The organism is Streptosporangium sp. NPDC049248, from assembly GCF_040678965.1.
GTDB classification, from domain to species: Bacteria; Actinomycetota; Actinomycetes; order Streptosporangiales; family Streptosporangiaceae; genus Streptosporangium; species Streptosporangium fukuiense.
This window is the reverse complement of record NZ_JBFAQY010000034.1, coordinates 53,102-107,182: the sequence shown is the minus strand read 5'-3', so window position 1 is coordinate 107,182 and position 54,081 is coordinate 53,102. Positions and strand designations below refer to the sequence as shown.

The window sequence follows — 54,081 nt, the reverse complement described above, 5'->3', positions numbered from 1 at the left end:
GCAGGTCGAGATCGATCGGCAGGTCGTAGTCGTCGAACAGCGGCCTGCCGAAGCCGAGAACGGCGGGATGGGTGAAGAGCAGCAGCTCGTCAAGGAGCCCGGCCCGGAGGAGCTGCGTCGCGATTGCCGCGCCGCCCACCCCGATGGTGCCGTCGGTCTCGGCCCGGAGCGTGGCGAGCTGCTCGATCGCGTCGTCTCCGCCGATGATCCGGGTGTTGTGATCGGCGCTGTGGCGGGTGCGGGAGACGAGCACCTTGGGCTTGGCGGTCCAGATCTCGCCGTACTCACGCATGACATCCGGCAGCGACGCGTCCTCGCGCGCACGTGGCCAGTACTCCTCCATCGTCTCGTACATGACCCGGCCCTGGACCATCAGGGCGAGCGCCTGCGCCCGGGTATTGAACTCGCGATGCAGTTCCTCGCCGATGCGCAGCCACTCGCCCGCGCCGTTGTCCCCCGGAACTTGCTCGATCCGCAGGTCGAGGGACACGTTCATCCAATATACGCAGTGGCCCATCATCTCCTCTTCCGCTATAGTGATTGCATTTTGCAACTACTATATTGAGGAGGAAATACCTGTCAAGGAGGAATCGTGGAACCACGGTCCGGGTGTCCGATCAACGCCGCCGTCGAAGTGCTCGGAGATCGCTGGTCGTTGCTCGTGCTCCGCGACGTCATCTTCGGCGACCGCCGCTACTTTCGGGCGTTGCTCACCGGGTCGATCGAGGGCATCGCCTCGAACATCCTCGCCGACCGCCTCGTGCGGCTCGTCGAGGCAGGGATCCTCACCCGCGGCACCGCCGCGCGGGGGCAGCGCGCTCGCTACAGCCTCACTGAAACCGGCATCCAGACTCTTCCGATCATCTATGCCCTCGGCAACTGGGGCCTCGACTGGCGCCCAGGCAGCGACGAGCTCCGGAGCCGGCAGCAGCTCATGCGCGACGAGGGTCCGGCGTTCATCGAGGAGCTCATGGACGAGCTTCGCGTCCGCCACCTCGACGCCCCGCCGAAGCCGCACGACGGCCCAGGCCCGCTCGAGCGGCTCGACGCCGCCTACGCCGCGGCGGCCGCCGCCGAGCAAGAACACGCCGACTAGGCGTCCGCCGGGCCCCTTAACGTGACTGGCCGTTCGGTTGCCGCTCAAGCCCCGAGGCACTACCGAACAGCCGGCAGCAGCCGGACCGCCGGCGGAAGCGGCGCGCGGACGGGGTCGGCACGGAAAGACTGGATCATCAGGGCCGCGAAACGGCGCGATGCCGCCGCTCGCTGCTCGGGTGACTCGGCGCGGATGCCCTCGTTCGCCATCATCGCCAGGATGAAGTCCTCCAAGACGAAGTCCGCCCGCAGGCCGCCCGCCTCCTTCGCGCGCCGGATGAGTTGGAACAGCAGCCGGATCGTACGGTCGCGGTCCGCGGTGAAGTACGGCAGCTGCGAGGTGAACGCGCCGGACAGACCCCGGTCGAGGGCGTGCACCTCCATGAGCTTCTCGAACGCCAGGCAGAACCCACGCCACGGGTCGGCCTGCGCCAGCCCTTCCTCGACGACCGCCGAACACATGGCCATCGGCTCGGCGAAGACCTCACTGAGCAGCGCTTCCTTGGTTGGGAAGTGCCGGTAGACGGTGGCCGCGCCAACTTGCGCGCGCCGGGCGATCTCCCGGATCGGCACATCGAGGCCCTCGGCGGCAAAGGTCGCGCGGGCGACCGCGAGGATGCGCGCGCGGTTGTCGCGGGCGTCCGAACGCAGCTTCTGACTCACTTCGGCCGTCACCGCTCTCACTTTAGTCAAACGGACGGGGTGTTCCGTTACGGTGTGGCGCATGAGAGCTGTTCAGTTTTCGGAGTACGGCCCGGCCGGCGTGATGCATGTCGCCGAGGTCGAGGAGCCGCATGCCGGGCCGGGGACGATCCGCATCGCCGTGCGGGCGTCCGGATTGTCGACAGGAGAGACGTCCATCCGCTCAGGGAGGATGCGTGACGTGGTGCCCGTGACGTTCCCGTACCGGACCGGGTTCGACGCCGCCGGCGTGGTGGACGAGGTCGGCGACGACGTCACGGGTGTCGGGGTCGGCGACGAGGTGTTCGGCATGACCGCGACGACCGCGCGCGGCGCCAACGCCGATCACACGGTCCTGGTCGCCTGGGCGCCGAAACCGGCCGCGTGGAGCTGGGAGGAGGCCGGTGGTGCCGCAGGCAGCGTCGAGACGGCCACCCGGGTGCTCGACCGGCTCGCGGTCGGCGCCGGGCACACCGTGCTGGTGCAGGGCGCGGCCGGCGGGGTGGGCACGGTCGCCGTGCAGTTCGCGGTCGCCCGCGGCGCCACCGTCATCGGCACGGCCGGGGAGCACAACCACGACTTCCTGCGCTCGCTGGGCTCCAAGCCGACGACGTACGGGGCGGGCCTGGTCGAACGGGTCCGTGCGCTGGCACCGGGCGGGGTGAACGCGGTGTTCGACTGCGCAGGAGGGGCGCTGCCCGATCTGATCGCCATCACCGGGAACCCGGCGCGCGTGGTGACGATCGCTCCCGACCTCACCGCAGCGGCCCTCGGCGTGCACCTGTCGCACGGCGTGCCGGCCGGTGACACGGCGGCGGCCGTTGGAGCCGCCGATCCGCTGGCGGTGCACGGCCTCGGCATCGCGGTCGAGCTCGCCGGGCAGGGCCGGCTACGGGTGCCGGTCGCGGCGGCGTTCCCGCTCACCGAGGCCACCGCCGCACACGAGCTGAGCGAGAGCCGTCACGCCCGCGGGAAGATCGTGCTGGTGAACTGACCACACGCGACATGGGGTGCGCAGATCACTTCGGCCATTCGTGCACCCGGCTTCGGAAACCGGCATTCGCCTCGGGACGCCTCCCACGATCTGCGCGGCCTGCCGGCCGCGATGCGCCTGCAGATCGACGAGGCGCTCGCCTACCCGCGGGAGACCGACTGGCCACGAACGGCGAACGCGCTGCTGGACTGTGTGGAACGGCTTCAGGACCTGGTCGCCGACCTATCGACCTGACCAGTCTGATCAAGAACCGGCTCAAGCCCATGTGATACCAGCCTGAATTCATCGCCGGGACCGGCCTCGTCCTGTCCGAACCACCGTAGTGACGCCCAACTTTCAAACTCAGTAACCGCAGGGGAAAGCCGTACGATTTGCCACTATGAGGTCGCGGATGACGGCACTGGCCACCTGCTTGATCACGTTGGGCTGTGCTGCGCAGCCCCCGCTCGTCGCGCCGGTCCCCGCACCGTCGAGCACGCCCACCGTGTCGGCTCCTTCGGCATCGGCCACGCCTACCGAGAGGTGGGTCCGAGTCCCCGGCCTGCCGGACGACGACACGTGGGAGCGTGGCCTGCGCGACGTGACCGCTGCCGGTCCCGAACTGGCGTGGGCGATCGGGTACACCGGCTGGGAGGACGGCGTGGAAACGTCGCTGCGCACCTGGGACGGGTCACGGTGGCGCGCGGTGCCCGTCGAGGATGCTCGGGGCGGCCTGGTGAGCATCGACTCCGACGGGCCGCGCAACGCGTGGATGCTGGGCGGGGGCTTCGACGAGTCCCTGGCCCAGCACTGGGACGGGCACGCCTGGCGGCGGTACCGGTTCCCTGGGTACGGGCAGGACGTGGCCGTGGACGGCCGCCGGGTGGTCGTGATCTCGGACACTGCGGTACTGACCTGGAACGGCACCGCCTTCGTCACCGAAAAGGTGCTCGGCGGCGAGGAGACCAGGCTGGCCGCGGTGGACAGCGGTGCCGGCCACACCTGGGTCACCGGGAATCGGGATGAAGAGCAGCCCGTGATCTGGCACGGGCACAACGGCAGGTACGAGGAGACCGTGCTGCCCGAGGGCTTCCTCACTGCGATCTTGCAGATCAGCCCCGACGACGTCTGGGCGGTGGGCAGCATCGGCGAGCGGCCCCTGGTGCTGCACTGGAACGGCCGATCCTGGGAGCGGCCCACCGTCCCGCCGTGGAAGGGCGCACTGCAGAGCGTGACCGCGTTCGGGCCTGACGACGTCTGGTTCGCGGGCAAGGACCACGACGCACCCGGTGGGGTCTCGGTCCTGCACTGGGACGGCCGGAGCTGGACGAAAGAGATGCCCCCGCCGGGCGGGGAGGGGCACCACGCACTGATCGAGCGGATCCCCGGCACTTCCCAGCTGTGGCTGATGGTCAACGTGGCCAACGGCGATTCCGAGTCGATCGTCACCTTCCGCCGGAAATAGCGGAGCCGACCGACAGCACAGGTCAGATTCTGAGCTTCCCCCAGTAGTCCGGACACCGGCGGTGTGCCATCAGGCTCCAGGGCGTTGTGGAAGATGACCAGGTTGGCCGGCAGGGTGTTGAGTTCGATCAGTGTTTCTGCTCGTCGGGGTCGTTGCTGCCTGAACGGCATCGGCCGCGTGGTGTCCAGCCTTGATCATCCAAGGGCGGCCAAGATCAGATCGTCGACCGTAACCGGAACCGGCCGGGCCGCCACGCCGGATTCGCTCTGCAACCGCACGGGCCCGTTTGGAGTCGTGATCACATGGCCGGAAAAGGGTTGGACGGGATGACGCTCGGGCTTGTAGCTTGCCGTTGACCGTGACACCGCCCGAGGAGGTGAGACCCATGAACGCTGTATCGATGTGGGTGCTCCCCCTTTCCGTCACGGCCGGCGATTGACGTAGGTGTCGCCGGGAGCGCCTCGCCAACCAGGCACTCCCGAAAGGCAACACCTATGCACTCTCAGCAGGTCACCGCCGAGCCACCGTCGAACGACACGGTCGAGCGTGGCTCCACGGTGGGCGACGTCCCCGCAGTTCTCTGGTCGCCGGCCTCCGGCACCGATCGCGCGCCCCTCATCTTCGATGTGATCATTGCCGGGTGCGGGCCGACCGGTGCGATGCTGGCCGCCGAACTGCGGCTGCACGATGTGCGGGTACTCGTTCTGGAGAAGGAAACCGATCCCAAGTCGTTCGTCCGCATAGTCGGTCTGCATATTCGCAGTCTTGAGCTGATGGCGATGCGCGGACTGCTGGATCGCATTCTCCAGTACGGAAGACAGCGTCCGGCCGGCGGTTTCTTCGCCGCCATCCCCAAACCCGCGCCCAAGGGCCTGGATTCCGCGTACGCCTATCTGCTGGGCATCCCGCAGCCGGTCATCGAACGTCTGCTCGAAGAACATGCGATCGAACTGGGTGCGCAGGTCCGGCGCGGTTGTGCGGTCACCGGTTTCGAGCAGGACGACGAAGGTGTGACCGTCGAGCTGGCCGACGGGCAACAGCTGCGTTCGCGCTACCTCGTCGGCTGTGACGGCGGGCGCAGTACGGTGCGCAAACTGCTCGGTGTCGGCTTCCCCGGCGAGCCCTCACGGACCGAGACGCTGATGGGCGAGATGGAAGTGGGCGTGCCGCAGGAGGAGATCGCCGCCAAGGTGACCGAAATCCGCGAGACCCGTCAGCCATTCTGGCTCCGGCCCTTCGGCGAAGGGGTCTACAGCGTCGTAGTCCCCGCCGCGGGAGTCGGCGACCGCGCGGAACCGCCCACCCTCGAGGATTTCAAACAACAGCTGCGCACCATCGCCGGAACCGATTTCGGCGTGCACTCCCCGCGCTGGATGTCCCGCTTCGGGGATGCCACCCGGCTGGCCGAACGTTATCGGGTCGGGCGGGTGCTGCTGGCCGGCGATGCGGCACACATCCATCCACCCATTGGCGGGCAGGGCCTGAACCTGGGCGTTCAGGACGCATTCAACCTCGGCTGGAAACTGGCCGCACAGATCCGCGGCTGGGCGCCGGAAACACTGCTGGACACCTACCAGGCCGAACGTCATCCGGTCGCCGAGGACGTGCTGGACAACACCCGCGCCCAGACGGAACTGCTGTCCACCGAACCGGGCCCGCGGGCCGTGCGCAGGCTGCTCACCGAACTGATGGACTTCGACGAGGTGAACCGCCATCTGATCGAGAAGATCACCGCGATCGGCATCCGCTACGACTTCGGCGAAGGCCCCGACCTGCTCGGCCGCCGCCTGCGCGACATCGACGTGAAACAGGGCCGCCTCTACGATCTGCTGCGTCGCGGTCGCGGCCTACTGCTGGACCGCACCGAACTCCTGACCGTCGGCGGCTGGTCAGACCGGGTCGATTACCTCGCGGATCCCACTGCGGTACTGGATGTTCCGAGCGTCCTGCTACGCCCCGACGGCCACGTCGCCTGGATCGGCGACGATCAGCAGGACCTGGACGACCACCTCTCCCGCTGGTTCGGCAAGCCCCCCAGCTGATTTCGCCTGGCAACCGAAAAGGCCCGTGAGGAGGATCGGAATGGCCAGTAGCGACTGACCATCGGAAGGCTGGAGGCAGCATCAGCCACGGTGCTCTGGCGCCAGGGTCGGCCCTCACCTTCCGAAGGTGGGGGACGACCGGTGGCTGCGGACGTGGGCCTGATGTGACCGCTCAGGGGCTGAGATGGGTCAGCACGGCCAGGAGTTGGAGCATGCTGTAGGCGGCCGCCATGTTCTCGGCGTTGAACGCCACCGTGCGGCCGGTTCTGGTGACGCCGCGGGGCACCAGCGCGCTGAACTCCTCGCAGGCCGCGGCATCTCCGCCGGCCAGCACGACGGGCACGCCGTAGGAGTCGGCCAGCAGGGTGTTGATTCCGATCTCGCCGTGGTGACGCTCGCGGTCACGGCCTGACCGGCCGGTACCGCACACTCAGCTCGTCCGGCCACGAACCCGTCCAGGGACATGGTGAAGTGCCAGAGCACCTTGCCGTTCGCGGTCTGCGGTTCGATGTCGTTCACTGCTGTCTCCTCCGCCGGCTGATTGCCTCGTACGGTATTGAGACGGCATCCACCGCGGAACCTCATCGGTCCAGGTTGGCGGCATGGCGCGGTCAAAGGTCGGGGGTGGCGGGGCGGATGAGGCCGCTCTCGTAGGCGAAGACCACCACCTGGGCGCGATCACGCAGCCCGAGCTTGACCAGCACGCGGCTCAGATGCGTCTTGACCGTCGCCTCGGCCAGATGCAACCCCGTGGCGACCTCGGCATTGGACAGCCCGCGCGCCACCTGCACCAGCACCTCGTGCTCGCGCGCGGTCAGCTGCGCCAGCCGTTCGTCCCGTTCGGCGGGCCCCTGCGTCATCTGCGGCGCGAACCTCTCCAGCACGCGGCGGGTGACGCGTGGCGACAGCGCCGCCTCTCCCGCCGCGACGTTGCGGATCGCGCTCAGCAGCTCCTGTGGCCGGGTGTTCTTCGGCAGGAACCCGGCCGCTCCGGCCTTCAGCCCGGCGAAGGCGTACTCGTCCAGATCGAAGGTGGTCAGGATGAGCACGCGCGAGCGTGGGCTGTCGCGCGCGATCCTGCGGGTGGCCTCGATGCCGTCCAGGCCGGGCATGCGCACGTCCATCAACACCACGTCCGGACGCAGGTGCCGCGCCAGCCGGGCCGCCTGCTCACCGTCATCCGCCTCCCCGGCCACCTCCATGTCCGGCTCGGCCTCGAAGACCATGCGGAAGGCCATCCGCAGCAGCGACTCGTCGTCGGCGATCAGCAGCCGGATCATCGTGGCGCTCCCAGGTCCAGCACGGCCAGCACCCGCCATCCGCCGCCCGTCACCGGTCCGGCATCCAGGGTCCCGCCGTAGGCGGCCACCCGTTCCCGCATGCCCGCGATCCCGCGCCCGTCGCCCCGGAGCCCAGAGCGGGGCCCGGACACCCGGGTCTCGGCGTCGAGGAACCCAGGGGCGCCCAGCACAACCGGGTCGCGAACATCGGTGACCTCCACCTCGGCGCGGCGCGGCGACACTTCGACCCGCACATCGGCCCGGGCCCCGGGCGCGTGCCGCAGCGTGTTCGTCAGCGCCTCCTGAACCAGCCGGTAGATCGTCAGCTGGACGGCGACGGGAACCGCCTCGCTGTCACCGGCCACCCGAACACACGTCGCCAGCCCGGCCTCGCGCATCCGCTCGGCCAGCGGACCGATCTCGGCGATCCCGGGCGCAGGCTGAAGTATCTCCCCGAAGCGATCCTCGCCCGAGGCGGCGCGGCCGGTGCCCAGGGAGCGACGCATGTCCTGCAGGGCTTGGCGCCCCGTCGCGGCGATCTGCTCCATCGCCGCCGCGGCCCGGTCCGGCGCGCTGTGGCGGACGTAGGCGGCGCTGTCGGCCAGCGCCACCATGACCGACAGGTTGTGAGTGACGATGTCGTGCATGTCGCGGGTCATCCGCGCGCGTTCCTCGGCGACTGCCAACCGTGCCCGCTGCTCACGGTCGCGTTCCAAGGAGGTCACGTACGCCCGCCGCACCCGCATCCACAGGCCGGTCATGAGGGCGGCGGCCGCCATCGCGCTCAGCGCGGCCGCCGTGAAGGGGAACTGGCCGGGCGGTGCCCAGCGGGCGGCGGCCAGCAGCACCCCGGCCTGCAGCACGAGCGCCGCCACCAGGGTGTGACGCCACGGGCGGCGCGCGGCGACCGTGTACAGGGCCACCAGGAGGGCGGCGTCGGCGGGAAGCTGCACGTCCAGCGCCCACTGGACGGCGGCGGCGAGGCCGATCACGCCCAGGACCGTCATCGGAGCGCGCCGTCTCCAGGCCAGCGGCGCCACCAGCGCCGTCTGCAGCGCGAGCAGCCACGGGGAACCCGCCAGCACCTGGCCGGGTCCGAGAGTGGCCAGGAACAGCGCGGCGGCAGGCAGCGCGTCGGCGGGCACGGTCGACCATCGGCTCAGCGCGGTGAGGCGGGCCGCCGGATGGCCTGCTGGTTTCATGCACTTCACCCTAGGTGTCCTGCGGGTTCGCTCCCGCTCCTCCCCGGGGATGACCGTCATCCGAAAGTCGCATGCACGCGCACGACCTCCGCCGCTGGCCCGCGGGTGTGCCGGGCTGCCAGCCTCGTCGGACATCCTTTTCCGTTTGAGGAGTCTTCGCATGCCCTTTGTCACGAAAAATACGGATCTGGCTATGGGTGCCAAGGCCACCGGCTCGTCCGCTGTTTCCAACAGCCCGGTGTCCGCCGTCTCGAAAGCCGCGGGCAAGATCGCGGGGCTGGCCGTGCTGGTGCTGGCGGTCTCCCTGCCCGCGGCCCGCGCCGACGCCGGGAGCCTGATCGGGGTGAGTCTGCTCGCGCCCGGCGGCCCCTATCCGGTCGGGACCGTGGCCATGCGGCTGGTCGACCGCTCGCGGCCCGATCCTCTGGTGGCAGCCAAGCCGTATCGGGAGCTGATGATCAGCCTGTGGTACCCGGCGGCGGGCGGCGGGCCGCTCGCACCGCACATGGCGCCGCTGGCCGCCGCCGACTGGGATCGGCACTCGGCGCAGCCCCTGGGCATCGCCAAGGGTGCCGTCGCCTGGGCCGCCACACGCACCCATGCCCGCGTGGGCGCGCCGGTCGAGCCGCGTGCGGGCAAGCTGCCGGTGGTGCTGTTCGGTTCGGGGGACGGCGGGCCGCGCACGCTGGGCACCACCCTGGTCGAGGACCTGGCCTCGCGCGGCTACCTGGTCGTCACCGTCGACCACACCTACGAGGCCGACCAGGTGGAGTTTCCCGGCCGACGCCTGGTGCGCGCCCTGCCGCTGCCCGCGAAGCTGACGCCGAAGGTCATCGCCAAACTGCTGACCGAGCACGCGGCGGCGCGCCTGGCGGATATGCGCTACGTCCTGGACCAGGTCACCGCCCTGGCACACGGCCGCCCGATCGGCGGCAAGCTGCCCACCGGGATGCTCGGCGCGCCCGACGCCTCGCGGGTGGGGGCGCTGGGACAGTCGCTGGGCGGATCGGTCGCCGCGCAGCTGACTCGCGAGGACGCCCGCGTGGACGCGGGCGTCAACCTCGACGGCGCCTATGTCGGCTCGGTATCCACACGCGGTGCGACCAGGCCCTTCCTGCAGTTGGCGGCCGAGACCCACACGCGTGACAGCGAGCCGAGCTGGAAGTCGTTCTGGCGGGCCTCGACCGGATGGAAGCGGGAGCTGCGATTCAAGGGCGCGGCCCACGGCTCGTTCACCGACCTGCAGCCGCTGCTGCCGCAGATCGCGGCCAAGCTCCCCAAGGTGCCGCTCGCGGACTACGTGGGCACGATCGACCCCGGCCGTTCGGTGGCGGCCCAGCGCGCCTATGTCGGGGCCTTCTTCGACCTGCACCTGCGGGACAAGCCGACCCGCCTGTTCGAGGGCCCCGACACTCGCTTCCCCGAGGTCTCCCTCATCCCCTGACCCCACGGGGCCCGGCCCCCGCTCACGCGGCCGGTCCCCCGGTCAGGCATCCCGGACGGTGGTGCGGGGGAACTCACTGGACCTGACGGAGCTGCCGACGTCCGGGCTGTAAGGGCCCGGGGTCCCGGTGTTGCCCGATGACCGAGCGTGTGCGGCCGACGCGTGGGGTGGCGGGCCGAGCCCTGGCGGGCGTCTCCTCACCCTGTGTTGGCTCGGCCGGGTGTCAAGACGGCGGCCACGAGGGCCGCGATGCCTGCGGCGACCGCGGCGAGGATGTATCCGTTGGTGAACCCCGAGAGCGTGTCCCCGATCAGGCTGGCCGCCGCGACGCTGGAGATGGCGGCGGCTCCGATGGAGGCGCCGAACTCGTGGAATGTGCTGACGATGCCGGAGGCGATGCCGGATTCGTGCGGGGCCACCTGGCCCAGAGCGGTCGCTGAGGCGACGACGAACAGTGCGCCGGTCCCGGCGGCCGCGAGCGCCGTGCCCACCACCACGGTCGCGGGGTGCGTAGACAGGGCGGGCACGGCCATGCCGATCGCGGCGGCGAGCAGCCCGGCTACGGCGAGCCGGCGCGCTCCGGCCCGGGCGATGGCCCGGCCGGTGAGGTCGGCCCCGAGCATCGTCGCCACCGCGACCGGGAGGAACAGCAGGCCGGTCTGCAGGGCACCGAAGCCTTGGGCGTGCTGGAAGTAGAACGTGCCGAGGAAGAACACCGCGATCATCAGCGCCGTTGCCATCACGATGAGGAACGTGCCGGTGGCCACCGGGCGGCGAGTCAGCAGCGCGACGTCCATCAGGGGCGACCTGGCGCTCTTCTGCCTGGCCACGAACGCCAGGTAGCCCAGCGCTGCCGACAGCAGGAGCCATCCGGTCGTGGCGGTGAGCCACCCGTGGTCGCCGGCACCGGTGATCGCGTAGATCAAGGCGCCGGACGAGGCAGTGACCAGCAGCGCACCGAGCACATCGAGCCGGGGTCTGGGCTCGGCCACGCTGTGGTGCGGCAGCATCCGGGCAAGAGCGGCAAGAATCACCAGCCCGATGGGCACATTGACATAGAAGACCCATGGCCAGCCCGGCCCGGCGGTGAGCAGTCCTCCCAGCAGCACGCCAAGGGCCGCTCCCCCACCGCCGAGCGCGGACCAGATACCGAGCGCCTTGTTTCGCTCGTCACCCTCGAACAGGGTCACCAGCAGTGACAGGGCCGACGGAGACAGCAGCGCCGCACCGAGTCCTTGCGCGATGCGGCCGCCCAGCAACATGCCGGCGGAGTCGGCGAACCCGGTCACCAACGACGCCGCCGTGAAGATCAGCAGGCCGGCGAGGACCACCCTCCCGGCCCCGATCAGGTCGGCGAGTCGCCCGCCCAGCAGCATCAGGCCGCCGAACGTCAACGTGTACGCGCTGACCGTCCATGTCAGCGCCTCGCGGCTCAGACCCAGGTCGGTCTCGATGTGCGGGAGCGCGATGGCCACGACGGTGACGTCGAGGATCAACATCAGTTGGGCCACCCCGAGGAAGGCCAGGATGCGCCATCGCGACGGATGAGCCGGCCTGTTCGGCGGAGATGCTTCGTGGATCTCATGTCGCGTCACCGGGAGCCTCCAGCTAACTCGTATGGTTGTGTACGACTTCGAGCCGTGAGAGTAACACGTATATCTCTGTACGAGTTAGGGTGGTGGCATGCCTACCGTCTCTGTCGGTCCGCGCCGGCGCGCGGACGCCGAACGCAGCATCGCCCGCATCGTCTCCGCAGCACGCAAGAGCCTGAGCAGTGATCCGGACGCGAGCGTCGACGACATCGCCAAGGCCGCCGGAGTGGGCCGGATGACGCTGTACGGCCACTTCCGCACCCGGGCGGAACTCGTCGAAGCCGCACTGGTCGACGCACTGCGCGCCGGTGAGGAGGAACTGTCGTCCGTCGATCTCACCGGGGACGCACGAGAGGCCCTGGCCCGGTTGCTCGGCTCCAGTTGGTCCCTCATGGCCGAGTCCATGGCGTTGTTGAACGCCGCCCAGAAAGCCCTTCCCGCCGGGCGCGTTCGCGAGCTGCACGCCGCCCCCGCGCGGCGTGTCGAGGAGCTCATCCGCCGCGGCCAAGACGACGGCGTGTTCCGCACCGATCTGCCGATCTCCTGGCTGATCAATGTCCTGCACTACATCCTGAAAGGCGCCGCGGAGGAGAGTCGCGCCGGGCGCATGGAAGCAGGCGGTGCCGCCCGCGTCGTCATCGCGACGGCACAGTCGATCCTGGTCGCCTTACCGCCCGACCTTCACCCATCACCGAAGTAGCGCCATCCCATAGAGCCCTTTCTCGCCCAGGTGTTCTGTCGTTGCCGCGTCGCAGGACAGTCCTTCGCCGCCCGCACCCGTCTCGCCGTCCAGCAACCTCGCCTGGCCGCATCGCTTCGGCCGCGCAGGCCCATTTCACCGACGAACTCACCGCCGCCGTCGCCGACATCCTCAACGGCGACAATGCTCTCGCGCCGACCACCCCCCACTCTGCGGCACACCCTCGAGGCCGGCCTCCTGCACCACGGCGTCGCCGTCGTCGTCGCCGAGTTCCCGAGCCTCTCCCACCTGGACGACACCCCCGCCTGCGTCGACCTCGAACGGTCGGCGAACTCCCCACCATCAGCGAACAGGGCGTATCAGCCTTCACCGACCTGGGCTAACACAGTCACGTATGCCTGGTGACAGGAGTCGTACCAACACCCTGGTCTCCCATTGGCAGCTTAACCCCTGGGGGGTATGTTAAAGTCGCAAGCCGAGATACCCCAATGGGGTACATGCGAGAGGAGAACCTTATGTGCACGGCATGTGCGTGCGGCCCCGCGGACGGCACCCCCGCGCAGATGGAGACCGGAGTCGGGAGCGTCTATCAGGTCAGCGGGATGACCTGCGGGCACTGCGTCTCCTCGGTCTCCGCCGAGATCGGCAAGGTCGACGGCGTGAGTGACGTCCAGGTCGACCTGGCCACCGGTGCCGTCACCGTCAGCGGGACGGGCTTCTCCGACGAGGAGATCCGCACGGCCGTGGGCCGGGCGGGCTACGCACTGGCCGACGCCTCGCCGGTCAGCGCCTCCTAGGGCGACTTCGCCCGAGAGAACAGACGGTGGGCGTGCACTGGCATGCACGCCCACCCTCGGGGCCGGTCCGACTTCGACATCACACCCAACCCCCATGACGCATCCTGCCACCACGGCGTGGATGCGAGAAATCAGGAGTGCGGCATGAACGCCGTCAACCCCCGCAGGTGGCAGGCACTCATCGTGCTCGCCGCCGCGCAGTTCATGGTCATCATGGACACCTCCATCATCGGCGTCGCCCTGCCCGACATGCAGCGCGACCTCGGCTTCTCCTCCGGCAACCTGCAGTGGGTGTTCAACGCCTACGTCATCGCCTTCGGCGGCCTGCTGCTGCTCGGCGGCCGGCTGTCGGACCTGTTCGGCGCCCGCAAGGTCTTCACCACCGGCTGGATCATCCTGATCGCCGGCTCCGTCGTCGCCGCGCTGGCGGCCGACGCCTGGGTCGAGATCCTCGGCCGCGGCGTCCAGGGCGTCGGCGGCGCACTCATCGCGCCCGCCTCGATGACCCTGCTCATGACGCTCTTCGGCCACGATCCCCGCGAACTGGGCAAGGCCATGGCCCTGTACGGCGCGGCGGCACCGGCGGGCGGTACCGCCGGGGTGTTCCTGGGCGGCGTCATCACCGAATACCTCAGCTGGCCCTGGGTGTTCATCGTCTACGTCCCGATCGGCCTGGCCACCCTCGCGGCCGTCCCCGCCCTGCTGCCCGCCGTTTCGGGCAGGCGCGGTTCGGTCGACGTACTGGGCGCCATCGCGGTCACCGCGGGTATCGCCCTGGCGGTCTACGCCATCGTCCGGGCCCCCGGACAGGGCTGGGGCTCGGCCACCACGCTGCTGGAACTTGCCGGAGCGGCCGCGCTGCTGGCACTGTTCCTGGTGATCCAGCGCACGGTCCGCGCCCCTCTCATGCCGCTCGGCGTGTGGAGGACGCCCGGCCTGGCCACCTCCAACCTCGCGATGGCGCTGCTGGGCGCGGCCTGGATCCCGATGTGGTACTTCCTCAACCTCTACCTGCAGCAGGTACTCGGTTACGGCGCCTTCCCCAGCGGTGCGGCGCTGCTGCCGATGACCGTCGCCATCATGATCTTCATGATCGGCGTCACCGCGAGGCTGCTGGGCCGCTTCGGCGCCAAGCCACTGATCGTCGCCGGCCTGCTCGTCCTGGCCGCGGGCCTGGCGGGTTTGTCGCTCGCCAGGCCAGGCGGGACGTTCGCCGTCGACGTGCTGCCCGCCTCGCTGATCGCCGCGGTCGGCATGTCCCTGGCCTACATCCCGGCCATGATGTCGGCCATGTCCGGGGTGCGCCCCGAGGAGAGCGGTCTGGCCTCCGGGATCGTCAACACCACCTACCAGGTCGGCTCCGCGCTCGGCCTGGCCGCGATGACCGCGATCGCCACCTCTCGGGGTGCCGCGGAGCTGGAAAACCTGCCCGCGCTCACCGGCGGTTTCCAGGCCGCCTTCATCGGAGCCGGAGCCGTGGCCGCCACCGGTGCCGTACTGACTCTGCTGCTCATGCGCACGCCGAACCAGGCGGCGCGAACACGGCCGGAGGAGCCCCAGCCGGCCGGTGTGTAACGGATCCGGGGACGCGTCGCGGACGCGTCCCCGGAACGTCGCAGCGAATTCCGCCCGATGATCCAGAAGGCCTCCGGAATACGGTACGGGGGTATTGTGTTATGGAAGGCGACGACGAAGGGCGGGGACATGCACGGCTACACCCACAACAAGCAGGACCATTTGCGGCGGCTGCGCCGCATCGAGGGCCAGGCCCGCGGCCTGCAGCGGATGGTCGAGGAGGACAAGTACTGCATCGACATCCTCACCCAGGTGTCGGCGGCCAACCGGGCTCTGCAGTCCTTCGCGCTGTCCCTGTTGGAAGAGCACCTGGCGCACTGTGTGGCCGACGCGACCGCCAAGGGCGGCGCCGAGGCCGAGGCGAAGGTCAAGGAGGCCACCGACGCCATCGCCCGCCTCGTCCGTTCCTGATCAACGAAACCAGCGACCAGAAGGAGCGATCGCCATGACCACCACCACCTACACCGTCACGGGCATGACCTGCGGCCACTGCGTCTCCTCCGTCAGGGAGGAGGTCGGCGAGGTCCCCGGCGTCACCGGCGTCGACGTCGACCTGGCCACCGGCCTGGTGACCGTGCGGAGCGAGAGCCCGATCGACGCGGCGCAGATCACCGCCGCGGTCCAGGAGGCCGGATACGAAGTGGTGACCCCGTCGTGAACACGCCGGCCAGGCTGGGCACCTACGCCCTCGGACTCGCCGTGATCTTCGGCGGAGCTCTGGGGGTCGGCAACGCGGTACTTCATCGTGGCCTCCCGCGATCTGGACAGCTTCCAGCACCTGCACCCCGAACTGACCGGTGACAGCGTATGGTCGGTGAAGCTGACCCTGCCGCAAGCGGGCGCGTACCGGGCGTTCGCCGACTTCGCCCCCGAGGGCGGCAGCGGACTGACCCTGGGCGCCGACCTGCAGGCCCCCGGCGCCCATGAACCCAAGGCGCTGCCCGCGACGAGCCGTACCTCCACGGTCGACGGTTACACCGTCACCCTGGACGGGGCCCTGACTCCCGGCGCGTCCAGCAAGCTCACCCTCTGCCACTTGTCGTTGACGTGCTGGGACAGGACCGGCAACAGTGGTTGCCGGTCGCGGGTGCGGTGGGCCATGCGTTGCGCAGCCGGTCGCAGCGAGTTCAATCGTGTGGTGGGAGATGGCCGAGTTGGTGGTCGGCGGCATTGAGCGCTTCGTCGACCAGGCGCCGCAGGTGCCCGTGGCGCAGGGCGTAGATCACACGTCGGCCTTCTTTTCGGGTGGTGACCAGGTCGGCCAACCGCAGGCGGGCCAGGTGCTGACTGACGGCCGGGCGGGCGAGGTCGCAGGTCGCGGTGAGCGTCGTCACGTCCGCCTCTCCTTCGGAGAGCTTCTGCAGCAGAGCCAGGCGGGTGCGGTCGGCCAGCAGGGACAGGATGTTGGCGGCCACTGTCAGACGTTCGCCCTGGTCGCGCTCTTGCGAGTCGTGCGCACCTGATAGGTGCATGCGTGCGCTCATATGCACATAATGAGGGGTAGGCGGCCTGCCGTCCAACCGGCCCACCTCAATGTCCCCCGACGCGCACAAGCTGGAGCTGTCATGAGCGATCCGAACACCCCTCACAAGCCGCACCGCCCTGACCGCCTACCGGGCGGCGACCCGAACGAACACGCAGACCACGGCCACCCCCATGGGCATGACCACGGGCATGGGGAGGCGAGCGGGCACGGCGGGGTCCGCGCACTGCTGGCCCTCGCCGGGCACGCCTTCACCTCGCACAGTCATGACAGCGCCGACAAGACCGATGCGGCGCTGGAGTCCAGCAGCCGCGGCATGCGCGTGCTGGCCATCTCTTTTGCCGTACTCATGATGACCGCTGTGTTCCAGACGGTGATCGTGGCGTTCTCCGACTCGGTCGCCCTTCTGGGCGACACGTTGCACAACTTCGCCGACGCCCTGACCGCGGTGCCGCTGGCGATCGCGTTCTCGGTGGGGCGCCGGGCGGCCACCCGGCGTTTCACCTACGGCTACGGCCGCGCCGAGGACCTGGCCGGGGTCGTCATCGTGGCCCTGATCGCCACCTCCGCGGGCCTGGCCGGGTATGCGGCCGTCAGGCGTCTGATCGCCCCCGAGAACGTCCAGGCGCTCGGCTGGGTGGCCACCGCGGGTGTGGTCGGTTTCCTCGGTAACGAGTGGGTCGCCCGCTACCGGATCAAGGTCGGCCGCCAGATCGGCTCGGCCGCGCTGGTGGCCGATGGCCTGCACGCCCGTACCGACGGTTTCACCTCCCTGGCCGTCCTTCTTGGCGCGGGCGGCGCCGCGCTCGGCTGGCCGCTCGCCGACCCGATCGTGGGCCTGCTGATCACGGTGGCGATCTGCTTCGTGCTGCGCGACGCCGCACGGGAGATCTACCACCGGCTGATGGACGCGGTCGACCCCTCTCTGATCGAACGGGCCGAGCAGATCGTCGCCCGAGTCGCGGGCGTGGAGCGCATCGGCTCGATCCGGCTGCGCTGGATCGGGCACGCGCTGCGCGCGGAGGTCGACATCGTGGTCGGCCACGAGCTGTCGCTGGTGCAGGCGCACGCGGTGGCGGTCGAGGCTGAGCATCGCCTCATCCATGAGCTGCCCCGGCTGCGGGCGGCCACCGTGCACACCGATCCCGGCGGGCCGGAGGGCACCGACCACCATGCGATCCTGGCCGCGCACGCCTAACGTGGCGGTTTATCTCCCGGTGCTTGTGCCAGCCGGGGTCACCGGTCGATCAGCATCAGCTCAGGTCACAGGCGCCGCCCGCCCGTCTCCCCTGGATCGGCCTCGGCGGCGGGCGGCCGGGTCCCGGCCCTCCTGCCAGCGGGCCGGCGCCTCGGGCGAGATGCGGGCGCAGCGGGCCGGCGAAGCGACCGAGGTGTGCCTGGAGCAGGCGAGCAGCGTGGAGGTGTTGCGCCGTCTTCGGCGGCGTGCGTCAGCGCCGCCGTCGTCGGTGTGATCGCCAACCTCGCGCTCTACTTCGCCGAGCACACCCTGTTCGCCCACACCTTCACCTGGGTGTGGGGCCCGTTCCGTGCCCGGCTGCCCGAGCCGGGCACGCTCAGCCCGATCGCCCTGGCGATCACGCTGGCCGCGCTGGTGATGACGTTCGTGCTGAAGTGGCCGATGCTGCGCATCCTGGGGATCTGCGCGCCGCTGGGCATGGGCACGGTCCTGCTGCCGTGAACCGCCGCACCCAGCGCGGCGCCACCGGCCTGTGTCTGCCGGACCCGCCGTCGGCCGCAGGGCTTGTTCGGCCGTGTTCCCTGATCTCTTACCGTCCCCTTCAGCGGACGTGCAGGGTGACGGCGGCGGTGCGCAGGGTGCCGGCGGTCTGGAACTGCAGGAACAACCGCCAGTTGCCGGATGCGGGCAAGCCGATCATGAAGTCCAGGGTGGGGCCGCCGTGCCCGTCGGTGACCTTGGTCTGCGGGTGAAGGTGGGCGAACGCCTGATCGCCCTGGTGAAAGGCGGTCAGGTGGGCGTAGGTGTCCAGATAGGGCTGCAGGTCGGTGACCGGCTTGCCGTCCTTGCGGATCGTCACGGTCAGCGGGCTCATCATGCCGGCCTTCAGGTTGCCGCGCAGGGTCAGGGTGTAGCCGTCGACCATGGTGGAGGCCGAGGGCGGCGGCAAGGCGGCGGTGGCGGCGGTGCCAGGGACGGTGAGGGTGCGGCTGAGCACGAAATCTCGGCCCTTGCCCGGCCCGGTGTCCGGGGTGAACTGGGTGAACAGCCGCCAGTGGCCGGGCTGGAGGGGGGCCAGGTGCGCGGTCCAGGTGCCGTCGCCGGTCATGCTGGGGTGGAGGTGCTGGAAGCCGGTCAGGTCCGAGCTGATGACGTAGAAGTGTAACCGCTTGGTCTGGTTGAGGGCGAAGGCGGTGACCGGTGTGCCGCCGGGGCCGGTGATGGTGAACCGGTAGGTGGCCGCCTTACCGGCCGGGAGGGTGGCGTTGGGCGAGGTCAGGGTGTAGCCGTCCTGCTGGGCGGACAGGCCGTTCCGTGGGGGCATGCCGGGCATGGGTGTAGCGGAGGGGTTGCCGCCGGACGGCATCGACGCTGAGGCCGACGTGGGCGTACCGAGTGCGGGAGGGCCGGGGGTGTGGGAGCCGTAGGCGGCCGACCCCAGCGCCAGGCTCCCCGTGACGCAGGCTGTGGCGATGGTACGCCGCGTGAAGAGCACACGCGGGAGAATCGGCACCGAGACCACCTCCTCACCAGCAGCATCGCGTCACCGCAGGTCAGGCGCCACCAAAGGCGCGGAGATCTTCAGGTCGCACCGCAGCCCGCTGCAGCGGGCCTCCGGACCTGCTTGAAGATCACGTTCCCGGTGCAGGCTCCCGCTGTCCCTGACCTGCTGTAACGCCCCACGCGGGCCGGTGGACCGGCCTGCGACCACTCAGAGCGCTGAGGACAGGGGACCAACAGCGCCGCAGCCAGGACTTTCGGCCCCCGCGTGCATGACCCGGACGGTGAGAGCATGACAGTGACACCGAAAAAGGGATCGGGATCGGCAGCACGACCAAAGCCGTGCCCGCCGCGTCGCCGATGCGGGGGTGAAAAAACGATGATGCCCTGGTATGGCCACAACCTGAGCGGATGGGGCTGGTTCGCGATGTCCGTCGGCATGATCGTGTTCTGGGGTGTGACCATCATCGTTGTCGTCGCGGTCGTCCGTGCCCTGGGCCGCTCCCAGGACTACCCGCGCCCACCTGCCGGGCCCTCCCCTGAGCAGGTGCTCGCCGAACGGTTCGCCCGCGGCGAGATCGACGAGGAGGACTACCGGCGGCGCCTGAGCACGTTGCGCACCTCCACCGCGCCGAACACCGACCCCGGGCCGCGCACCACGTCGTTGCCGCCCTCCTGAGCAGGAGGCCCGCCGATGAACATCGTCAAGAACACCAAGCGGGTCTATGGCCTGTACGCGCTCGTTTTCGTCGCCGCCTGGGTCGGCGCGTTGGCATTTGGCATGCCCGGCCGCATCCTCATCCTGCTGGCCATCGTCGCCGCCTGCCCGCTGATGATGTTGTTGATGGGGGATACGCGCGGTGATCGCGGCGATGGGGATCGGCACACCGGACAGGGGAACCCGCCTCACTCTCACCGGCCCGGGCGGTAAGCGCCGGGCCCGCGCGTGAGCACGCCGACGCTCACCCTTCGGCCGGGAAGGTACGCGGCAGGCGCAGTCGTTTGAGGGCCAGGGCGTTGACCGCGACCATGACCGCGGTGCGTCCCCCGGCGGCCACCTCGTCTCGGCGAGCACCGAGCTTACCGAAATCGACGCCCTCGTGTTCCAGCAGCCGCCGGTTGCCGACCGCCACCCGGTGTCCGGCCACGTCGGCTACGGCACCGTGTCCGGGAAAGTTCTCGAACCGCCCGGCCCGTACCCGGCCCAGGCCACGTGCGTCGGCGTGAGCGGCGATCGCCTGGGCCAGCGGGTGCTCGGACTCGCGCTCCACCGCGGACACCAGCCGCAGCAGCTCGTCCTCGCCGATCCCGCCGTCGACCAGCACCGGTCAGAAGGCCGCCCGGTCGGCCAGCCGCTGTCTGGGGGCCTTGGAGTTCTGGGCCTGCTGCACCAACTTGACGATCTGGGCCAGGGCGGTGTCCGCGCCGACCCGGGTGACGCGTACCCGCAGGGTGCCGTCAGCCCCACCGTGATCCACGCGCTCGGCCGGGATCACGTGGGCTTCGTGCCCGGCGGTCCCGGCTCGCGCTGTGCCGTCCACATGGGTGCCGCGACCGGGTGTGTGCTGTTTCGGCAGCATGGTGGTGCCGTGGGAGGCGGGAGGGTGACCTTTGTGGCCGGTGGGCGGGGGTCCGGCTCGGTCATCGGATCGCAGATGTGAGAGGGCACCGACTGACCGGCGCGGTGATACCCGCATTCGATCACCCAGGTGCGCAGCTCGGCCAGACAGGTGCGGGCTGGGTCGAACACCGCGGTCGCTGTCTGGGCCACCGGGTTGACCTCCACCTCCAGCACTCCCGGGCGGCGGCCGAGGCAGGCCGCGACGATGTTCTGCTCCGAGGCCCACCGCAGTCCGCTGACGTCGAGGACCGCAGTACTGCGCTCCTTGCCGACGCCGTGCCGGGCGTCCGTGTGATCTGTCATGGCCTTTCTCCTTCATGCCGGAGGGCGCCGAGGTCGAAACCCTCCTATCGCCAATCGTGAATTTCTCCGCCAAACGCGACCCCCTGCTGACCGGCGCCGCCGGCATACGGGCTCGACGAGGAACAGGCCCACCCCAGGCTCCGCTCACGGCGGCGTTTCCGTGCCGCACATCATGTCGTTCTCCTTGAGGAGACCATGCCCAGATCCGAGAGATCTCCAATCGGAGGGAATGGCCCACAAGTTCCACTGCCGGAGTCTCGGTTCGGCTTCCCACGAGGGTGCGCCGGCGTTGCCCGGGGTACATGGCGGCGCGTACGGCGAGGCCGGACGCCGGTATCGGACCTACCCGCTACCCGTCGGGGAGAGGCAGGCACCTGTGGGCATGCGAGGCATGTTCCGCTCGCCGAACCAGGCTGCCGGCCAGTGCCGCATCCGGAACATCTCGGCATGCTGATCACTGCGCACCGTGCGGGCGAACCCCGCAACCTCCTCGTGCTCCGCCTTTTCGTATACGGGCAGTTGCTGGGCCATCATCACCGCTGTCATGTAGTGGCCGATCCTGTCCTGCAGGAACGCCTCTTCCAGCGTGTCACCGACAACTTCGACAGTTCGCGCATCGTCGGTCCAGCGATGCAGGTCTGCACCTGAAAGAGATCATCCACTACGGCACATAGTTGGCAAGCGCGAGGATCATGGTCCCACACCCGGCGGTGAGATCGATCCACCAAGCCGCTTGATCATGAAGCCCCGAAGCGATCATCGCTGCCCTTCCAGTCGAGCGGGCGCCTCCGTCACCCGATTTTCCAGCGGGATGCCCGGCAAGGTGGTGTGATGGGGAGAGCGCTCCGCTCACTCGCCCCGGCGATGAGAGGTGATCTCGATTCAGACTCCTCGTCGCCGTTCGCCCCTTCGAAAGTTCCTGCCGCGCATCTATGTCGAATTATTCTACTATCCTAGATCGTAGAATAATCGGAAAGACTGGGCCGCGGCTGCGAGGGAGGACGATGGGCGACCCAACCGGCCGGCCCGCGTCGTGGGTGTCGTGCAGGCTTCTGCTGATCGCTCTGGTTTTGGGCGTCGCCGGGATGCACACGTTGGGTCATCTGAACCACCAACGGGTGCACGGCAACACGCCTGCCGCCTTCGGGCATTCCGCTACCGCCGATCATGGAGTGCGAGAAGCGCGCCCCATGTTCCGCCCCGCCCCGATGCCCCAGGCCGAGCAACTGATCTCAAAGCTTGGAGACACTCCCCTTACCCCTGATCCGGGCTCGGTCTGCCTGGCCGTGCTCACCTCGTTTCTTCTCCTCATCGGTATGGCATCCATGCGGACGCGGCGGACCTCACAGGCCCGAGCGGCCGGTGCCTCACCGAGGCCACTCCTCACCCGCCCACCCCCGCGAAGGACGGCCCTACGCCTGGCGCGTCTCTCGGTTCTACGCGTATAGGCCGATCACCTGCGCGGACGGCACCACGGATCCGCCCGCAGACGAGCGGCACGCAGATACGACCGACCGGAAAGAGATCACAGAGATGTTCGCCAACCGATCCGCCCTTCGCAGACTCGCACTGACCGCCACGGCGGGAGCCGGCGCTTTCACGCTGCTCACCGCCTGTGGAGGCGGTGACGATGCGCCGACCGGCCACACCGGCATGACCAGCAGCGCTCCCGCTGCCGTCCCTACCGCAAGCCAGAAGTCGCAGACCTCCTTCAACAACGTCGACGTCACCTTCGCGCAGATGATGGTCCCGCATCACGAGCAGGCCCTGGAGATGGCCGAGCTGGCCGAGACGCGCGCCTCCGATGCGGAGGTGAAGGAACTGGCGGCGACGATCAAAGCCGCGCAGGGGCCGGAGATCGCGACCATGACCGACTGGTTGTCCACTTGGAAGGCTTCCACCTCAGAGGGGGGCCACGGTGAACATGTCATGCCCGGCATGATGACCGAGAAGGACATGGTCAAACTCCAGGCGGCGAAGGGCGCGCAGTTCGACCGGATGTTCGTCGAGCTGATGATCGCCCATCACCAGGGGGCGATCACGATGGCCAGGACCGAGCAGGCCGACGGGGCCGAGCCCAAGGTCAAGGAACTCGCCAGGAGCATCGAGACCGCCCAGCAGGCGGAGATCGAGCAGATGCAGGAGCTTCTCGACCGGCTCTAGGCCATGGAGCGGCCTACAGTGTCCAGAGGAGATCTCCCCCGCTGACTTTCAGCGTTGGGTGTCGTGGTTCATTCGCCGCCTTCACCACAAGTGGCGGTCAAAAGAACTCCCTTGTTCGCGCCACCGCTTTGTTCCGGATCGCATTATGGGTGCGCCGCGCCGCGGCCGCTACCGATGCGGGGGCCAGGACGCGTCCTGGCCCCCGCATCGGCGAGCCGTCCCGAGGATGAGGTATGACAACGGCGTGCGGATCTCGGGAAGCAGAAACCGTTCCAGCCGCTCAAGGGTGAATCCTGCCCGCTCAATCGCCGCCGCGGTGTCGCGGCCGGTGTGGCAGCCGCCGAACAGGCGGGGCCATATCGTGGCGTCCAGCAGACGCTGAATGCGGATCATGCCAGATGAGTCGGCCAGGACGTGTTCGAGGAAACGCAGCTGTCCTCCGGGTTTAAGCACCCGGTACACCTCCCGCAACGCCGAAGCCTGGTCGGGAACCGAGCACAGCACCAGGGACATCACCGCGGCGTCGAAGCTCGCGTCCTCGCCCGGCAACCGGTCGGCGAGACCGTCGACAACGTCGACCGGTATGAGGGCCTTGCCGGCATTGACCCGTGCCAACCGGCGCAGACGCGGCTCCGGTTCGACCGCGAGCACCCGGGCAACGGCCGGCGGATAGTGGGCGAAGGTCAACCCGTTGCCGGCGCCCACCTCGATCACTTTTCCCGAGAGTCCGGCCAGCAGCGCCTCCCGACGCTCGGCCAGACCTGCGCGTTCCATCACCTGGCTGATACGGGCATAGAACCGCGCGAAGATCGGATGGTTCACACCTGTCCTCGTCATCGTCTCCCCCCGTTCCCATCATCACCCGCCGACGCACCGGCGGCTCTGCCGGCCCGCCACTCGAACCGGAGCGATCGAGCCATGGTCTGTGAAGGGGGCTCAGTGCGAGGCGGGACGGTAGGGCACCGAGAACCGATGTCCTGCGTCTGTCGACTCCACGACGGTTCCGTCCTGCGTGGCCGCGAGAAGACGCCGCCGGTCGACAGCCGCGAAGGCGGCGGCTGGGCCTGGCAGCCGGCCCACCGCCTGCCAGGTTTCACCGGCGTCCCTGCTGGTGTACACCTGGCCGTCAGCCCCGGCTCCGACGAGATCGTCTTTGCCGACAGAGTCCACGTGGGACATGAGCGGGGAATCGGCGAGCGCGGTGAAGTTCACGCCACTGTCATCGCTGATCTGGAGTCCGTCCGGTGTGGTCGCGTACACACGATCCGGTTTATGCGGGTGAGCGGCCAGGTCGATCACCCTTGCTCTCGTCCCCGGCACCCAGCTCTTACCTTGATCACCGCTGCGCCGTATCCGACCCGTCTGGCTGTCGTAGTCGTAGGTGTTTCGTGGCTAGAACAGCGAGATGTTGTGGCAATGGTGGGCCAGAAACGAGCTCACCCCGGGAATTACGGCCACGGCTGCGGGGCCGATGAGAAGGAGGGCGACTACGGCCAGGCCCGCGACGCGTTCCCGGAGTTCGAGCGGTGCCGCCGGGCTGAGCATGCGTCGGACACGGGTGAGGGCGGTCTCGCCACCCGCGCCCAGCGCGAACGCGGGTGTCCGTCCCGTGGCGAGCCGGACCAGCGCGGCGGCGATGTGAATACGCGGGTGGCGGCGAGCCGCGACGTCGTCGGCGAGGAGCTCGATCAGCCGTGCGATCTCGCTCCGGGCCCGGGCGAACAGCGGCAGATGGGGGAAGGCTCGGCAGAAGGCCTCGGCGGCGGCCAGGACGAGATGATGGCGCCCGCGCAGGTGCGCCTGCTCGTGAGCGAGGACAGCGGCGACCTGCTCGGGAGCCAGGGACCGCAGGGCCGCGGTCGTGATGACCGCCCTGCCGTCGCGGCCGGGCAGGCAGTAGGCGGCGGCCTCGTCGTGATCGAGCACGACCGCGTCCAGCGCGCCGTCGTGGCGGCCGAGGAGGTTCAGCATCTCGGCGTGCCGTCGCCGTTCCCGTCGCGCCCTGAGCAGAATGGCCGCCCCGCAGTAGGCGATCCTGGCCGCGACCAGCCCGGCACCGAGCAAGGCGACGCGAGCGTCAGGGGCGGCAAGGGACGCGCCGTCGGAGAGCATGTCCGCGCACGCCTGGAAGAACTCGGCCAGGCCGTGGCCGACCACATTGCCTGGGATCGCGACGGCGAGGGCGGAGAAGATCGCGGAGGCGGCCACGGAGGCGCAGCCGGCCAGCCAGACGCAGATCGCCAGACGAGGTGCGCGATCAGCCCATTCGCCCCGGCCCAGCAGGCGGGGCAGCGCGACCACCGCGACCATCGCGTACAGGGCCAGGACGGCCGCGGCCATCATGTGCGCCCCCCGGGCGGATACACCTTCAGGGCGGCCTCCAGTGCGGTCGCCTCCTCGGGGGTCAGCCGCTCCAGGAAGTGCACCAGCGTGGCCGCCTGGTTTCCGCTGGAGGCGAGACTGCTACGCATCAGCTCGGCGGTGTAGGCCTCCTTGCTGGCCACCGTCTCGTAGACATACGCCCGGCCGACCGGCTTCCTGCGGAGCAGGCCTTTCTTGTGCAGCTTGTCCATCACCGTCATGACGGTCGTGTAGGCGATGTCCCGCTCACGACGGAGATCTTCGAGCACGTCCCTGACCGACGCCGGCCGGTGATACGACCACAGGCGCTCCATGACCGTGGACTCCAGGTCTCCCAGACCACGCATCAGGTGAGACTCCCATCTGGCGGCGAATCATTCAATGCTACTGGCCGTCGTAGATGCCTGGCATGCGTCGCTTCCGCCACCGGCCCGCCGATCGCCGGGTTCACGATCGTGGCGGGCCCGATACCCGCAGCCTCCTGACGCGAGAAGCGTTGTCCGTATACCCCTTACCCGTATATGGTGGCCAGAGCTAGGAAAAGATGCGCGAGCCGGGAGGCTGGGATGGCGGAATCGATGGACTCCAAGAATCGCGCTGGACACGAGGAGCCCCACGGGCATGACCACCACGGGCATGACCACCACGGGCACGGCGGCCACGCACGGAAGGCCACCTGGCGGGTGGCCTCGTCGGCGACCCTGCACTGCCTCACCGGGTGCGCCATCGGTGAGGTGCTCGGCATGGCGATCGGCACGGCTCTGGAATGGCCGAATGTGCCCACCATCATCTTGGCCATTGTGCTGGCCTTCTTCTTCGGCTACGCGCTCACCCTGGTCGGGTTGCGCAAGGCAGGCGTCAACTGGCGCAAGGCCCTGCGGCTGGCGCTGGCGGCCGACACCCTGTCCATTCTCGTCATGGAGATCGTCGACAACGCCGTCATGGTCGCGGTTCCCGGCGCCATGGACGCTGGGCTGACCTCCGGCCTGTTCTGGGGAACCCTCGCCTTCGCCCTCCTGGTGGCCTTCCTGGTCACCACGCCCATCAACAAGTGGGTCATCGGCCGGGGCAGGGGACACGCCGTCGTCCATGCCTACCACCACTGACGGGCGCCGACGTGCTAAGCCCTCATCCGCTGGTCGCGGTGAGCGCATCGAAAGGTTCCTGTGACGCTCGACCGTAGCGGCGAGCAGATCGCGGATGTAGCGCAGGACGGGAGAGGCGGGGGCCCAGCGGCACCACCTGCACCTTGTAGCGCCGTTTGCGGGCGAGGTGTGCAAGATTGGCGATCTGTGCGCCAGGCCCGATGGAGCCGACGGCGGTGCGGCGGACATAGGTCGCATAGATGCGATCGAAGGGGCGCCACACCCGGTGGCGCGGCACGCGCCGTCCCTCGAGTCCCACATCACCGTCCAGACGCCCGAACCACCAGGCCTGCATCGGTGGCGTGACGCCCTTGGGCGCCTCACCTGCGGCACCCGTCGATGAGCCGGTCAACGCCCGACAGGTTCTCCGTCAGCCACCAGAGGACCGACAGCGGCTGGGGACCCCCTGGTCGTACGGGCTTTCTGTGGTACCGGGGAGATGTTGATCGGGTTTCGCCGGCCTGAACTCAGAACCGGAAGCGCACGATGCGGGTGGACTGTTTCATGCCCGGCAGCAGGTTCATGAGGCGATATACGCGGCGGATGTTCGCGGGTGCCTTGGCCATCAGTATCGGTGAGTCGTACATCGGCGCCTCGTCGACGTACTCGAGCCCCGGGTGCCACTCAGCGAGCGCGGCCGGGTTGTCGAAGCCGCAGTGGAACCGGGCGCCATACCTGCGCAGCGTGGGATCCCATCTCGAGGTGCGCCACGCCCAGACCGGTACCGTGTCGATCTGGATTTGGCCGGCCGGGAAGGCGCCGACGACGTTGGTCAGCAGCCGCCGGACGTCCGGCTCGGTCAGGTAGGGCACCAGCCCCTCGGCGATCATCAGCACCGGCCGGCCGCGAGGGATGCGTTCCAGCCAGGCAGGGTCGGTGACGCTGGAGCCGATCAGGGTGTAGTGCTCGCGTGGCGGCAGGAATCGTTGCCGCAGTTCGATGACGGCGGGATAGTCCAGGTCGTACCAGTCGACGGTGGCTGACGGGTCGATCCGGTACACCCGGGCGTCGAGGCCGCAGCCCAGATGCAGGACCACCGCGTCGAGGTGATCGGCCAGGAAGCTCCGGGCCCAGTCGTCGTGGGCTCTGGCGCGGACCACCGCCGCGAGGCCCAGCTGGCTGGAGCCGAATCTGCGCTTGTCGTAGCCGGGGTCAAGGCGGCGCATCACCTGCTCGGCGTACTCATCGCCGAGGATCGGGTCCGGCAGCCGGTTGTCCAGAGCTTTGGCCTTGAGGACGGGGCTGAGGGTCTTCTGCACCCCGACGAGCTCGGTCTCCACAACAGCGACGTTACTCTGATTTCACGAATTTCGTGAAATATTTGAATAATCTAACTGTGCGGGCCACGATAAGGAAAGGAGCTGCGGTGACGCGAGCGGACGAGGGCGCCATCGCAGATTTTCGTGAACGATTCGCGCAAATCATGGTCGAATCCGGCATGCCCCGGATGGCCTCGCGTGTTTATGCCGCGCTGCTGGTCACCGACTCCGGCAAGCTGTCGGCCGCCGAGCTCGCCGAGCGACTGGACGTCGGTGCGTCGGCGATCTCGGGGGCGGTCAAATACCTGGTGCAGGTGCGACTGGTCGAACGTGGCCGCGAACCCGGTACCCGGCACGACTTCTGCCGGATCCACGAGCACACCTGGAGCCACTACTTCAGCCAGTCCGACCCGGTGCTGGTCCGGGTGCAGGCCGGTGCCGACGAGGGCACCGCGCTCCTGGGGCTCGACTCCCCCGCCGGGCGACGGCTGGACGAGACCCGTCAGTTCTTCGCGTTCATGCGCGAGGAGATCAAGCAGTCGATGGCGAAGTGGCGGCGGCTCCAGGCGGCCGAACGCGAGGCGGGCTGAACGGTCATCGGGATCCTGCCGAGTCGACTGCCGGGCTCCGGCAGTCGCGGCTCGGTCGCGGGACCGCCGACCACAATCTTGAAAGGCCCGCCGCCGGTCACGCCTGCGGGGCGTGACCGGCGGCGATTCCGGCGGCAGCCAGATGTCAGCGTGTCACACGATCTGGATGGCGACGACCTTCGGAGGACGGTTCGGGAAGGTGATGTCGTGCCAGCGCTCGATCTTCACCGAGTCGCCGTTGGCGTCGTAGTAGATCAAGTCGTTGTTGCCCGTGGAGATCCGGTCGACCCACCATCCGCCGAAGTCGGTCCTTCCGGCATTGGCGTAGCAGTCGACGCTCTGGCGGCCGTCGAGGTGCGACCAGATCTTCAGGAAGTTCTCGCCGCCAACGCATTGGACGTGGTCGATGGCGAAGGCGGTGCCACCCGGGAGGGTGACGGTGAAGGCGGCGGCTGCGACGAGCGCCACGGCCATGGAACGGGCGTTCTTCTTGCTCTTCGAGATCACAGATTCTCCTCCTGTGGAGACCGGCGCGCACGGCCTCGGCCCTGTTGGTGACGTCACATCCCGACGGAACGGCGCTTCGCCGGACTGGTAGACGGCCGACTGCGCACCGGAGTGGGCCCTCGCGACCACACCTTTCCGTGACGCAACTGGATCGCTTGGTAACTCACAGTAATACCACTCTTTGCCCGGCCAACGCTCCGAACGAGCCCTCCGCTCCCGAAGATGTCCCAGCCATCAGGTAAGGAGTGACCCCACGGTTGCCTGAGCCCACCAACGTCGCCATAGCCCCGGGACCCGGATGTTCTCCGTACAGAGCACGCCGCCCTGGCGACTGCCACCCACACCTTGTGACCCCGGCGTCACCGGCCTGCTCCCCCTCCCCAAATGAGCGTCGCCGTTCGAGTGCGTACATGCGGGCCGGGCTCTTGTCAGCCGGCGTGGGCGATGTCCAGCTCCCGTTCTCGGATGGACTTGCTGCTGCTTCGCAGGGAGCGCAAGGCATTGCCGATCACCGGGAACCGGAGGCTGCGCGCCAGGACCGGCCGGAGGGCGATCTGCCGCCGGCTGCCGGGGGTGACAAAATACCGTTGTTCGACGCCGTTGGCCTGGTAGTAGGTCATGTGCGGGCGGAGCTGCGCCTCCCAGGCGCGCAGAGCGCCGCGGATGTCACCGGGGTGACGGTGCAGCATGCTGCCGAGCAGGTCGGCTCCGGCGAGCCCGGCGGAGATCCCCATGGCGGAGTACAGGCCGGGGCACCACGCGGAGTCGCCGACCAGCACAACCCGGCCGTGCGACCAGGCGTCCATGCGGGGTTGCTCCACTGAGTCGAACAAGAAATCGTCGGCGGCGTCGAGCGCGTCAAGCGCCTCGCCGAGCAGCCGGCCTGTGGGCTGAGGTCCGTACGCGGCGCGGACCTGTTCGGCGGGCCGACCGGTGAACTCGGCGTCGACGTCGTCGGTGCGGTACGAGAAGAGCACGGTGGGCGGGTGGTCGGCGAACGGAAAGACCCACATGGCCCGGCCGGGCTCGAGGAGACTCGCCCCCTCGTGTGGGGAGAGCCCGCCGACCGGGCCCGGCAGTATCGTCGCCGCGATCATGTAGCCGAGCCGATGCAGATATCTGTCGTGCGGGCCGAAGACGAGACGCCGGACCGCGGACCGCAACCCGTCGGCGCCCACGACGAGGTCGAATCGCTCGGTCACGGATCCACCGTCGTGTTCGAGCGTCACCTCGACACCGGAGGCATCCTGCTCGATGCGGGTGGGGGTCGTCGCGTAGCGGATCTCCATGTCGTGCGGGAGCGCGGCGAAGGCGGCACGTTCCACGTCACCACGCAGCATCATGCGAGGCGAGACCGGCAGATCCCCGAACCCCATGCCAGGTTTGCGGACACCGGCGCGATCCACGGTGTAGGTGATGCCGCTGGGCGACGATCGGTCGGGGATGGCGTCGAGAATGCCGAGTCGCCGCGCCGCGGCCTGGCCGGCGCCGAACAACACGACGAAGTAACCACCCGATCGACGGCCCGGCGCTCTCTCCACGATCACCGGTTCCCAGCCGATGCGCCGAAGGCCGATCGCCGTGGCGATGCCGCTGACGCCGAGACCCACGACCAGGGCCCGTCTCCTACTGCTGCTCAACGAAGTCATGGCTTCCTCCTCGGATGTGACGGCTAGGGGACGAAAACGATGCGGTCGTCGGTCTCGGCGGTCCACGCCTGTGCGACCTGGGCGAGGGGTACGGTGCGAGCCCGTACGTCGATCGCGCCCGCGGCCACCACTGAGGCCAGCTCCGGCAGCTCGGCGAGGAAGTCCCGGGCGGAGACCGAGCCGATGCCGCTGCCGACGATCTGCAGGCGGGCGGAGCGCAGTGCCGCGGAGGGGATCGGCGCGGTCCGGCCGGCGATGGATCCGATCTGGATCCAGGTCAGCGGGGCGGCGCGGTCGGCGCGGGCGGTGAGCATCGGAATCATGGCTTCGGCGGCGGATTCACCCCACACGTAGTCGATGACCACGTCGACGTCGGCTGCGCGGCCGATCTGGTCGAAGGTGATCGTCTCGTCGGCACCGAGCGCGGTCAGCGCCCTCAGGCGGGTGGTGTCGCGGCCGGCGGCGATGACCTGGGCGGCGCCGAACAGTTTGGCGATCTGGACCGCCATCCGTCCGGCGCTGCCGGTGGCGCCGAGGACGAGGACGCGCTGGCCGGCGTGGAAGTCGACGCGTCGGCGCAGCGCGACCCAGGACGACATGGCCGGGTTCATCGCGGCGGCGATCCGCACGGGGTCGATGCCTTCGGGCAGGATCACGCTGCGGCGAGGATCGACGAGGGTGCGGTCAGCGAACGTCCCCAGAGCTGTGTCGTCCAGGGCCACGTAGCGGACGTTGCCCTCCTTGTCGCGCACCACGCCGTCGACGCCGGGGACGAGCGGGTACACGCCGTTGCTGGAGTAGTGCGAGCCGTTCGCCTTTGCCCTGGTCAGATGGTGCAGGCCGGCCGCGAGGACCTCAACGACCATCTCGTCGCCGTGGCGTTCCGCGGGGTCGGGGTGGTCGCGATAGACCGGCGGGGCATCGACTGCCGGGATGACGGCAGCGTGCATGGTGACCTCCCAAGATGGTTTGCATTACCAACCACCTCCATAGTGGTTGGTAATACAAACCATGTCAACGGATGCGGTTCGATCAATGCCGCATCACGTTGTGTGGTTTCACCATCGCGCCCGGGAGCGCATGGGGCCGTGCGCGACGAGCAGCGCAGCCGTGGCGGGGTTGCCGTGGCGCGATCCGTGGCGGCGTGAAACCGGGGGGCCGTTCGCCTCCGCTCGGGCCGGCTTCGGCATGGTTGGTATTGCCAACCATGCGGACTAGCATGGCGGCATGACCGCCACCGACGATGTCATGGACGCCCTCGTCCGGACCACCTTCGAGGTGGCAGGCGTGCTGACCCGCATCGGCGGCGAGCACGACCTGTCGCTCACCCAACTACGGGTGCTCGGCATCCTCCGCGACCGCCGCGCCCGCATCACCGAACTGGCCGCCTATCTCGGCCTGGACAAGTCCACGATGTCCGGCCTCGTCGACCGCGCTCAGCGCCGGGGGTTGCTGACACGCGACAAGAACCCCGATGACGGCCGGGTCGTCGATGTGTACATGACCCCAGCCGGGCTCGAACTGGCCAAGCGAGTGGAGGACGAAGTCCGGCGCGCCCTGGCACCCATGACCGGCCGCCTGAACCCGGAACAGCTCGATCAGCTCGTCAAGCTGCTCGAACTCGTCTTGATCCGCCCGTAGCGAACACACGGCCGGATGGACGGGCTCCATCACGTACCCGTCTCCCGGGTCGCCTCGACGGTTCCGGACGACCCGGGAGGTCCCCAACCGACCATGACCGGGATTCATGCTGGTGAGGTCGCCTGTTCAACTGTCGCGAATTGCCGCTCCCGTAGAGCGCGGTGGTGCCGAAGATGGCCCACCTCGAGTGCTGGAGTCCCGGGTCCGAGGCGACGGTTCAGGGGAGGATCTGGACGTACCCATCGGTTCCGTGAATGCGGATCCGCTGCCCGTCCCGGATCAGCCGGGTGGCCTGCTCCACCCCCACAACGGCCGGCAAGCCGTACTCCCGCGCGATCACCGCCCCATGCGTCATAAGGCCGCCCACCTCCGTCACCAGTCCGGCGACGGTGACGAACAGGGGGGTCCAGCTGGGGTCGGTATAGGTGGTGACCAGGATGTCGCCCGCCTCCAGGTCTGCCTGCGCCATGTCCATGACGACACGGGCACGGCCCTCGACGATCCCGGCCGATACCGGGAGGCCGGCCAGCGCGCCGGGCGGGGCGTCCTCACGCCGGTACTGGCCGGTGATGGCCTCGCCGTCCGATGTGAGGATCCGGGGCGGTGTGAGCGCCTCGTACGATCGGAACGCCTCCCGCCTTTCCAGAATGAGTTCGGCGTCCACGCCGTCGGTGCGCACGACTTCTTGCAGCTCCGAGAACCGGAGGAAGAAGATGTCCTCTTTCTCGCGCAGGACGCCGGAACGGACGAGGCGATCGGCTTCCCGCAGCAACGCCTGCTTGTAGACGAAGTAGCGGCTGACCATGCCGTACTTGGGGTACTCCCGGTATCCGGCGAAGGTGCGGACGCGGTCGATCATCCGCTTGGTCTCCTCGGCCTTCTGCTCCCCGTGGGGCAGGGCGCGCAATCGCGTCAGAAGTTCCTGTTCTTTCCGTCGTGACTCCAGGCGTCCTTGCTCGAAGTGTCGTTTGCCGGCACCCGGCTCGAAGTTCTTGATGTTGCCGAGGATGGTGGGCACGAGCGTGGCGGGATGCTCGCTCCAGCGCGTTCTGGTGATGTCGATCTCGCCCGCGCAGCGCATGCCGTACTCGTCGAGGTAGCCCCGGATGGCGTCACGTGCTTCCCGTCCGCCAGCCAGCCCGGCCAGCTCGTTCAGGAAGCCGTCGCCCTCCCGGCCTTCGTCCACGACGCGGTGCAGGAACGTCACGACGTCCGCGTGCGGTCGGATTGTGTCCGCGACGTCGAGGAGCGCCAGCCCCATCTCCGACGTGACGTTGTGGGGGACGGATTGCGTGAGCGCGTCGGCCGCGTTCTTCTCGCCCAGCCACGCCTCGAGGCGGTCATTGAGCCACCAGGTCGCCTCCATCGCCGCCATGATCACCTGGATGCCCTGCGGATCGAACAGGATGCGCTTCAGCTCTGCGATGTCGGCCAGGATGAAGTCGAGCAGCACCGGTCCGGACAGAGCCTGGATCTCGCTCCGCAGGGTGGCGACGGACGCCTGACTGTGTCGGATCAGCTGGGTGACAACGGCCGGATCGGTCTCGATCGGGGCGGGTGGGTCACCGGCGGGCGCGGCGATGGAATCTTCGTCCGGAAGTGAGCGGATGAAGTCGCCGCGGTCGAGGACGGTCTGTAGCGCGTCCCGAATCAGCGGGTCGGACTTCCCCAGGGTCCCGAGGAGGTTCGCGCGACCCGCGGGCGTCGCCAGGACGGGGGCTACGTCGACGAACAACCGGCCGCCCGCCTCGTGCATCGGCCGTGGGGTCGTCAGCTGCCACAGGGAGAGTCCCAGCGGCTTCATCGCGTCGGTCATCATCTGCTGGTGACCGACGGAGACGTAGACATGGTTCTCCTGGTCGTCGGTCCTCGGGATGGGGAACAGGGTGGTGATCGGCCTGCTCTGGACGATGTGGAAGTCATCGCCGACCAGGCACCATTCGATGTCCTGGGGCCTGCCGAAGTGCGCTTCGATGCGCCGGCCCAGCCGCACCAGGTTCACGACCTGCGCATCCGTCAGAGTCGGCTGCGTCTGCCGCCACGGTTCGATCGGTGCGTCCTGGGTACCGCCTCCCGGCGACGCCTGGACGAACCGCGGCTTGGTGGCGACCGCCGTGCTGACGACCTGATCGTCGCGCACCGTGTAGACGTCCCCGGCGACCAGACCGGAGACAAGCGCCTCGCCGAGCCCCCAACCGGCTTCCACAGTGGCGATCTTCCGGTTCGAGGTCACGGGGTCCGCGGTGAAGAGGATCCCGGCCGCGTCCGGGAACACCATCTGCTGTACGACCACGGCCATCCGCACCTTGCGGTGGTCAAAGCCGTTACGGCGCCGGTAGGTCACTGCCCGCTCGGTGAACAGCGAGGCCCAGCACCTTCGGACGTGCTGAAGGATCGCCGGTAGGCCCACGATGTTCAGGTACGAGTCCTGCTGGCCGGCGAAGGACGCGGTCGGCAGGTCCTCGGCCGTCGCGCTGGAACGCACCGCGTAGGAGGCCTGCTCCCCGAGTCGGGCGAGCGATTCGCTGATCGCTGCCACAAGATCGTCGGGAACCGCGACGCCTTCGACGACGCGGCGGATGTCGGCGCTCAGGGTGCGGATCACCGCACGGTCGTCCGGTTTCACGCGCGACAGCCGGTCAAGCTGAGCGTCGATCGACGGCGCCTCGGCCACGACCCGCTGGAAGGCGTCTGTCGTGACGCAGAAGCCGTCCGGTACGCGGATGCCATTGATTCGCGAGAGCTCGCCCAGGTGCACTCCCTTTCCGCCGACGTCTGCGATATTCGTCGAGTCGATCTCCTCGAAACCCAGCACGTAACCCAATTCCGTTGCTCCGTCGTTCGTCGGGTCGGTTCGCAACGGGCAAGTATGAAGCACTTTCTGGCGACTCATGAGACGCACGAATCTGATATAAAGTGAAAGTGGCGGGGAGTGGCGCGCGCAGCCCGGCCCGACCTCGCCCACACCGGCATCCCGGGCCGCCGTTCACGCCCGGCGACAGCAGCAGCCTCCTGGCCGCCGACGTCGGCTACCCCGGCCCGGTCTCCGCGTGGCCGGCAACAGGGTCGCCAATTCGCACTTTACTGGTGAGACCGCATATCCAACTGTCGCGAATTGTCTCAGCCCTGCATTCAAAGAGTCACCGTATGTACTCCCCCAGGCCCTACTCGGGTTACGGTGCGACTGCTTCTGTATGTGTCCACTCGGTCAGTGCGCTCGAGTCCGGTGAGCCGGGACGGCCCGCATGGATTTACGGACGTCTCTCACACGCGTCCTCGCCCTCACTCCAGGCCGGAAGGGGCCTGCATGGCGCGGTCCAGGATCCTTGCGAGCGTTTGCGGCTGAGCGTTCGCGGTCCACGCGGTCAGAGCCGCCTCGACGCACCCCGGGGCAGCGGCGATCACCACGTTGCTGCGAAGAGCGCCTCTTCCTGCTAAGACCGTGGACGGCTTCGAGAAGACGTTCCAGGTCAATCATCTCGCGCCGTTCCTGCTCACCCGGCGACTCCTGGACACGCTCACCGCGTCACGGGCGTCGGTGCTGCAGACCTCCAGCAACCCGGCCCCGGCCGCTCGGACGAGCAGATGGATAACCGGTGCACGCTAGAAAACGGGATGAAATGAGAGCGGTGTTGTCGTAGCTTTCTGCGGTGGAATCTTTTATACGTGACGGATACGTCAAGGTGCCTGCGGTGGTTCCGCGCGAGGTCGCGGAAAAGGCGTGTGCGAGATTGTGGGAGCGGATCGAGCCACTGCCCGATGATCCTTCGACGTGGACCCAGCCGGTGGTGTGGACGGCGGACCTGACGCGTGAGGGCCCGTTCGGACAGATCGCCACCAGCGAGGTCCTCGCTCGGGCGCTGGATGCCGTCGCGGGGCCCGGGGGCTGGTCGCCGAAGTTCACGCTCGGCAACATCCCCGTCCGCTTCCCCCACGCCGAAGCGTCCAACGATGACGGCTGGCACATCGACGCCAGCGTCCCCCTGCAGGACGGTCGGTGGGCGGTATCGACCAGGCCTCACACACTCCTGCTCCTGACGCTGCTGTCCGACGTCGGCCCGGACGACGCACCCACCAGAATCCGGATCGGATCACATCACGACCTACCGCGGATCCTCTCCGAGGAACCCATGGACCCGTTCACCGCCGGACCGCTCGTCGACGCCGGCACTTCTGACAGGCCACTGGCCTACGCGACAGGCGAGCCGGGGGACGCCTACATCTGCCACCCCTTCCTCGTCCACGCCGCTCAACGCAACCTGACCGGACGCCCCCGCTTCATGGCGCAGACACCGATCCTCCTGGCCGAACCACTCGGGCCGGGTGGGCCTCCCGCCCTGGCGGCGGTGTACTCCTGATCGACTCGCACGACGAAGCACACGCCCCCCGCGACTGACCTCAAGGTGCGCGCAGGCAATTCCGAGACTCACGCGGACCGCCGGAGCCCTTGCCTGACCGGTTACGCGATGACCTTCGTTATCCGGTAATGATCACGCGCGGGGTGCGAGCTGTACGGTCGCCGCCCGCCACGACGAGGAGGCGGCCGCATGCGCACCCGCGACGGCGTGGGCGCACCCCTGACCGACACCGAGATCGCCGCCTTCGATGCCGATCCGGCCTGTCCGCTCCGCGAACGCTTTCCCGAGGAGCCCCGCACGGTGCCCCACCGGATCTCGGCATTCGTGGCCCGCCGAAGGAACCGATCCGAACGCTCGTGCTGCGATTCGCGGCCGAAGACCCTCCTGGCTGCCGCGCCGAGTACCGGTGGTGGCGCGTCCGCGCCGCCCGTGCCACACTTCCTGTTATAGAACTCTTCCAAGAGTTATAGAACGATTGGAGCATGGCGTGCGAGACGTGTTGCCGTGGCGTGAGCCGGTCCCGCTGGACGGGACGATGAGCGAGCCCCGAGCGCGGGGCCGATTCGGCGAGTACGGCGGACGGTACGCGCCGGAGTCCCTGGTGGAGGCGTGCCGCGAGGTGGACGAGGCGTTCCGGGAAGCCTGGGCGGATCCGGGATTCCGGGGCGCCCTGGCACGGCTGCTCGCCGTGCACGCCGGGCGGCCGACCCCGCTCACACCGGCCCGCCGGCTGTCGGAGGCGCTGGGTGTGCAGCTGTACCTCAAGCGCGAGGATCTCACCCACACCGGATCCCACAAGATCAACAATGTGTTGGGCCAGGCCCTGCTGGCCACCCGGATGGGACGGCGCAGGCTGATCGCCGAGACCGGAGCGGGCCAGCACGGGGTGGCCACCGCGACCGCCGCCGCGCTGCTCGGGCTGGAGGCCACGGTGTTCATGGGCGAGCGCGACATCGAGCGGCAGGCGCTGAACGTCTTCCGGATGCGCATGCTGGGCGCCGAGGTGGTCCCGGTGACCACGGGCAGCCGTACCCTCAAGGACGCGACCAGCGAGGCCATGCGGCACTGGGTGGGCGCGACGGGCGACTCCCATTACTGCATCGGCTCGGTCATCGGGCCGGATCCGTACCCGTGGATGGTCAGGGAGTTCCAGCGGATCATCGGCGACGAGGCCCGCGGGCAGTGCGCCGCCGAGTTGCGGACCAGCGTTCCGGACTACGTGGTCGCGTGCGTCGGCGGCGGCTCCAACGCGGCCGGTACGTTCGCCGGATTCGCCGACACCCCGGCGCGCCTGGTCGGTGTCGAGGCGGAGGGCGGCGCCGGGGCGGCCCGCGGCCGGCTCGGCGTCCTGCACGGCTGCCGCTCGCTGTTCCTGCAGGACGACGACGGGCAGATCGCCCAGGCGCACTCCATCGCCGCCGGACTCGACTACCCGGGAGTCGGCCCGGAGCACGCCCACCTGCGCGACCTGGGCCGGGCTCGCTACGTCACGGTGACCGACGACGAGGCGGTCGGCGCGGCGGTACGGCTGGCGCGTGCCGAAGGCATCGTCCCGGCGCTCGAATCGGCGCACGCCCTCGCCTGGGTGATCCGCGCGGCGGGCGGTGGCGAACTGCCCGCAGGATCGACGGTGCTGATGACGTTGTCCGGCCGGGGCGACAAGGACGTCTCAACCCTGAAGGAGCTGCTGTGACGAGCCCCACCCTGGCCGCGGGCGCGGTCGAAGGCCACCTGCGTGCCCGCCGGGACACCGGCCGCGGCCTGCTCATGCCGTACGTCACCGGGGGGATCACGCCCGACTGGACGGACTACCTGCGGGCCTTCGCCGCCGCCGGGGCGGATGCGATCGAGGTCGGCCTGCCCTTCTCCGACCCCACGCTGGACGGTGTCACCATCCAGCAGGCCAGTAACACGGCACTGGCCCGGGGGGCGAGCACCCGCCGGATCCTCGCCGACCTGTCCGGCATGCCGGACCTGGGCGTGCCGCTGGTCGTCAGCACCTACTACAACCTGGTGCTGCACGACGGCCCCGAGACGTTCTGTGCCGCGCTGCGCCGGGCCGGCGTCGGCGGCCTGATCGTGCCCGACCTGCCGGTGCACGAGGCGGACGAGCTGACGGCCGTGGCCGCCGCCGCCGGGATCGAGCCGGCCCTGCTGGCGTCGCCGTCCACGCCGCAGCCGCGGCTGGCGGAGATCGCACACCACAGCCGCGGATTCGTCTACGCGGTGTCGGTGATGGGCACCACCGGTGAGCGGACCGCCCTCGCCGCTTCGGCGACGGAGCTCACCGAGCGGATCAGGCGCGCCACCGACCGGCCGGTCTTGCTAGGATTTGGCATTTCCACCCCGGACCAGGCACGCGAAGCCCGCCGGCACGCCGACGGCGTGGTGGTCGGCGCCGCAGTCATGCGGCGGGTACTCGACGGGGCTGGGCCGGACGACCTGCGGGCCTTCCTCATGACCCTGCGGCAAGCCCTCGACCAGGAGTGTGACCGACCACGATGACCCCCGACGCCGGGCACGAGGCGAGATACCGCGCCATCGCCGCCGACCTCGCCGCGAAGATCCGGTCGGGGCACTACGCCCCCGGTGAGGCCCTGCCGCCGCAACGGGAGTTGAGCGCCTCCTACGGGGTGACCCTCATGACGCTGCGCCAGGCGTTGCGGGAGCTCAGCGACGAGAGGCTGATCGTGCAGCAGCCCGGCAGGGGTACGTTCGTCGCCCCGCCCCACCTGGCGTACCAACTCGACTCGCTCCGCAGCCTGGTCGACGACCTGCGTAAACAGGGCCACGATGTGCGCACCGCGGTGGCCGGGCGGGCGGTGCGCCGGGTCCCCGCCCGGATCGTCGCGGAGCTGCGGCTGCGTCCCGGCGACACCGCCCTGCGGCTGGAGCGGGTCCGCGAGTTCGCGGGACGTCCCGCCGTACACCAGGTGTCCTGGGTCCGCCGGCCGATGGCCGACCAGGTCCGCGACCGCGACTTCACCGCCGTCTCCCTCTACACGGCCCTCGCCGACGCGGGAGTGACGGTCGCCCGGGCGTCCGAGGTGGTCCGGCCCGGTTTGCTCGACTCCGCCGCCGCCCGCCACCTCCACGAGCCGCAGGGCAGCCCGGTGCTCGTCAGCACCCGGATCACCTACACGCTCGACGCCACGCCTGTGGTGTCCGACCATGCCACCATCCTCGGCAGCATGATGGAGATCCGCACCGAACGCGCCGCCACCGGCCTCTCTCTCACCTGGGGCGCCACCAGCTGAGAACCTGTGTGCGGTCTGTCCCACCGTGGCGACGAGCAGCTTCTTGTGGACCCTGCCCGTCGCGTTCCTGGGCAACTCGCTCCCAATCTTGGCAGCACCTGCCCTTCGGAGTACGAGCTCAACCGGACGGCGTGACCGAGGACCACACGCCGAACCATTGCTCGGCGCCGTACTCCTCGAACCGCTCCACCTCGGTGAACCCCAGCTTCGCCGCGAGGCGCATCGAGCGGTCGTTGGCGGTCTGGGTGCAGAGCGCCACCGGCTCGCCGGGAAGTGCGTCGGCGAACCAGCCGAGTGCCGCCGCGCACGCCTCGGCGGCGTACCCGCATCCCCACGCCTCCGGCAGGAACATGTAGCCGAGCTCGGCCTCCCCGGCATCCGGCCGGACGTGTCCCGGACGCTCTGCATCGCGCCGATCGAGCGTGATCATGCCGATCATCGCTCCGCCGAGATCGACCACGAAAAAACCAGGGCGCCGCCCGGGCACCTCGGGCACCGCGTGTTCGAGCTCGTCACGCGGTCGAGGGCCACCAAGGTGGGTGCCCACCTCTGGCGAGGCGAACAGCTCGATGAACGCCGCGCGGTCCCGGGCCTCGGACTCACGCAGCACGAGCCGCTCGGTCCTGATCGGGGCAGGTGGCCAGGTGACGGGCCCAAGCTCGGTCATGGCGGGCAACCTATCGCACGCCCGCCGAGCGGCACACGCTCTCACAACTCACGGACAAAGCCACGGCTCCTCAAGGCATGAGGGATGCCGCAGGAAGAAGTACCGCTCCAGCTCGACTCGCGATGGCGGGCCGGCCGTACGCGGACACCCGCTCATCACTTAAGAACTCAACGGGCACGACCATGCAAGGTGGGCACACCCATCCCGAAGCATACTCAAACTGATACGCCATTCGGGCCCACCGGGCACCGACGCACCCGAACCAGAACCGGCGGTGTTTGGAATCCTTGGACGGGGATGATGTGTGCCCAGGATGCGATCAGTTATCAATCGGAGGGCTCCGGCGTTCTGCCTTGTGGGCGGACGAGCGGAGGACGGCGGCGTCGCGTGCGGCCATCGCATCGAGGAGGGCGGCACCGCGCCGCTGGAGCAGGCGCAGGGTGAGCGCGGGGGTTATGGACAGGAAGGCGGCGGCCTGCGACACGGCCGCCAGCACGGTCACCCACCACGGGCCTCCGGTGACCGCGCCGACAACGCCCGGCAGGACGGCGGTCAGCAAGGTCGCCGGGAAGATCGTCATCTGCCCGCCGGTCGCATCGCCCGCCTGCTGGCCCGGGTAGACGCGCTCGCGGGCATCGACACCCACGGCCGGCATCACGAGCGCGAGCAGCGGCGCCAGAGCGCAGCCTGCCGCCGCCGCGGCGATGGCGCCGCCCACGGCGGCAGCTCCCAGGGGTGAGCCGGTCGCGGCCTGCAGCGCGGCCGCCAGCGCGATGGACGGCACACCGAACAGCAGCGCCCACGCCGCCATCCGCCCGCGCACATCGGCCTTGAGGGCGCCAGGTGTGGTGAGCAGCAGCCACAGGGCCGTGCCGTCCAGGGCGTAGGTGTTGATCGCGACCATCGCGCCGAACACCGCCGCGGCGGGACCCATCAGGGGCAATGCCCAGCTCCAGCCGCTGAGGGCGATGATGAGCGCCGTCAGTAGCGGTGTCAGCCAGGCACTGCGCAGTTCCACGCCGCGTGCCGGGTCACGCAGCCAGGTGGCCAGCTCGCGCCCGATGACCGCGGACACCTGCGGCGTCGCGAACGGCACAGACATCTGCCGCCCTGGTACCGCCGGCCGCCGCGGCCTCGCCTGGCGGGGCGGCCGGCGCAGGGCGCGGGCCGTCAGCGCGATCCAGCTCAGCTGCAGCAAAGCACCCATGCTCAACAGGGCCGCAAGCGGCAGCAGGATCGCACCGGCGCCGTCGCGGGCGGCGACCGTCGCGCCGTACCCCCAGCCGGTGGGCAGGGCGGCGAGCACGTCGATCATCGGCGCGGGAAGCCATCCGAGGGTGGGGGTGACCAGGCTGGTGTCCCCCTCCCCCAGACGCGGCAGCAGCCAGGCCGCGACCGGCACCCATCCGGCGAACGACAACGCGAGCATGATCGCGGTCTGTGCGGCGGCCAGTGTCGTCCCGGCCGGGGTCTGCAGCAGCCGGGCCGCCAGCGCCGCCACCGTCCTACCAGCCCAGACCAGCAGGTAAAGCTGGGCCATCACGGCCACGACGGCGATCGCCGTCGCCACCGGACCGCCCGGTGCCGCCAGCACCACCAACGACAGCAGGCACGCCAGCGTGATCAGCGGGCCAACGCCCAGCAGTTCGGTCCACGACAGGGCCCGTGCCAGCCGCCACGGCCGCACCGGGTAGCCGCGCAGCCATTCGCGTGAGATGACGGACGGGTCGTGGCGGGGCTGGGCCAGCGGACCGAACAGCCACATGCCGCCCCACACCGTGAGCGCTACCGCGATCCAGCCTTCACCGACGAGGCCGCGGGAGGCCAAGGAGGCCGCCACGATCACCAGGGCGGCCAGAACCAGCCCGGCGGCAAGGCTGAAGGCGCGCTCGTTGTGCGGGCCGTTGCGGAACAGTCGCAGCTTGAGCGCGAACAGGGTGCCCGTCATGCCAGCCACCCCAGCGGACGCACCGGGTCGGCGCCCACCAGCTCGACGAACCGCTCGTTCAGCGTCGCGCCTGCGGCCACCTCCTCCACCGCTCCCTCGACCAGCATCCGGCCACCGGCCACCACCGCCACCCGGCGACAGTTGCGCTCGACGAAGTCCATGATGTGACTCGACAAAACGACCGTGCCGCCGACGTCGACGTACTGCTTCAGCACCTGCTCGATGGAGCGGGCCGAGACCGGGTCGATCGCCTCGAACGGCTCGTCCAGCACCAGCACCCGAGGCAGGTGCAGCAGCGCCAGTGCCAGACCGATCTTCTTGCGCATTCCCGTGGAGTACTCCACGATCAGCGTGCGCGGGACCGCGTCCAGCCCCAGGATCTCCAGCAGATCACGCGCGCGGGCCCGCCAGCCGTCGTCCAGGCCGCGCAGCCCGGCGCTGTAGCGCAGGACCTCGGTGGCGGTCAGCCGCTCGGGCAGGGACAGTCCGTCCATCATGACGCCGAGCTGGGCGAGCGCGGCCTCCCGCTCGGTCCGCAGGTCGTGCCCGGCGATCCTGACCGTGCCCGAGGTCGGCTGCCGCAGCCCGCACACGGCCGTCAGGGTGGTGGTCTTACCGGCGCCGTTGGGACCCACGATGCCGTAGAACATCCCCGGCGGGATGCTCAGGCTGAGCCGGTCGACGGCGAGCACGGTACCGAAGCGCTGGGTGAGGTCCGCCACCTCGATGGCAGGGACGGAGGGATCGAGCACAGGTTTTCCTGAACGCTTGAAGAGGAGATATTGGCAGGAACGCGCGTCACTCGGCTGTGTGCGCGAGGATGGCGCCGCCCAGCTCCTCGTGTGTCTCCGGCGGCAGCGTGTGCCCCATGCCCGCCACGATCATCAGCCGCGCCCCCGGGATCTGCTCGGCGATGACCGCGCCGTGACCCGGTTTGACCGGCTCGTGGCTGCCCTCGATGACCAGCGTGGGCGCCTGCACCCGGTGCAGCACGCCCACCGGCTCGAAGTCGGGGTCGGCCGCTGCGGCCAGCCGGTGGTTGGCCACCGCCGACAGGTCGCGGGCCCGATCGTAGATCCGCTCCTGCAGCCGGCGTGCCGCGTCCTCGTCGAACGGCAGCCCGGTGCCGTGCAGCACCCGCTGCTCGGCGATCATGCCATCGATCAGCGCACGCCGGTCCTGCGGTGGCGGGGCGGCCATCAGCGCGCGGTAGAAGGCCACGAACTCCGGCGCCGGCTCCGGCAGACCGCCTTCGGGCTGCGGCTGCCCCGTCAGGGCCCGCATGAGCACCTGGCCCTCGCCGCCGCCGAGCGGCGAGGAGGCGACAACGGTCAGCGAGCGCACCCGCTCCGGCCGCTCCACGGCGATGAGCTGACCGAGCAGCCCGCCCGCCGAGTGGCCGACCAGGTGCGCGCTCTCCAGGCCGTGGGCGTCCAGCACGCGGTAGACGTCGCTCTTGATGTCGTCCCACGTGTACGGCCCGGTAGCGAAGTCGACGGTGCCGGACATGCCGGTGTCACGGTGGTCGTACCGGATCACCCGGCGGCCTCCGGCGGTCAGGCGGCCGATGAACTCGTCCGGCCACAGGATGCCCTGCGACATCGACCCCATGATCAGCAGGATCGGCGCGTCCGTCTCGGCGCCGAACTCTTCACTCCAGATGTCTATGTTCTGCATGTCTCAGAGCATGTCGTCTTCGGCTACGGGCGCCTTCTGTAGAACTACTAGTCGCGCCAGATCCGTACGGGAGCTGATACCCAGCTTCGGATAGATCTTGTACAGGTGGTACTCGACCGTGCGCGGGCTCAGGAAGAGCTGGGCAGCGATCTGCTTGCTCGACAACCCGTCGGCGACCAGGCCCGCGATGCGCAGCTCCTGCGGGGTCAGCGTGTCCAGCACGGCCGTGGGCGGGGCCTGCCCGCTCTCCCCCGCCGCCCGCAACTCGTCCTGCGCACGCCGCGCCCACGGCCGTGCGCCCGCCCGCTCGAACGTCTCCCACGCCATCCGCAGGTGCGCCCGCGCCTCGCCCGGCCGCTGCGCGCGGCGCAGGCGCTCCCCCAGCAGCAGGGCCGTCCTGGCCGCCTCGAAAGGGTTGGTGTGCAGCCGCAGCGCCTCGCCGAAGGCGTCCTCGGAGGAGTCGGCCAGGCCCCGGCAGCGGGCCAGCAGCGCGCGCGACTCGGGCGTCGCGGCATGCGCGGCCCCCCGCTCGTACGCGACCAGCGCCGCCCGCGCGCCCGCCTCGTCGCCCGCGCCCACGGCGGCCTCGACGCGGTCGGGCCCGGTCCGCCACACCACGGTCGGATGCCCGGCGCCCGATCCCGCCGCGGCGATGGCCGTGAAACGGTCGCGTGCCGCCACGTAGCGGCCCAGACACAGGTCGAGCAGCGCCAGCGCGTACGCGGCCATCCCCGCGCGCAATCCCACCCGGTGCGGGATGGCGATGGCCAGCGCCTCGCGGGCCTGCCGCTCGCAGGACTCCTCCTCGCCGCGCAGCGCCGCCAGCACCGCCAGATTGGCCAGGTGCGCGGCCACCGTGTTCTCGTACCCTGCTTCCCGCGCCAGCGCCAGGCCCTCCTCGGAGACGGCCTGGCTGCGCGCCAGCCGACCGGCGATGCGCTCGGCGGTCGCCACGAACTCCAGTACGACGGGCAGCTGCCCGGTCATCCCCGAGACCCTGGCCACCCGCCCGGCCCGCTCTGCCATCTCGGTGGCCAGATCCGACTCTCCCAGAGCGCTGGCCGCGGCCGTCGCCCACAGGTACCCCGTCGCGTCCTCCAGCTCATCGACCCGCGCCAGCGCCCGCCGCAGCAGGCCCGGTCCGGCGGCGTCGCCGTCCAGTGTCAGGCCGATCCCGGCCACCGTGTCCCGCAAGAACCCCTCGGGGTGCGCGACCGCCCGCCGGCCGAGCTCGGCGATGGCCGCCGTGTCACCGACGTACGAGGCCGCCTCCACGGCATCGGCCAGCATTTCCAAGCTGCCGCCCGCCGCCAGGATCCGTACGGCCTCGGCGGCGTTGCCCGAGTTCAGTTCGAACCGGCCCCGGAGCCGGGCGATCTCCATGGCGAGGGTGGCGTCCCCGTCGGCCCGCTCGCGCGCCTCGGCCAGCAGCGACTCCGCCTGTCCCGGGCGGCCGCCGAGCCAGGCCGCGACGGCGGCGTCCTTCAGACGGACGGCACGGGCGCGCGGCTCGGGGGTCAACTCGGCGGCCCTGGCCAGGGCGCTGGCCGCGTCGCCGTATCCGCCGCGGTCGCGCGCCCGCTCCGCGGCGGCCACCAGTGCAACGGCGACCTGCTCGACCTGGCCCAGGGCGGCTCCGGCCAGGTGCCAGGCGCGACGGTCTCCCGCCGTCAGCTCCGCCAGGACGGCGTGCGCGCGGCGGATGTCGGCGGGGGCGGCCGCCTCGTGGATCGCGGATCGGATGAGCGGATGACGGAAGCGCACGCTCGTGCCCGACACCTCGGCCAGCCCGGTGTCCTCCAGCTCGGCCAACGCCACCCGCCCCGCCCCGGCCTCCATCCCGGGCCCGGTTGAGGCCGATCGGGCCGTGTTCGCGCCGGGTCGTACCGGTTGCTCGGCGAACAGCCGGTCGGTGGCGCGCAAGACCAGGCCGAGGTCGGCCTCGACGGCGGCGACCAGGGCGGCCAGCCGGGCAGGGGCCGACAACCCGGTCACCCGGTCGCCGAAGAGCCGGGCTCCGCCGGGCAGCGGGTCGGGCAGCGGGTCGCGCCCGGCGAGCTGCGCGGGCGTCAGACGGGCTGCGATCTCCCCCAGGGCGAGCGGGTTCGCGCCGGTCAGTGTGGTGAGCTCCCGTTTCACCGGGGCGGGCAGCGTACCGTGGCGGGACTCCAGCAGTTCGGCCGCGGCGGACTCGGGCAGGCCGCGCACGTCCACCGTCAGCGGCACGCCCTTGACGGGCGCGCCTCCGCGAACGGCGAGCAGCATCGCGATCCGTTCCGTCCCCAACCGCCTGGCGGCGAACAGCAGCGCATCGGCCGAGGCCCGGTCGACCCACTGGAAGTCGTCGACCACGCAGATCAGCCCGTCCAGCGCGGCCGCCTCGGCCAGCAGCGAGAGCACACCGGCCCCCACCAGGAACCGATCGCCGGCACTGCCCGCGGCAAGCCCCAGGGCCGCCCGCACGGCGTCGCGCTGCGGCTCGGGCAGCGTGTCGAGCAGGCCGGCCACCGGCCACAGCACCTGGTGCAGCGCCGCGAACGCGAGGTCGGACTCGGACTCGACGCCGGTGGTCCGCAACACCCGCATCGCACCACCACGCGCGGCCGCCGCGTCGAGCAAGGCGGTCTTGCCCGCGCCTGCCTCGCCCCGTAGCACCACCGCGCCGCCGAAGCCGTCGCAAGCCCGCGTGATCACCTCGTCGAGTGCGCTGATTTCCGCAGATCTGCCGTAAAGCACAAGCACCCACTGTAGGAGGCCTCCACGCCGTCCCGTCTCAGGGTTATCAGCAAGCTGTGTTCGACTGCCGCTCCCAGAGCTGATGCGGAGCCGGCCGGTGGCCGTGGGCGGCGTGCGCCTGCTGTTCGCCGACATGCATCCGAACCTGCGCCGGATGGAGCCGGTTTCCTGGACACAGACGATCGGCGGGATCATCCGTCTGACGGCGACCTGTATCTGCGGATCCGACCTGTGGCCCTACCGGGGTGTGGAGAAGCTCGACGGGCCGATCCCGATGGGGCATGAGTACGTCGGCATCGTGGAAGAAGTCGGCAGCCAGGTCACGACCATCAGGCCGGGGCAGTTCGTGGTCGGCTCGTTCTGGGCCTCCGACAACACCTGCGAGATCTGCCGGGCGGGCTACCAGAGCGCCTGCGTCCACCGTGTGCTCATGGGCACCCTCGGAACCCAGGCCCAGCTGGCGCGGGTTCCCCTCGCCGACGGCACCCTGGTCGCCACCCCCGCCATGCCGGACGCGGACTTGGTGCCCAGCCTGCTGGCCGCCTCCGACGTGCTCGGCACCGGCTGGTTCGGCGCTGTTGCCGCCGCGGCGGGGCCGGGCAAGACCGTCGTCGTCGTCGGTGACGGCGCCGTCGGCCTATGCGCCGTGCTGGCCGCCAGGCAGCTCGGCGCCGAACGGATCATCGCGATGAGCCGCCATGAACCACGGCAACAGCTCGCCCGTCAGTTCGGCGCCACCGACGTCGTCATCGAGCGCGGCGACGAAGGCGTCACGGCGATCAAGGACATGACCGGCGGGTTCGGCGCCCACTCGGTCGTCGAGGCGGTCGGCACTCAGGAGTCGATGATGCAGGCCATCCGCTCCACCCGCCCCGGCGGCCACGTCGGCTTCGTCGGCTTCGTCGGCTTCGTCGGCTTCGTCGGCGTCGCCCACAACGTCGCGCTGCCCGGCGACGAGCTGTTCATGTCCCTCGTGCACCTGCACGGCGGCCCCGCGCCGGTGCGCCAGTACCTGCCGCAGCTGATCGAGCTGATCTGCAACCGCGAGATCGACCCCGGCAAGGTCTTCGACCTGTCCCTGCCGCTGGATGAGACGGCCGAGGGGTACCGGGCCATGGACGAACGCCGCGCGATCAAGGTCCTCCTCCAGCCGTGACCCGGGCGTTCAGGGCCGGCCCCCTTCGGTTCCTCCCGCTGGTCACAGCAGTGCGCTGAACGGCGGGTCCGGCTCGGTCGTGCACCGGGTGTTCGTCCTCGACGCCCGCCGGGCAGGAACTCGACAGGAGCCAACGAATGCACTCTGCACTGCACGAAGGAGCTTCCCCCAGCGGTTGGAGGGAACGGTTGCGCCACGTCTACTGGATCGGCGGCGGCAGCGGGTCCGGAAAATCCACCATCGCCCGACGTCTCGCCGATCGATATGGAATGCGTCTGTACGATACCGACGCGGTCATGCCCGACCACGCCCGCCGCGTGCCCGTGGAACAAGCTCCCAACCTGGGCAGGTTCGCCGCCATGGACATGGACGAACGCTGGGTGACCAGAAGTCCGCGCGAGATGCTCGATACCTTCCACTGGTTCCACGGCGAAGGATTCAAACTGATCGTCGAAGACCTTCTCGCCCTCCCCGCCGACCGGCCGGTGGTCGCCGAGGGGTTCCGGCTGCTGCCCGGCCTCGTCCGACCCCTGCTCACCGAAGTGGGCCATGCCGTGTGGCTGCTGCCGACTCCCCGGTTCCGCCAGGCGGTGTTCGACAGCCGTGGCGGAACGGCATGGGGATTCCTCACCAGGACCGGTGACCCACGGCAGGCGCTGCAGAACCTGCTCCAGCGCGACGCACTGTTCACCGACCGGCTCAGCGAGCAGACCCGGCATCTGGGCCTCCACGGGCTCAGAGTGGCTTTCGGGGACACCGAGGAAGATCTCGAACGGCGAGTCTCCGCGGTGTTCGGTCTTGCGGAGTAGGCGGTCACGACGTGGGATTCAGCGGCCGTAGCCCCTCGGGCATCCCCGGGAATCGGAAGAAGCGGCACAACGGTCGCATGGATCCGAATGGTGCGCCGCCGTCGCGGCTTGGGTGAACGGCCGCGCGAGGAGCGGCTACTTCTTCGGGAGGCCGACCGCGTTGGCCGCGTCGGCTTCGAAGTACTCCGTTGCGGCGAAGGGGCCGGCGTGCTCCTCGAAGAAGGTTTTGACGCTGTCGACCGAGTCGTGGACGATGACGTTCACCGCTTTGGTCCCGTCGGTACCGGCCACCGCCAGGGTCCACTTGGCGCCCTTCGGCAGCTGCCCGTACGCCGCCTTCATCGCGTCCCAGAATCCGCCGTTGTCGGAAATCGTGGAAACCGCCATGACGTGCATTCCTGTGTTCTCCTCATCTACTCTCGGATTTACTCGGCAATTGGTGTGGAGGTATTGCGCGACCCCGTGTTGGAAGTCGTAGACGGCGATGGTCTGGGGGTCTTCGAGCGGGCTTGCCGAAGGCATCAGGAAATGCGTCTCGCTGATCGGAAGCAGCTCGTACGTGATGCGTTCCGGCTTACCGGAGAGTCGTGCCTCCATGGGATTCACAGTGAAGGTGAGGTGGAGTTCTCCATCCTCGGCCGACACCGTGTATCGGGAGCCTGGTCGCTCGTAGACGCCTTCGTACCTTGACGGGTCGAGGGGCAGGGTCAGGTCGGGTTCCGGCAGTTCCGGGATCGTGGGCGCGCGGAGGTCGAGGAGGATTTCGTTGAACACCTTCCGGTAGAAGCCGTCCCGCGGCCCGGCGTTGGCCAGCAGCACGAGGGCAAGGCCCGAGTCCGGCAGGATTCGCAGGCGCGCGCTCTGGCCGACGGTGCTGCCGTCGTGCGCGTAGACGGTCTCGCCGTGCCAATCGCACACGATGAGACCGAGGGCCCACTCCGGCCCGAACAAATACGGATCGGGCACGGGAACGCGTGATTCCGTCATCTCGCGAACGGCCTCGGCCGAGACGATTCTGGTGCCGTTCGGCGCCTTGCCGCCGTCGAGGAGGACGTGCGCCATTGTGAGCACCTCCCGCGCCGTCGAACTGATGTTGCCGCCGGGGCCGAAAGACCGTGGCAAATGGGTCAGTGGTGAGACGACGGGGCCCTCGTCGAGGGAGCGGACCAGATGCCCCGTCGCGGCGCGGTGCGGGTCCACCTGGGCGTGCCAGGTGCTCGTACTGGTCAGTCCCAGCGGATCGAAGAGGCGATCTCGCATGATGTCGTCCCACCGTTTGCCATCGATCACCTCCATGACGCGGGCGAGAATGGCATAACCCAGGGCCGCGCTGTAACCGTGGGTGCGGCCCAAGGGGTGCACTTGAGGCGCGCCGGCAATATTCGTGACCATGCGCTCGTACACATCGTCGCCTTGGCCGGGATCGCCGTAGGCCTCCTCGATGCCGTTCGTGTGGTTCAGGAGATGGCGGGGCGTGACGTTGGCACTGACCTCGGGGTCGGCGACCCGGAAACCGGGAAGATAGGTCCGCACCGGCTCGTCCAGGTCGACTTTTCCCTCGTCGACGAGTTGCATGAAGGCGAGGGCGGTCCAGGTCTTGGTCATGGAACCGCACTGGTAAACGGTGTCGGCCGTCGCGGGCTCGCGCGTCGCCGCGTTCTTGACGCCGACGGCGAAGTCGATGATCTCCCCGTCATGGAAGAACCCGATCGCGGCGCTCGGAATCCGGTATTCGGCGAGGAGTTCGGAGACCCGCGCCTGTGTTCGCGCTATATCCAACATGGACGTGTCCTTTCCAGGCAAGGAAAAGCTACGTTGCGTTTCGCATGCCGTCAACTAAAAGTAAACGAAAATAGCCAGGTAGCGGTGAATCGTTGCAACAGCATTGTCGGTAAATGCAATTCACGCCACTCGTCCATTGCAATGTATTGTTGGTGAACGCACCTGAAGAGGAGGCGTGGCCGATGCCCGGAGGCAGGCTGACCCATGAGGATCGCCGGAGGATCGCGACCTGGCTGGCCGACGGGCTGGGGTACGCCGAGATGGGCCGGCGGCTCGGCAGGTCCACGTCCACGGTCACCCGCGAAGTCGCGCGCAGCGGGGGGCCGGCAGGCTATCTGGCGGACCGCGCCCAGCAGGCCTCCGATCGGCGCGCCCGCCGGCGCAGGGCGATCAAGGCCACCGAGCCCGACGAGCGGCAGAGCGAGGTGGCACGCCGCTTCACGGAAGAGTTCGCCGCCCTGCTAGCCGGGACCGGACTGCCCCAGATGCCCTCCCGGGTGTTCGTCTGCCTGCTCACCTCCGACTCCGGGAGCCTGACATCCGCCGACCTCGTACGCCGGTTACAGGTCAGCCCGGCCTCGGTGTCCAAGGCCATCGGCTACCTCGAATCGATCGAGCTGGTGGGACGCGGTCAGGATCCAGGCGGGCGCCGCGAGCGGTACATGATCAGCGAGGACGTCTGGTTCCGCGCCTGGAGAGCCGACAGCGGGGCGCACACCGAGGTCGCGGCGGCCGCGCGGCGCGGAACGCACATCTTCGGCTCCGACACTCCCGCCGGGACCCGGCTTCGCGAGATGGGCCGGTTCTTCGCCCGCATCAGCGACCACATGGACGACAGCGACCTCACCCACACCGCCGTGGCCGACGCGCTGACGGTGATCGCCGCGCTCGTGCACGCCGCCCGGCCGCTCAACGCAGACGACCTCGCCACGGCACTGGACTGGCCCGTTCAGCGGGCCGCCGACGCCCTGGAGGTGATCAGGCGTCGCCCGACCCTCTCCGACCCGCTCACCGTGGAGCGGCTTGGGTGCGGCACGTACGCCATCGCCCCGAGGCCGGACCGTCTGAGCTCCGCGCAACGTGAAGCGCTGGGCCAGGCGCGGCTGTGCCTACGTCACCCCTGCTCTCACCGCGCTGGACGACTTCCACACCCGCCGGGGTCCGGACAGGGCTGACGTCGGCAGCAAAGACCTGCCCAAGAACGCGCCCCGCATTCCGGCGCCCGCTCCTCAGGCGGGGCGCTTGGCCATGACGACCAGACCCGGCCCGCTCTGCTTGGAGCAGCACCGTGCCGGACGCCATGGCGTCGCCGGCCGTGCATGTAAATAAATTTTGACACGATGTACGGGGTGTTTTACATTGATTGATGTCAGCTTTGTTTTACATGAGGAGCGGGCATGGCCTTCGAGGAAAAGCGCGCCTGGGTGATGATCCTGGTCTCCCTCGGCGCGTACACGATCTACGTGGCGACCGTCCTGGGCCGGGCCGGCGACGGCCCGTTCGCCGACGTCGCCTACGCGGGAACCCTGCTGTGGACCATCGGCGGCGCCATCGTCGCCGCGATCGCGGCCAACATCGCGATGGCCATCGCGGGTGGCCACGGCGCCGACCGCACCGACGAGCGCGACCGTGAGATCAACCAGGTCGGTGAGCGCATCGGGCAGTCGATCGTCGTCATCGGCGCGCTCGCCGCACTGGTCATGGCCATCGCCGAGCTGCGCCACTTCTGGATCGCCAACGCCGTCTACCTGGCGTTCGTGCTGTCCGCGGTGCTCAGCTCGGTTGCCAAGATCATGGCGTACCGCAAGGGCGGCTTCCAGACGTGGTGAAACCGACGCGGGTCACCAACGCGATCCGGGCCCTGCGGTTCGCGCACGACGAGATGACCCAGGCCGAGCTGGCCGACCGGGTCGGCGTCACCCGCCAGACCATCATCGCGATCGAACAGGGTCGCTACTCCCCCTCGCTGGAGATGGCGTTCCGTATCGCCCGGGTGTTCCGGGTCGGACTCGACGACGTCTTCCAGTATCCCGACACCGAAGGAGACCCCTCATGAGGGCGATCGTCCAGGACGAGTACGGCCCGCCGCATGTGCTGAGCCTCGGCGAGGTTCCGATCCCGACGCCCGGCGCCGGCGATGTGCTGATCCGGGTGCACGCGGCCGGCGTCGACTACGGCGTGTGGCACGTCATGACCGGGCTGCCGCTCATCGGCCGCCTCGGCTTCGGCCTGCGCCGGCCCCGCAACCGCGTGCCGGGCATGGACGTGGCCGGCGTCGTGGAGTCCGTCGGCGCCAACGTGACCGCGTTTCGCCCCGGCGACGAGGTGTACGGCGCGGCGACCGGCGCGTACGCGCAGTTCGCGCTCGCCCGCCCGGGCAAGCTCGCCCGCAAGCCCGCCAACCTGAGCTTCACCGAAGCGGCGGCCGTACCCGCGTCAGGAGTGACCGCGTTGCGGACCGTCGGCCAGGTCACCGCCGGTGAGAAGGTGCTGGTCATCGGCGCCGGCGGCGGGGTGGGCAGCTTCGCGACGCAACTCGCGGTCGCCGGCGGCGCCCACGTCACCGCCGTGTGCAGCACAGCCAAGGCCGACCTCGTCCGGTCGCTGGGCGCCCAGGCCGTCATCGACTACACGCGCGAGCCGCTCACCGGGACGTACGATCTGATCATCGACATCGCGGGCATCCGGCCGCTGGCCCTGCTGCGCGGGCTGCTCACCGAGCGCGGCCGGCTCGTCATCGTCGGCGGCGAGGGCGGCGGCCGGTGGTTCGGCGGGCTCGGCCGGCCGCTGGCCGCCCGGCTGATCACCCCGTTCACGCGCCAGCGCCTGGACGCACCGATCGCGCTGACCCGCACCGCCGACCTGGACGCGCTGCGCGACCTCATCGAGGCCGGGGCCGTGCGACCGGCCGTCGGGCGCACGTACTCCCTGGCGGAGGCCTCCACCGCGGTGGGTGACCTGGCGGCGGGCAACGCGCCCGGAAAGCTCGTCATCACGGTTGATTGACCTCGGAGCGCCGGGATCAATATCCTGCGGCGAGTCTTGGCGGAGGTGCATCCGATGACGGCCGGCAGCCCCGAGGTGACAGCCGATGGTTGGTGGCGAGGGCGCCGGAAACGCACCGGTTGGTAGATGTACGACTGGGCCGACAGCGTCTTCTCGACGACCGTCATCTCCGTCTTCCTGGGACCGTACCCCTCGCCGCCGCCCGCCGCCTCCGCCATCTGCCGGCCGACCGCTGCGAGCGAGTCTCGGGCGAGACCGGACAGCGCGTGAACTTCTGTCCGGTCTCCCGGATCGCATCGCCCCAGGTCACCGACCCGGGGCCGCTCACGGGCCGATCCGGTCTCCTGTGCCGCGCACCTGTCCACGGCCAAGGCCCCGGGGCGAGGACGACGAATAGCGCTGCGGGTCACGATCAGAGG

At 69.6% G+C, this 54,081-nt stretch carries 63 protein-coding genes (2 of these 63 only partly in view); 33 read left to right on the top strand and 30 right to left on the bottom strand.

What is annotated here, in order from left to right:
• On the bottom strand, nucleotides 1-496 hold the 5' portion of the coding sequence (locus AB0K21_RS39080; protein WP_343964245.1) for a dihydrofolate reductase family protein. 80 nt of this gene lie to the left of the window's left edge; 496 of the gene's 576 nt are visible here — the first part of the coding sequence; it begins with the start codon at nucleotides 494-496; its stop codon lies off the left edge, out of view.
• Between the two features lie 96 nt (nucleotides 497-592).
• Here AB0K21_RS39080 and AB0K21_RS39075 point away from each other — a divergent pair, with 96 nt between their 5' ends.
• Nucleotides 593-1,096, top strand: coding sequence for a helix-turn-helix domain-containing protein (locus tag AB0K21_RS39075; protein WP_364157334.1), 504 nt, complete (start codon nucleotides 593-595; stop codon nucleotides 1,094-1,096).
• Nucleotides 1,097-1,155: 59 nt separating this feature from the next.
• Here AB0K21_RS39075 and AB0K21_RS39070 read toward each other — a convergent pair whose 3' ends face one another.
• Nucleotides 1,156-1,770, bottom strand: coding sequence for a helix-turn-helix domain-containing protein (locus tag AB0K21_RS39070; protein ID WP_343964242.1), 615 nt, complete (start codon nucleotides 1,768-1,770; stop codon nucleotides 1,156-1,158).
• A 49-nt stretch (nucleotides 1,771-1,819) separates the two neighbouring features.
• Here AB0K21_RS39070 and AB0K21_RS39065 point away from each other — a divergent pair, with 49 nt between their 5' ends.
• Nucleotides 1,820-2,770 carry an NADP-dependent oxidoreductase gene (locus AB0K21_RS39065; protein ID WP_364157330.1) on the top strand — a complete coding sequence of 317 codons (951 nt, stop codon included), beginning with the start codon at nucleotides 1,820-1,822 and terminating at the stop codon, nucleotides 2,768-2,770.
• Nucleotides 2,771-2,881: 111 nt separating this feature from the next.
• Nucleotides 2,882-3,004, top strand: a complete 123-nt coding sequence (locus tag AB0K21_RS39060; protein ID WP_343964240.1) for a hypothetical protein — start codon at nucleotides 2,882-2,884, stop codon at nucleotides 3,002-3,004.
• A gap of 108 nt (nucleotides 3,005-3,112) precedes the next feature.
• Here AB0K21_RS39060 and AB0K21_RS39055 read toward each other — a convergent pair whose 3' ends face one another.
• Nucleotides 3,113-3,253 (bottom strand): hypothetical protein, encoded by a 141-nt coding sequence (locus tag AB0K21_RS39055; RefSeq protein ID WP_364157327.1) that lies wholly within the window; start codon nucleotides 3,251-3,253, stop codon nucleotides 3,113-3,115.
• A 97-nt stretch (nucleotides 3,254-3,350) separates the two neighbouring features.
• On the opposite strand from AB0K21_RS39055, the gene AB0K21_RS39050 reads away from it, so the two are divergent.
• Nucleotides 3,351-4,214: a hypothetical protein gene (locus AB0K21_RS39050; protein WP_364157324.1), complete on the top strand. Its 864-nt coding sequence runs from the start codon at nucleotides 3,351-3,353 to the stop codon at nucleotides 4,212-4,214.
• A gap of 617 nt (nucleotides 4,215-4,831) precedes the next feature.
• A complete protein-coding gene (gene rox, locus AB0K21_RS39045; RefSeq protein WP_364157362.1) occupies nucleotides 4,832-6,256 on the top strand; it encodes a rifampin monooxygenase in 1,425 nt (474 codons plus the stop codon).
• A 172-nt stretch (nucleotides 6,257-6,428) separates the two neighbouring features.
• Here rox and AB0K21_RS39040 read toward each other — a convergent pair whose 3' ends face one another.
• The 3 genes from AB0K21_RS39040 to AB0K21_RS39030 all read right to left on the bottom strand — a co-directional run bounded on the left by AB0K21_RS39040 (nucleotide 6,429) and on the right by AB0K21_RS39030 (nucleotide 8,738).
• Complete coding sequence (locus AB0K21_RS39040; protein WP_364157321.1) at nucleotides 6,429-6,686, bottom strand: M55 family metallopeptidase; 258 nt, start codon at nucleotides 6,684-6,686, stop codon at nucleotides 6,429-6,431.
• A 181-nt stretch (nucleotides 6,687-6,867) separates the two neighbouring features.
• Nucleotides 6,868-7,536, bottom strand: coding sequence for a response regulator transcription factor (locus tag AB0K21_RS39035; protein ID WP_343964234.1), 669 nt, complete (start codon nucleotides 7,534-7,536; stop codon nucleotides 6,868-6,870).
• Nucleotides 7,533-8,738 (bottom strand): histidine kinase, encoded by a 1,206-nt coding sequence (locus AB0K21_RS39030; RefSeq protein WP_364157317.1) that lies wholly within the window; start codon nucleotides 8,736-8,738, stop codon nucleotides 7,533-7,535. The genes AB0K21_RS39035 and AB0K21_RS39030 overlap by 4 nt, the downstream gene beginning before the upstream one ends.
• Before the next feature lie 160 nt (nucleotides 8,739-8,898).
• Here AB0K21_RS39030 and AB0K21_RS39025 point away from each other — a divergent pair, with 160 nt between their 5' ends.
• The gene (locus AB0K21_RS39025) at nucleotides 8,899-10,182 is read left to right on the top strand and encodes a lipase (RefSeq protein WP_343964230.1); all 1,284 of its coding nucleotides are present in this window, start codon (nucleotides 8,899-8,901) and stop codon (nucleotides 10,180-10,182) included.
• 197 nt (nucleotides 10,183-10,379) lie between these two features.
• Here the strand turns inward: AB0K21_RS39025 and AB0K21_RS39020 are convergent, their stop codons facing one another.
• Nucleotides 10,380-11,693 carry an MFS transporter gene (locus tag AB0K21_RS39020; protein WP_364157359.1) on the bottom strand — a complete coding sequence of 438 codons (1,314 nt, stop codon included), beginning with the start codon at nucleotides 11,691-11,693 and terminating at the stop codon, nucleotides 10,380-10,382.
• 172 nt (nucleotides 11,694-11,865) lie between these two features.
• Between AB0K21_RS39020 and AB0K21_RS39015 the strand changes: the two genes are divergently transcribed.
• The 6 genes from AB0K21_RS39015 (at nucleotide 11,866) to AB0K21_RS38990 (ending at nucleotide 16,020) form a co-directional block, all read left to right on the top strand.
• Nucleotides 11,866-12,474 (top strand): TetR/AcrR family transcriptional regulator, encoded by a 609-nt coding sequence (locus AB0K21_RS39015; RefSeq protein WP_343964228.1) that lies wholly within the window; start codon nucleotides 11,866-11,868, stop codon nucleotides 12,472-12,474.
• Nucleotides 12,475-12,989: 515 nt separating this feature from the next.
• Nucleotides 12,990-13,271, top strand: coding sequence for a heavy-metal-associated domain-containing protein (locus tag AB0K21_RS39010; protein WP_343964226.1), 282 nt, complete (start codon nucleotides 12,990-12,992; stop codon nucleotides 13,269-13,271).
• A 144-nt stretch (nucleotides 13,272-13,415) separates the two neighbouring features.
• On the top strand, nucleotides 13,416-14,846 hold the full coding sequence (locus tag AB0K21_RS39005) for an MFS transporter (RefSeq protein ID WP_343964224.1): 1,431 nt from the start codon (nucleotides 13,416-13,418) through the stop codon (nucleotides 14,844-14,846).
• Between the two features lie 129 nt (nucleotides 14,847-14,975).
• Nucleotides 14,976-15,257, top strand: a complete 282-nt coding sequence (locus AB0K21_RS39000) for a metal-sensitive transcriptional regulator (protein WP_343964222.1) — start codon at nucleotides 14,976-14,978, stop codon at nucleotides 15,255-15,257.
• A 34-nt stretch (nucleotides 15,258-15,291) separates the two neighbouring features.
• Nucleotides 15,292-15,504, top strand: coding sequence for a copper ion binding protein (locus AB0K21_RS38995; RefSeq protein WP_343964220.1), 213 nt, complete (start codon nucleotides 15,292-15,294; stop codon nucleotides 15,502-15,504).
• A gap of 87 nt (nucleotides 15,505-15,591) precedes the next feature.
• Complete coding sequence (locus tag AB0K21_RS38990) at nucleotides 15,592-16,020, top strand: hypothetical protein (RefSeq protein ID WP_364157310.1); 429 nt, start codon at nucleotides 15,592-15,594, stop codon at nucleotides 16,018-16,020.
• Here the strand turns inward: AB0K21_RS38990 and AB0K21_RS38985 are convergent.
• Nucleotides 15,974-16,330: a metalloregulator ArsR/SmtB family transcription factor gene (locus AB0K21_RS38985; protein ID WP_343964216.1), complete on the bottom strand. Its 357-nt coding sequence runs from the start codon at nucleotides 16,328-16,330 to the stop codon at nucleotides 15,974-15,976. The two genes, AB0K21_RS38990 and AB0K21_RS38985, sit on opposite strands and share 47 nt — an antisense overlap.
• 81 nt (nucleotides 16,331-16,411) lie before the next feature.
• Between AB0K21_RS38985 and AB0K21_RS38980 the strand changes: the two genes are divergently transcribed.
• Nucleotides 16,412-17,527: a cation diffusion facilitator family transporter gene (locus AB0K21_RS38980; RefSeq protein ID WP_343964214.1), complete on the top strand. Its 1,116-nt coding sequence runs from the start codon at nucleotides 16,412-16,414 to the stop codon at nucleotides 17,525-17,527.
• 270 nt (nucleotides 17,528-17,797) lie between these two features.
• Entirely contained in the window at nucleotides 17,798-18,028 is a 231-nt protein-coding gene (locus AB0K21_RS38975; protein WP_343964213.1) for a hypothetical protein, read from the top strand.
• A 100-nt stretch (nucleotides 18,029-18,128) separates the two neighbouring features.
• On the opposite strand, the gene AB0K21_RS38970 is transcribed toward AB0K21_RS38975, so the two are convergent.
• Nucleotides 18,129-19,040, bottom strand: coding sequence for a hypothetical protein (locus AB0K21_RS38970; RefSeq protein ID WP_343964211.1), 912 nt, complete (start codon nucleotides 19,038-19,040; stop codon nucleotides 18,129-18,131).
• Nucleotides 19,041-19,406: 366 nt separating this feature from the next.
• Here AB0K21_RS38970 and AB0K21_RS38965 point away from each other — a divergent pair, with 366 nt between their 5' ends.
• Nucleotides 19,407-19,706 carry an SHOCT domain-containing protein gene (locus tag AB0K21_RS38965; protein WP_343964209.1) on the top strand — a complete coding sequence of 100 codons (300 nt, stop codon included), beginning with the start codon at nucleotides 19,407-19,409 and terminating at the stop codon, nucleotides 19,704-19,706.
• Nucleotides 19,707-19,721: 15 nt separating this feature from the next.
• The gene (locus tag AB0K21_RS38960; protein ID WP_343964207.1) at nucleotides 19,722-19,958 is read left to right on the top strand and encodes a hypothetical protein; all 237 of its coding nucleotides are present in this window, start codon (nucleotides 19,722-19,724) and stop codon (nucleotides 19,956-19,958) included.
• Between the two features lie 31 nt (nucleotides 19,959-19,989).
• Here the strand turns inward: AB0K21_RS38960 and AB0K21_RS38955 are convergent, their stop codons facing one another.
• The 4 genes from AB0K21_RS38955 to AB0K21_RS38940 form a co-directional block, all read right to left on the bottom strand.
• Nucleotides 19,990-20,352 (bottom strand): hypothetical protein, encoded by a 363-nt coding sequence (locus AB0K21_RS38955; protein ID WP_343964205.1) that lies wholly within the window; start codon nucleotides 20,350-20,352, stop codon nucleotides 19,990-19,992.
• A 3-nt stretch (nucleotides 20,353-20,355) separates the two neighbouring features.
• Nucleotides 20,356-20,523 carry a hypothetical protein gene (locus AB0K21_RS38950; RefSeq protein ID WP_343964203.1) on the bottom strand — a complete coding sequence of 56 codons (168 nt, stop codon included), beginning with the start codon at nucleotides 20,521-20,523 and terminating at the stop codon, nucleotides 20,356-20,358.
• Nucleotides 20,520-20,951: a heavy-metal-associated domain-containing protein gene (locus AB0K21_RS38945; protein ID WP_343964201.1), complete on the bottom strand. Its 432-nt coding sequence runs from the start codon at nucleotides 20,949-20,951 to the stop codon at nucleotides 20,520-20,522. Before AB0K21_RS38945 ends, AB0K21_RS38950 begins: the two co-directional genes overlap by 4 nt.
• Before the next feature lie 342 nt (nucleotides 20,952-21,293).
• Nucleotides 21,294-21,482 (bottom strand): hypothetical protein, encoded by a 189-nt coding sequence (locus AB0K21_RS38940; protein WP_364157356.1) that lies wholly within the window; start codon nucleotides 21,480-21,482, stop codon nucleotides 21,294-21,296.
• Between AB0K21_RS38940 and AB0K21_RS38935 the strand changes: the two genes are divergently transcribed.
• Nucleotides 21,399-21,599 carry a hypothetical protein gene (locus tag AB0K21_RS38935; protein WP_343964199.1) on the top strand — a complete coding sequence of 67 codons (201 nt, stop codon included), beginning with the start codon at nucleotides 21,399-21,401 and terminating at the stop codon, nucleotides 21,597-21,599. The two genes, AB0K21_RS38940 and AB0K21_RS38935, sit on opposite strands and share 84 nt — an antisense overlap.
• Nucleotides 21,600-22,484: 885 nt before the next feature.
• Nucleotides 22,485-23,114, top strand: a complete 630-nt coding sequence (locus tag AB0K21_RS38930) for a DUF305 domain-containing protein (RefSeq protein ID WP_343964197.1) — start codon at nucleotides 22,485-22,487, stop codon at nucleotides 23,112-23,114.
• 168 nt (nucleotides 23,115-23,282) lie between these two features.
• Here the strand turns inward: AB0K21_RS38930 and AB0K21_RS38925 are convergent, their stop codons facing one another.
• The 4 genes from AB0K21_RS38925 to AB0K21_RS38910 all read right to left on the bottom strand — a co-directional run bounded on the left by AB0K21_RS38925 (nucleotide 23,283) and on the right by AB0K21_RS38910 (nucleotide 25,822).
• Complete coding sequence (locus tag AB0K21_RS38925) at nucleotides 23,283-23,936, bottom strand: class I SAM-dependent methyltransferase (protein WP_343964195.1); 654 nt, start codon at nucleotides 23,934-23,936, stop codon at nucleotides 23,283-23,285.
• A 114-nt stretch (nucleotides 23,937-24,050) separates the two neighbouring features.
• On the bottom strand, nucleotides 24,051-24,413 hold the full coding sequence (locus AB0K21_RS38920) for a hypothetical protein (RefSeq protein WP_343964193.1): 363 nt from the start codon (nucleotides 24,411-24,413) through the stop codon (nucleotides 24,051-24,053).
• 93 nt (nucleotides 24,414-24,506) lie between these two features.
• The gene (locus tag AB0K21_RS38915; RefSeq protein ID WP_343964191.1) at nucleotides 24,507-25,457 is read right to left on the bottom strand and encodes a M56 family metallopeptidase; all 951 of its coding nucleotides are present in this window, start codon (nucleotides 25,455-25,457) and stop codon (nucleotides 24,507-24,509) included.
• Entirely contained in the window at nucleotides 25,454-25,822 is a 369-nt protein-coding gene (locus AB0K21_RS38910; protein WP_343964189.1) for a BlaI/MecI/CopY family transcriptional regulator, read from the bottom strand. Before AB0K21_RS38910 ends, AB0K21_RS38915 begins: the two co-directional genes overlap by 4 nt.
• A gap of 219 nt (nucleotides 25,823-26,041) precedes the next feature.
• Between AB0K21_RS38910 and AB0K21_RS38905 the strand changes: the two genes are divergently transcribed.
• Nucleotides 26,042-26,581, top strand: a complete 540-nt coding sequence (locus tag AB0K21_RS38905; RefSeq protein ID WP_343964187.1) for a DUF4396 domain-containing protein — start codon at nucleotides 26,042-26,044, stop codon at nucleotides 26,579-26,581.
• Between the two features lie 22 nt (nucleotides 26,582-26,603).
• Here the strand turns inward: AB0K21_RS38905 and AB0K21_RS38900 are convergent, their stop codons facing one another.
• Together AB0K21_RS38900 and AB0K21_RS38895 are read right to left on the bottom strand one after the other, a co-directional pair.
• Nucleotides 26,604-26,972: a hypothetical protein gene (locus tag AB0K21_RS38900; RefSeq protein WP_343964185.1), complete on the bottom strand. Its 369-nt coding sequence runs from the start codon at nucleotides 26,970-26,972 to the stop codon at nucleotides 26,604-26,606.
• A gap of 115 nt (nucleotides 26,973-27,087) precedes the next feature.
• The gene (locus AB0K21_RS38895) at nucleotides 27,088-27,900 is read right to left on the bottom strand and encodes a class I SAM-dependent methyltransferase (protein ID WP_343964183.1); all 813 of its coding nucleotides are present in this window, start codon (nucleotides 27,898-27,900) and stop codon (nucleotides 27,088-27,090) included.
• Between the two features lie 86 nt (nucleotides 27,901-27,986).
• Here AB0K21_RS38895 and AB0K21_RS38890 point away from each other — a divergent pair, with 86 nt between their 5' ends.
• Complete coding sequence (locus AB0K21_RS38890) at nucleotides 27,987-28,469, top strand: MarR family transcriptional regulator (protein WP_343964181.1); 483 nt, start codon at nucleotides 27,987-27,989, stop codon at nucleotides 28,467-28,469.
• Nucleotides 28,470-28,622: 153 nt separating this feature from the next.
• Here the strand turns inward: AB0K21_RS38890 and AB0K21_RS38885 are convergent, their stop codons facing one another.
• From AB0K21_RS38885 to AB0K21_RS38875, 3 genes are all read right to left on the bottom strand, one after another.
• On the bottom strand, nucleotides 28,623-28,976 hold the full coding sequence (locus AB0K21_RS38885) for a beta/gamma crystallin domain-containing protein (RefSeq protein WP_343964179.1): 354 nt from the start codon (nucleotides 28,974-28,976) through the stop codon (nucleotides 28,623-28,625).
• 428 nt (nucleotides 28,977-29,404) lie between these two features.
• Nucleotides 29,405-30,625: an FAD-dependent monooxygenase gene (locus tag AB0K21_RS38880; protein ID WP_343964177.1), complete on the bottom strand. Its 1,221-nt coding sequence runs from the start codon at nucleotides 30,623-30,625 to the stop codon at nucleotides 29,405-29,407.
• Between the two features lie 23 nt (nucleotides 30,626-30,648).
• On the bottom strand, nucleotides 30,649-31,575 hold the full coding sequence (locus AB0K21_RS38875) for a zinc-binding alcohol dehydrogenase family protein (RefSeq protein WP_343964175.1): 927 nt from the start codon (nucleotides 31,573-31,575) through the stop codon (nucleotides 30,649-30,651).
• A 277-nt stretch (nucleotides 31,576-31,852) separates the two neighbouring features.
• On the opposite strand from AB0K21_RS38875, the gene AB0K21_RS38870 reads away from it, so the two are divergent.
• Nucleotides 31,853-32,266, top strand: a complete 414-nt coding sequence (locus AB0K21_RS38870) for a MarR family transcriptional regulator (RefSeq protein ID WP_343964173.1) — start codon at nucleotides 31,853-31,855, stop codon at nucleotides 32,264-32,266.
• Between the two features lie 217 nt (nucleotides 32,267-32,483).
• Here AB0K21_RS38870 and rph read toward each other — a convergent pair whose 3' ends face one another.
• On the bottom strand, nucleotides 32,484-35,231 hold the full coding sequence (rph, locus tag AB0K21_RS38865; RefSeq protein WP_343964170.1) for a rifamycin-inactivating phosphotransferase: 2,748 nt from the start codon (nucleotides 35,229-35,231) through the stop codon (nucleotides 32,484-32,486).
• Nucleotides 35,232-35,708: 477 nt separating this feature from the next.
• Here rph and AB0K21_RS38860 point away from each other — a divergent pair, with 477 nt between their 5' ends.
• The 6 genes from AB0K21_RS38860 (at nucleotide 35,709) to AB0K21_RS38835 (ending at nucleotide 39,881) form a co-directional block, all read left to right on the top strand.
• Complete coding sequence (locus AB0K21_RS38860; RefSeq protein WP_343964168.1) at nucleotides 35,709-35,873, top strand: hypothetical protein; 165 nt, start codon at nucleotides 35,709-35,711, stop codon at nucleotides 35,871-35,873.
• Nucleotides 35,874-35,916: 43 nt separating this feature from the next.
• Nucleotides 35,917-36,624, top strand: coding sequence for a phytanoyl-CoA dioxygenase family protein (locus AB0K21_RS38855; protein WP_343964166.1), 708 nt, complete (start codon nucleotides 35,917-35,919; stop codon nucleotides 36,622-36,624).
• Nucleotides 36,625-36,813: 189 nt separating this feature from the next.
• Nucleotides 36,814-37,074, top strand: a complete 261-nt coding sequence (locus AB0K21_RS38850) for a hypothetical protein (protein ID WP_364157291.1) — start codon at nucleotides 36,814-36,816, stop codon at nucleotides 37,072-37,074.
• A gap of 85 nt (nucleotides 37,075-37,159) precedes the next feature.
• Nucleotides 37,160-38,317, top strand: a complete 1,158-nt coding sequence (trpB, locus tag AB0K21_RS38845) for a tryptophan synthase subunit beta (RefSeq protein WP_343964259.1) — start codon at nucleotides 37,160-37,162, stop codon at nucleotides 38,315-38,317.
• Entirely contained in the window at nucleotides 38,314-39,129 is an 816-nt protein-coding gene (trpA, locus tag AB0K21_RS38840; RefSeq protein ID WP_364157288.1) for a tryptophan synthase subunit alpha, read from the top strand. The genes trpB and trpA overlap by 4 nt, the downstream gene beginning before the upstream one ends.
• Nucleotides 39,126-39,881, top strand: coding sequence for a GntR family transcriptional regulator (locus AB0K21_RS38835; protein WP_343964159.1), 756 nt, complete (start codon nucleotides 39,126-39,128; stop codon nucleotides 39,879-39,881). Before trpA ends, AB0K21_RS38835 begins: the two co-directional genes overlap by 4 nt.
• Before the next feature lie 118 nt (nucleotides 39,882-39,999).
• On the opposite strand, the gene AB0K21_RS38830 is transcribed toward AB0K21_RS38835, so the two are convergent.
• From AB0K21_RS38830 to AB0K21_RS38810, 5 genes are all read right to left on the bottom strand, one after another.
• Entirely contained in the window at nucleotides 40,000-40,548 is a 549-nt protein-coding gene (locus tag AB0K21_RS38830) for a GNAT family N-acetyltransferase (protein ID WP_343964157.1), read from the bottom strand.
• 319 nt (nucleotides 40,549-40,867) lie between these two features.
• Entirely contained in the window at nucleotides 40,868-42,496 is a 1,629-nt protein-coding gene (locus tag AB0K21_RS38825) for a hypothetical protein (protein WP_343964155.1), read from the bottom strand.
• Nucleotides 42,493-43,248, bottom strand: a complete 756-nt coding sequence (locus AB0K21_RS38820; protein WP_364157283.1) for an ABC transporter ATP-binding protein — start codon at nucleotides 43,246-43,248, stop codon at nucleotides 42,493-42,495. The genes AB0K21_RS38825 and AB0K21_RS38820 overlap by 4 nt, the downstream gene beginning before the upstream one ends.
• 46 nt (nucleotides 43,249-43,294) lie before the next feature.
• On the bottom strand, nucleotides 43,295-44,173 hold the full coding sequence (locus AB0K21_RS38815) for an alpha/beta fold hydrolase (RefSeq protein ID WP_343964152.1): 879 nt from the start codon (nucleotides 44,171-44,173) through the stop codon (nucleotides 43,295-43,297).
• Nucleotides 44,174-44,176: 3 nt separating this feature from the next.
• Nucleotides 44,177-46,867, bottom strand: coding sequence for a LuxR C-terminal-related transcriptional regulator (locus AB0K21_RS38810; RefSeq protein WP_364157279.1), 2,691 nt, complete (start codon nucleotides 46,865-46,867; stop codon nucleotides 44,177-44,179).
• A 175-nt stretch (nucleotides 46,868-47,042) separates the two neighbouring features.
• Here AB0K21_RS38810 and AB0K21_RS38805 point away from each other — a divergent pair, with 175 nt between their 5' ends.
• Together AB0K21_RS38805 and AB0K21_RS38800 are read left to right on the top strand one after the other, a co-directional pair.
• Entirely contained in the window at nucleotides 47,043-48,065 is a 1,023-nt protein-coding gene (locus AB0K21_RS38805) for a zinc-binding dehydrogenase (RefSeq protein ID WP_364157353.1), read from the top strand.
• Between the two features lie 137 nt (nucleotides 48,066-48,202).
• The gene (locus AB0K21_RS38800; protein WP_343982612.1) at nucleotides 48,203-48,874 is read left to right on the top strand and encodes a shikimate kinase; all 672 of its coding nucleotides are present in this window, start codon (nucleotides 48,203-48,205) and stop codon (nucleotides 48,872-48,874) included.
• Nucleotides 48,875-49,009: 135 nt separating this feature from the next.
• Here the strand turns inward: AB0K21_RS38800 and AB0K21_RS38795 are convergent, their stop codons facing one another.
• Nucleotides 49,010-50,656, bottom strand: coding sequence for a serine hydrolase domain-containing protein (locus tag AB0K21_RS38795; RefSeq protein WP_364157275.1), 1,647 nt, complete (start codon nucleotides 50,654-50,656; stop codon nucleotides 49,010-49,012).
• A 152-nt stretch (nucleotides 50,657-50,808) separates the two neighbouring features.
• Between AB0K21_RS38795 and AB0K21_RS38790 the strand changes: the two genes are divergently transcribed.
• The 4 genes from AB0K21_RS38790 (at nucleotide 50,809) to AB0K21_RS38775 (ending at nucleotide 53,662) form a co-directional block, all read left to right on the top strand.
• Nucleotides 50,809-51,831, top strand: coding sequence for a helix-turn-helix domain-containing protein (locus AB0K21_RS38790; protein WP_364157272.1), 1,023 nt, complete (start codon nucleotides 50,809-50,811; stop codon nucleotides 51,829-51,831).
• Between the two features lie 222 nt (nucleotides 51,832-52,053).
• Nucleotides 52,054-52,485 (top strand): hypothetical protein, encoded by a 432-nt coding sequence (locus AB0K21_RS38785; RefSeq protein WP_364157269.1) that lies wholly within the window; start codon nucleotides 52,054-52,056, stop codon nucleotides 52,483-52,485.
• A gap of 23 nt (nucleotides 52,486-52,508) precedes the next feature.
• Nucleotides 52,509-52,712, top strand: a complete 204-nt coding sequence (locus tag AB0K21_RS38780; protein ID WP_281048031.1) for a helix-turn-helix transcriptional regulator — start codon at nucleotides 52,509-52,511, stop codon at nucleotides 52,710-52,712.
• Complete coding sequence (locus AB0K21_RS38775) at nucleotides 52,709-53,662, top strand: NAD(P)-dependent alcohol dehydrogenase (RefSeq protein ID WP_364157266.1); 954 nt, start codon at nucleotides 52,709-52,711, stop codon at nucleotides 53,660-53,662. Before AB0K21_RS38780 ends, AB0K21_RS38775 begins: the two co-directional genes overlap by 4 nt.
• Nucleotides 53,663-54,074: 412 nt before the next feature.
• On the opposite strand, the gene AB0K21_RS38770 is transcribed toward AB0K21_RS38775, so the two are convergent.
• A protein-coding gene (locus AB0K21_RS38770) for a hypothetical protein (protein ID WP_343982597.1) crosses the window boundary here: on the bottom strand, nucleotides 54,075-54,081 show its final stretch. Its footprint extends 191 nt past the window's final position; 7 of the gene's 198 nt are visible here — the last part of the coding sequence; the start codon falls outside the window, past its right edge; its stop codon occupies nucleotides 54,075-54,077.

Coding starts and splice junctions, on each gene's coding strand:
- AB0K21_RS39065 (WP_364157330.1), top strand. CDS start 1,820: ATGAGAGCTGTTCAGTTTTCGGAGTACGGCCCGGCCGGCGTGATGCAT.
- AB0K21_RS39060 (WP_343964240.1), top strand. CDS start 2,882: ATGCGCCTGCAGATCGACGAGGCGCTCGCCTACCCGCGGGAGACCGAC.
- AB0K21_RS39035 (WP_343964234.1), bottom strand. CDS start 7,536: ATGATCCGGCTGCTGATCGCCGACGACGAGTCGCTGCTGCGGATGGCC.
- AB0K21_RS39030 (WP_364157317.1), bottom strand. CDS start 8,738: ATGAAACCAGCAGGCCATCCGGCGGCCCGCCTCACCGCGCTGAGCCGA.
- AB0K21_RS39025 (WP_343964230.1), top strand. CDS start 8,899: ATGCCCTTTGTCACGAAAAATACGGATCTGGCTATGGGTGCCAAGGCC.
- AB0K21_RS39015 (WP_343964228.1), top strand. CDS start 11,866: ATGCCTACCGTCTCTGTCGGTCCGCGCCGGCGCGCGGACGCCGAACGC.
- AB0K21_RS39010 (WP_343964226.1), top strand. CDS start 12,990: ATGTGCACGGCATGTGCGTGCGGCCCCGCGGACGGCACCCCCGCGCAG.
- AB0K21_RS39005 (WP_343964224.1), top strand. CDS start 13,416: ATGAACGCCGTCAACCCCCGCAGGTGGCAGGCACTCATCGTGCTCGCC.
- AB0K21_RS39000 (WP_343964222.1), top strand. CDS start 14,976: ATGCACGGCTACACCCACAACAAGCAGGACCATTTGCGGCGGCTGCGC.
- AB0K21_RS38995 (WP_343964220.1), top strand. CDS start 15,292: ATGACCACCACCACCTACACCGTCACGGGCATGACCTGCGGCCACTGC.
- AB0K21_RS38985 (WP_343964216.1), bottom strand. CDS start 16,330: ATGAGCGCACGCATGCACCTATCAGGTGCGCACGACTCGCAAGAGCGC.
- AB0K21_RS38980 (WP_343964214.1), top strand. CDS start 16,412: ATGAGCGATCCGAACACCCCTCACAAGCCGCACCGCCCTGACCGCCTA.
- AB0K21_RS38965 (WP_343964209.1), top strand. CDS start 19,407: ATGATGCCCTGGTATGGCCACAACCTGAGCGGATGGGGCTGGTTCGCG.
- AB0K21_RS38960 (WP_343964207.1), top strand. CDS start 19,722: ATGAACATCGTCAAGAACACCAAGCGGGTCTATGGCCTGTACGCGCTC.
- AB0K21_RS38945 (WP_343964201.1), bottom strand. CDS start 20,951: ATGACAGATCACACGGACGCCCGGCACGGCGTCGGCAAGGAGCGCAGT.
- AB0K21_RS38935 (WP_343964199.1), top strand. CDS start 21,399: ATGCTGATCACTGCGCACCGTGCGGGCGAACCCCGCAACCTCCTCGTG.
- AB0K21_RS38940 (WP_364157356.1), bottom strand. CDS start 21,482: ATGGCCCAGCAACTGCCCGTATACGAAAAGGCGGAGCACGAGGAGGTT.
- AB0K21_RS38930 (WP_343964197.1), top strand. CDS start 22,485: ATGTTCGCCAACCGATCCGCCCTTCGCAGACTCGCACTGACCGCCACG.
- AB0K21_RS38915 (WP_343964191.1), bottom strand. CDS start 25,457: ATGATGGCCGCGGCCGTCCTGGCCCTGTACGCGATGGTCGCGGTGGTC.
- AB0K21_RS38910 (WP_343964189.1), bottom strand. CDS start 25,822: ATGCGTGGTCTGGGAGACCTGGAGTCCACGGTCATGGAGCGCCTGTGG.
- AB0K21_RS38905 (WP_343964187.1), top strand. CDS start 26,042: ATGGCGGAATCGATGGACTCCAAGAATCGCGCTGGACACGAGGAGCCC.
- AB0K21_RS38880 (WP_343964177.1), bottom strand. CDS start 30,625: ATGACTTCGTTGAGCAGCAGTAGGAGACGGGCCCTGGTCGTGGGTCTC.
- AB0K21_RS38875 (WP_343964175.1), bottom strand. CDS start 31,575: ATGCACGCTGCCGTCATCCCGGCAGTCGATGCCCCGCCGGTCTATCGC.
- AB0K21_RS38870 (WP_343964173.1), top strand. CDS start 31,853: ATGACCGCCACCGACGATGTCATGGACGCCCTCGTCCGGACCACCTTC.
- AB0K21_RS38850 (WP_364157291.1), top strand. CDS start 36,814: ATGCGCACCCGCGACGGCGTGGGCGCACCCCTGACCGACACCGAGATC.
- trpB (WP_343964259.1), top strand. CDS start 37,160: ATGAGCGAGCCCCGAGCGCGGGGCCGATTCGGCGAGTACGGCGGACGG.
- AB0K21_RS38835 (WP_343964159.1), top strand. CDS start 39,126: ATGACCCCCGACGCCGGGCACGAGGCGAGATACCGCGCCATCGCCGCC.
- AB0K21_RS38830 (WP_343964157.1), bottom strand. CDS start 40,548: ATGACCGAGCTTGGGCCCGTCACCTGGCCACCTGCCCCGATCAGGACC.
- AB0K21_RS38825 (WP_343964155.1), bottom strand. CDS start 42,496: ATGACGGGCACCCTGTTCGCGCTCAAGCTGCGACTGTTCCGCAACGGC.
- AB0K21_RS38815 (WP_343964152.1), bottom strand. CDS start 44,173: ATGCAGAACATAGACATCTGGAGTGAAGAGTTCGGCGCCGAGACGGAC.
- AB0K21_RS38805 (WP_364157353.1), top strand. CDS start 47,043: ATGCATCCGAACCTGCGCCGGATGGAGCCGGTTTCCTGGACACAGACG.
- AB0K21_RS38800 (WP_343982612.1), top strand. CDS start 48,203: ATGCACTCTGCACTGCACGAAGGAGCTTCCCCCAGCGGTTGGAGGGAA.
- AB0K21_RS38795 (WP_364157275.1), bottom strand. CDS start 50,656: ATGTTGGATATAGCGCGAACACAGGCGCGGGTCTCCGAACTCCTCGCC.
- AB0K21_RS38785 (WP_364157269.1), top strand. CDS start 52,054: ATGGCCTTCGAGGAAAAGCGCGCCTGGGTGATGATCCTGGTCTCCCTC.
- AB0K21_RS38775 (WP_364157266.1), top strand. CDS start 52,709: ATGAGGGCGATCGTCCAGGACGAGTACGGCCCGCCGCATGTGCTGAGC.